The sequence below is a fragment of the Micromonospora sp. NPDC005161 genome, assembly GCF_053599855.1.
Window position 1 is genome coordinate 172,607 of the sequence record NZ_JBSFYQ010000005.1, and the last position, 56,425, is coordinate 229,031.

51 protein-coding genes (1 of these 51 only partly in view) are annotated in these 56,425 nt (G+C 73.9%); 22 read left to right on the forward strand and 29 right to left on the reverse strand.

Annotated features, from left to right (window positions below; genetic code table 11):
• Positions 1-50: 50 nt before the first annotated feature.
• The 7 genes from ACWD5O_RS07425 to ACWD5O_RS07455 all read right to left on the reverse strand — a co-directional run bounded on the left by ACWD5O_RS07425 (position 51) and on the right by ACWD5O_RS07455 (position 8,589).
• Positions 51-1,223, reverse strand: coding sequence for an alkaline phosphatase family protein (locus ACWD5O_RS07425; RefSeq protein ID WP_450084839.1), 1,173 nt, complete (start codon positions 1,221-1,223; stop codon positions 51-53).
• On the reverse strand, positions 1,220-1,996 hold the full coding sequence (locus ACWD5O_RS07430; RefSeq protein WP_450084840.1) for a methyltransferase domain-containing protein: 777 nt from the start codon (positions 1,994-1,996) through the stop codon (positions 1,220-1,222). Before ACWD5O_RS07430 ends, ACWD5O_RS07425 begins: the two co-directional genes overlap by 4 nt.
• 3 nt (positions 1,997-1,999) lie before the next feature.
• On the reverse strand, positions 2,000-2,173 hold the full coding sequence (locus tag ACWD5O_RS07435) for a hypothetical protein (protein ID WP_354965015.1): 174 nt from the start codon (positions 2,171-2,173) through the stop codon (positions 2,000-2,002).
• A gap of 96 nt (positions 2,174-2,269) precedes the next feature.
• Positions 2,270-5,638 (reverse strand): error-prone DNA polymerase, encoded by a 3,369-nt coding sequence (locus ACWD5O_RS07440; protein ID WP_354965016.1) that lies wholly within the window; start codon positions 5,636-5,638, stop codon positions 2,270-2,272.
• Positions 5,639-5,758: 120 nt separating this feature from the next.
• Positions 5,759-7,321 (reverse strand): DNA polymerase Y family protein, encoded by a 1,563-nt coding sequence (locus ACWD5O_RS07445; RefSeq protein ID WP_450084841.1) that lies wholly within the window; start codon positions 7,319-7,321, stop codon positions 5,759-5,761.
• On the reverse strand, positions 7,318-8,037 hold the full coding sequence (locus ACWD5O_RS07450) for a hypothetical protein (RefSeq protein WP_450084842.1): 720 nt from the start codon (positions 8,035-8,037) through the stop codon (positions 7,318-7,320). The genes ACWD5O_RS07445 and ACWD5O_RS07450 overlap by 4 nt, the downstream gene beginning before the upstream one ends.
• Before the next feature lie 102 nt (positions 8,038-8,139).
• Entirely contained in the window at positions 8,140-8,589 is a 450-nt protein-coding gene (locus ACWD5O_RS07455; RefSeq protein WP_354862373.1) for an SAV_6107 family HEPN domain-containing protein, read from the reverse strand.
• Between the two features lie 443 nt (positions 8,590-9,032).
• Here ACWD5O_RS07455 and ACWD5O_RS07460 point away from each other — a divergent pair, with 443 nt between their 5' ends.
• The 6 genes from ACWD5O_RS07460 to ACWD5O_RS07485 all read left to right on the forward strand — a co-directional run bounded on the left by ACWD5O_RS07460 (position 9,033) and on the right by ACWD5O_RS07485 (position 14,337).
• Positions 9,033-9,521, forward strand: a complete 489-nt coding sequence (locus tag ACWD5O_RS07460; RefSeq protein ID WP_450084843.1) for a YbaK/EbsC family protein — start codon at positions 9,033-9,035, stop codon at positions 9,519-9,521.
• Positions 9,522-9,607: 86 nt separating this feature from the next.
• Entirely contained in the window at positions 9,608-10,327 is a 720-nt protein-coding gene (locus ACWD5O_RS07465; protein WP_450084893.1) for a monooxygenase, read from the forward strand.
• Positions 10,324-10,875 carry a GNAT family N-acetyltransferase gene (locus ACWD5O_RS07470; RefSeq protein ID WP_450084844.1) on the forward strand — a complete coding sequence of 184 codons (552 nt, stop codon included), beginning with the start codon at positions 10,324-10,326 and terminating at the stop codon, positions 10,873-10,875. The genes ACWD5O_RS07465 and ACWD5O_RS07470 overlap by 4 nt, the downstream gene beginning before the upstream one ends.
• Positions 10,872-11,714, forward strand: coding sequence for a carotenoid biosynthesis protein (locus ACWD5O_RS07475; RefSeq protein ID WP_450084845.1), 843 nt, complete (start codon positions 10,872-10,874; stop codon positions 11,712-11,714). The genes ACWD5O_RS07470 and ACWD5O_RS07475 overlap by 4 nt, the downstream gene beginning before the upstream one ends.
• The gene (locus tag ACWD5O_RS07480; protein ID WP_450084846.1) at positions 11,711-12,838 is read left to right on the forward strand and encodes a glycosyltransferase; all 1,128 of its coding nucleotides are present in this window, start codon (positions 11,711-11,713) and stop codon (positions 12,836-12,838) included. Before ACWD5O_RS07475 ends, ACWD5O_RS07480 begins: the two co-directional genes overlap by 4 nt.
• Positions 12,839-12,849: 11 nt before the next feature.
• A complete protein-coding gene (locus tag ACWD5O_RS07485; protein WP_450084847.1) occupies positions 12,850-14,337 on the forward strand; it encodes a phytoene desaturase family protein in 1,488 nt (495 codons plus the stop codon).
• 9 nt (positions 14,338-14,346) lie between these two features.
• On the opposite strand, the gene ACWD5O_RS07490 is transcribed toward ACWD5O_RS07485, so the two are convergent.
• Positions 14,347-15,036, reverse strand: a complete 690-nt coding sequence (locus ACWD5O_RS07490; protein ID WP_450084848.1) for a CDP-alcohol phosphatidyltransferase family protein — start codon at positions 15,034-15,036, stop codon at positions 14,347-14,349.
• A gap of 44 nt (positions 15,037-15,080) precedes the next feature.
• On the reverse strand, positions 15,081-15,998 hold the full coding sequence (metF, locus tag ACWD5O_RS07495) for a methylenetetrahydrofolate reductase [NAD(P)H] (protein WP_450084849.1): 918 nt from the start codon (positions 15,996-15,998) through the stop codon (positions 15,081-15,083).
• 681 nt (positions 15,999-16,679) lie between these two features.
• Between metF and ACWD5O_RS07500 the strand changes: the two genes are divergently transcribed.
• Positions 16,680-17,762 (forward strand): polyprenyl synthetase family protein, encoded by a 1,083-nt coding sequence (locus tag ACWD5O_RS07500; RefSeq protein WP_450084850.1) that lies wholly within the window; start codon positions 16,680-16,682, stop codon positions 17,760-17,762.
• Between the two features lie 130 nt (positions 17,763-17,892).
• Here ACWD5O_RS07500 and ACWD5O_RS07505 read toward each other — a convergent pair whose 3' ends face one another.
• Positions 17,893-18,282, reverse strand: a complete 390-nt coding sequence (locus ACWD5O_RS07505) for an Rv2175c family DNA-binding protein (RefSeq protein WP_450084851.1) — start codon at positions 18,280-18,282, stop codon at positions 17,893-17,895.
• Positions 18,283-18,483: 201 nt separating this feature from the next.
• Between ACWD5O_RS07505 and pknB the strand changes: the two genes are divergently transcribed.
• Both pknB and ACWD5O_RS07515 read left to right on the forward strand, forming a co-directional pair.
• Positions 18,484-20,469, forward strand: coding sequence for a Stk1 family PASTA domain-containing Ser/Thr kinase (gene pknB / locus ACWD5O_RS07510; protein ID WP_450084852.1), 1,986 nt, complete (start codon positions 18,484-18,486; stop codon positions 20,467-20,469).
• Between the two features lies 1 nt (position 20,470).
• On the forward strand, positions 20,471-21,337 hold the full coding sequence (locus ACWD5O_RS07515; RefSeq protein ID WP_450084853.1) for a deoxyribonuclease IV: 867 nt from the start codon (positions 20,471-20,473) through the stop codon (positions 21,335-21,337).
• Between the two features lie 111 nt (positions 21,338-21,448).
• Here ACWD5O_RS07515 and ACWD5O_RS07520 read toward each other — a convergent pair whose 3' ends face one another.
• The 4 genes from ACWD5O_RS07520 to ACWD5O_RS07535 all read right to left on the reverse strand — a co-directional run bounded on the left by ACWD5O_RS07520 (position 21,449) and on the right by ACWD5O_RS07535 (position 26,268).
• On the reverse strand, positions 21,449-22,480 hold the full coding sequence (locus ACWD5O_RS07520; RefSeq protein WP_450084854.1) for a threonine aldolase family protein: 1,032 nt from the start codon (positions 22,478-22,480) through the stop codon (positions 21,449-21,451).
• Positions 22,473-23,879 carry a class II 3-deoxy-7-phosphoheptulonate synthase gene (locus tag ACWD5O_RS07525; protein ID WP_354965033.1) on the reverse strand — a complete coding sequence of 469 codons (1,407 nt, stop codon included), beginning with the start codon at positions 23,877-23,879 and terminating at the stop codon, positions 22,473-22,475. Before ACWD5O_RS07525 ends, ACWD5O_RS07520 begins: the two co-directional genes overlap by 8 nt.
• A gap of 88 nt (positions 23,880-23,967) precedes the next feature.
• A complete protein-coding gene (locus ACWD5O_RS07530; protein ID WP_450084855.1) occupies positions 23,968-24,462 on the reverse strand; it encodes a nuclear transport factor 2 family protein in 495 nt (164 codons plus the stop codon).
• Between the two features lie 180 nt (positions 24,463-24,642).
• The gene (locus ACWD5O_RS07535) at positions 24,643-26,268 is read right to left on the reverse strand and encodes a glycosyl hydrolase family 18 protein (RefSeq protein ID WP_450084856.1); all 1,626 of its coding nucleotides are present in this window, start codon (positions 26,266-26,268) and stop codon (positions 24,643-24,645) included.
• Between the two features lie 167 nt (positions 26,269-26,435).
• On the opposite strand from ACWD5O_RS07535, the gene ACWD5O_RS07540 reads away from it, so the two are divergent.
• Entirely contained in the window at positions 26,436-26,930 is a 495-nt protein-coding gene (locus ACWD5O_RS07540) for a glutathione peroxidase (protein WP_450084857.1), read from the forward strand.
• An 11-nt stretch (positions 26,931-26,941) separates the two neighbouring features.
• Here the strand turns inward: ACWD5O_RS07540 and ACWD5O_RS07545 are convergent, their stop codons facing one another.
• Complete coding sequence (locus ACWD5O_RS07545; RefSeq protein ID WP_450084858.1) at positions 26,942-27,787, reverse strand: GNAT family N-acetyltransferase; 846 nt, start codon at positions 27,785-27,787, stop codon at positions 26,942-26,944.
• A gap of 97 nt (positions 27,788-27,884) precedes the next feature.
• Here ACWD5O_RS07545 and ACWD5O_RS07550 point away from each other — a divergent pair, with 97 nt between their 5' ends.
• Entirely contained in the window at positions 27,885-28,559 is a 675-nt protein-coding gene (locus ACWD5O_RS07550) for an NADPH-dependent F420 reductase (protein ID WP_450084859.1), read from the forward strand.
• A gap of 28 nt (positions 28,560-28,587) precedes the next feature.
• Here ACWD5O_RS07550 and ACWD5O_RS07555 read toward each other — a convergent pair whose 3' ends face one another.
• Positions 28,588-30,189, reverse strand: a complete 1,602-nt coding sequence (locus ACWD5O_RS07555; RefSeq protein ID WP_450084860.1) for a glycosyltransferase 87 family protein — start codon at positions 30,187-30,189, stop codon at positions 28,588-28,590.
• 170 nt (positions 30,190-30,359) lie between these two features.
• Here ACWD5O_RS07555 and ACWD5O_RS07560 point away from each other — a divergent pair, with 170 nt between their 5' ends.
• Positions 30,360-31,220 carry a DUF4397 domain-containing protein gene (locus tag ACWD5O_RS07560; RefSeq protein ID WP_450084861.1) on the forward strand — a complete coding sequence of 287 codons (861 nt, stop codon included), beginning with the start codon at positions 30,360-30,362 and terminating at the stop codon, positions 31,218-31,220.
• On the forward strand, positions 31,190-31,894 hold the full coding sequence (locus tag ACWD5O_RS07565; protein WP_450084862.1) for a class F sortase: 705 nt from the start codon (positions 31,190-31,192) through the stop codon (positions 31,892-31,894). Before ACWD5O_RS07560 ends, ACWD5O_RS07565 begins: the two co-directional genes overlap by 31 nt.
• A 101-nt stretch (positions 31,895-31,995) precedes the next feature.
• Here ACWD5O_RS07565 and ACWD5O_RS07570 read toward each other — a convergent pair whose 3' ends face one another.
• The 5 genes from ACWD5O_RS07570 to ACWD5O_RS07590 all read right to left on the reverse strand — a co-directional run bounded on the left by ACWD5O_RS07570 (position 31,996) and on the right by ACWD5O_RS07590 (position 35,565).
• Positions 31,996-32,346 carry a DUF2203 domain-containing protein gene (locus ACWD5O_RS07570; RefSeq protein ID WP_354965042.1) on the reverse strand — a complete coding sequence of 117 codons (351 nt, stop codon included), beginning with the start codon at positions 32,344-32,346 and terminating at the stop codon, positions 31,996-31,998.
• A gap of 44 nt (positions 32,347-32,390) precedes the next feature.
• Positions 32,391-33,209: a pyrroline-5-carboxylate reductase gene (proC, locus tag ACWD5O_RS07575; RefSeq protein ID WP_450084863.1), complete on the reverse strand. Its 819-nt coding sequence runs from the start codon at positions 33,207-33,209 to the stop codon at positions 32,391-32,393.
• 71 nt (positions 33,210-33,280) lie between these two features.
• Positions 33,281-34,309: a 6-phosphofructokinase gene (locus ACWD5O_RS07580; RefSeq protein WP_354965126.1), complete on the reverse strand. Its 1,029-nt coding sequence runs from the start codon at positions 34,307-34,309 to the stop codon at positions 33,281-33,283.
• A gap of 175 nt (positions 34,310-34,484) precedes the next feature.
• On the reverse strand, positions 34,485-34,988 hold the full coding sequence (locus ACWD5O_RS07585) for a pyridoxamine 5'-phosphate oxidase family protein (protein ID WP_450084864.1): 504 nt from the start codon (positions 34,986-34,988) through the stop codon (positions 34,485-34,487).
• Between the two features lie 79 nt (positions 34,989-35,067).
• On the reverse strand, positions 35,068-35,565 hold the full coding sequence (locus tag ACWD5O_RS07590; RefSeq protein WP_450084894.1) for a polyadenylate-specific 3'-exoribonuclease AS: 498 nt from the start codon (positions 35,563-35,565) through the stop codon (positions 35,068-35,070).
• Between the two features lie 293 nt (positions 35,566-35,858).
• Here ACWD5O_RS07590 and ACWD5O_RS07595 point away from each other — a divergent pair, with 293 nt between their 5' ends.
• Positions 35,859-36,551: a Crp/Fnr family transcriptional regulator gene (locus tag ACWD5O_RS07595; protein ID WP_030337710.1), complete on the forward strand. Its 693-nt coding sequence runs from the start codon at positions 35,859-35,861 to the stop codon at positions 36,549-36,551.
• Between the two features lie 86 nt (positions 36,552-36,637).
• Here the strand turns inward: ACWD5O_RS07595 and ACWD5O_RS07600 are convergent, their stop codons facing one another.
• Complete coding sequence (locus ACWD5O_RS07600) at positions 36,638-36,835, reverse strand: hypothetical protein (RefSeq protein WP_354965045.1); 198 nt, start codon at positions 36,833-36,835, stop codon at positions 36,638-36,640.
• A gap of 160 nt (positions 36,836-36,995) precedes the next feature.
• Here ACWD5O_RS07600 and ACWD5O_RS07605 point away from each other — a divergent pair, with 160 nt between their 5' ends.
• Positions 36,996-40,520, forward strand: a complete 3,525-nt coding sequence (locus tag ACWD5O_RS07605) for an ATP-binding protein (protein ID WP_354965046.1) — start codon at positions 36,996-36,998, stop codon at positions 40,518-40,520.
• 7 nt (positions 40,521-40,527) lie between these two features.
• Here ACWD5O_RS07605 and ACWD5O_RS07610 read toward each other — a convergent pair whose 3' ends face one another.
• Positions 40,528-41,226 carry a lysophospholipid acyltransferase family protein gene (locus ACWD5O_RS07610; protein WP_354965047.1) on the reverse strand — a complete coding sequence of 233 codons (699 nt, stop codon included), beginning with the start codon at positions 41,224-41,226 and terminating at the stop codon, positions 40,528-40,530.
• Between the two features lie 372 nt (positions 41,227-41,598).
• On the opposite strand from ACWD5O_RS07610, the gene ACWD5O_RS07615 reads away from it, so the two are divergent.
• Together ACWD5O_RS07615 and ACWD5O_RS07620 are read left to right on the forward strand one after the other, a co-directional pair.
• A complete protein-coding gene (locus tag ACWD5O_RS07615) occupies positions 41,599-42,453 on the forward strand; it encodes a DUF308 domain-containing protein (protein WP_450084865.1) in 855 nt (284 codons plus the stop codon).
• Between the two features lie 157 nt (positions 42,454-42,610).
• A complete protein-coding gene (locus tag ACWD5O_RS07620; RefSeq protein ID WP_354965049.1) occupies positions 42,611-44,104 on the forward strand; it encodes an alpha,alpha-trehalose-phosphate synthase (UDP-forming) in 1,494 nt (497 codons plus the stop codon).
• Between the two features lie 29 nt (positions 44,105-44,133).
• On the opposite strand, the gene ACWD5O_RS07625 is transcribed toward ACWD5O_RS07620, so the two are convergent.
• The 6 genes from ACWD5O_RS07625 to ACWD5O_RS07650 form a co-directional block, all read right to left on the reverse strand.
• On the reverse strand, positions 44,134-44,928 hold the full coding sequence (locus tag ACWD5O_RS07625) for an alpha/beta hydrolase (protein WP_354965128.1): 795 nt from the start codon (positions 44,926-44,928) through the stop codon (positions 44,134-44,136).
• A 79-nt stretch (positions 44,929-45,007) separates the two neighbouring features.
• A complete protein-coding gene (locus tag ACWD5O_RS07630; protein ID WP_354965050.1) occupies positions 45,008-46,414 on the reverse strand; it encodes a flavin-containing monooxygenase in 1,407 nt (468 codons plus the stop codon).
• Positions 46,415-46,527: 113 nt separating this feature from the next.
• The gene (locus ACWD5O_RS07635; RefSeq protein WP_354965051.1) at positions 46,528-47,232 is read right to left on the reverse strand and encodes an endonuclease/exonuclease/phosphatase family protein; all 705 of its coding nucleotides are present in this window, start codon (positions 47,230-47,232) and stop codon (positions 46,528-46,530) included.
• 11 nt (positions 47,233-47,243) lie between these two features.
• Complete coding sequence (locus ACWD5O_RS07640) at positions 47,244-48,191, reverse strand: ROK family glucokinase (protein ID WP_354965052.1); 948 nt, start codon at positions 48,189-48,191, stop codon at positions 47,244-47,246.
• Positions 48,192-48,267: 76 nt separating this feature from the next.
• Positions 48,268-48,948 carry a hypothetical protein gene (locus tag ACWD5O_RS07645; RefSeq protein WP_354965053.1) on the reverse strand — a complete coding sequence of 227 codons (681 nt, stop codon included), beginning with the start codon at positions 48,946-48,948 and terminating at the stop codon, positions 48,268-48,270.
• Positions 48,949-48,979: 31 nt separating this feature from the next.
• The gene (locus ACWD5O_RS07650) at positions 48,980-49,435 is read right to left on the reverse strand and encodes an SRPBCC family protein (protein WP_354965054.1); all 456 of its coding nucleotides are present in this window, start codon (positions 49,433-49,435) and stop codon (positions 48,980-48,982) included.
• 218 nt (positions 49,436-49,653) lie between these two features.
• Here ACWD5O_RS07650 and ACWD5O_RS07655 point away from each other — a divergent pair, with 218 nt between their 5' ends.
• From ACWD5O_RS07655 to ACWD5O_RS07675, 5 genes are all read left to right on the forward strand, one after another.
• Positions 49,654-51,468 (forward strand): AMP-dependent synthetase/ligase, encoded by a 1,815-nt coding sequence (locus tag ACWD5O_RS07655; protein ID WP_354965055.1) that lies wholly within the window; start codon positions 49,654-49,656, stop codon positions 51,466-51,468.
• A 14-nt stretch (positions 51,469-51,482) separates the two neighbouring features.
• A complete protein-coding gene (locus ACWD5O_RS07660; RefSeq protein WP_354965056.1) occupies positions 51,483-53,174 on the forward strand; it encodes a sensor histidine kinase in 1,692 nt (563 codons plus the stop codon).
• Between the two features lie 7 nt (positions 53,175-53,181).
• Positions 53,182-53,850: a response regulator transcription factor gene (locus ACWD5O_RS07665; protein WP_007072219.1), complete on the forward strand. Its 669-nt coding sequence runs from the start codon at positions 53,182-53,184 to the stop codon at positions 53,848-53,850.
• Between the two features lie 188 nt (positions 53,851-54,038).
• A complete protein-coding gene (locus ACWD5O_RS07670; RefSeq protein ID WP_354965057.1) occupies positions 54,039-54,848 on the forward strand; it encodes an SAM-dependent methyltransferase in 810 nt (269 codons plus the stop codon).
• A gap of 79 nt (positions 54,849-54,927) precedes the next feature.
• Positions 54,928-56,425: the 5' portion of a putative bifunctional diguanylate cyclase/phosphodiesterase gene (locus tag ACWD5O_RS07675; RefSeq protein ID WP_354965129.1), read on the forward strand. 161 nt of this gene lie beyond the right edge of the window; only the first 1,498 of its 1,659 coding nucleotides appear in the window; the start codon lies at positions 54,928-54,930; its stop codon lies beyond the right edge, outside the window.

Sequence of the window (56,425 nt, forward strand, 5' to 3'; positions counted from 1 at the left end):
ACCCGGGGGTACGACATCACCAGCGACCGACGGGGCGTGCCACCCGTCGCTCAGCCGCGGACCACCAGCAGCGGCACGGCCAGCTCGGCGGCGGTGTCCGACCCGTGGTACGCCACCAGCCGGGACGCCATCGGTGGCTCGGTGCGGGTCGCCAGGACCGCGTACGTGTCGTTGCAGCTCACCACCACATCACCGATGCGACCCAGGTGCTCCTCGGGCACCGGCCCGAACCAGCCGCTGGCCACCACCTCGTCCCGGGTGCGGACCCGCGCCGCGCCGCCGAGCACTGCCGACCATGCGGCCACCACGTCGTCGAGCGCACCCGGTACGACATGCAGGTAACGCACCCGGGCCTCGCCGGCCACCAGCCGCACACCGGCGCGCAGCCGCGGATCGGTGTCCAGGTCGAAGCGGTGTGTGATGGGCACGTTGAGCTGGCCGTGGTCGGCGGTCACCAGCAGCGCCGCGTCCGGCGGCAGCCCGTCGACCAGCCGGGTGAGCAGGGCGTCCACCTGGCTGGCGGCGATCCGCCAGGGCGCCGAGTCGACCCCGCCGAGGTGGCCGTGCCGATCGAGGTCGGGGTGGTAGCCGGAGACCAGGGTGGGCCCGGGGCCGGCGGCCAGCGCGGCCAGCATGGTGGCGGCCACGGCGTCCACGCCAGTTGCGCCCCGGAAGTCGCCACCCCGGTTGGCGGCCAGGGTCAACCCGCTGCCGCCGAACTCCGGCCGGCTCACCACGGTCACCGCCACCCCCGCGGCGCGGGCCCGTTCCAGCTGGGTGGGCACCGGCTGCCAGCGCAGCGGCGACGGGTCGGCGGCCCAGTCGGTGTGGGTCAGCACCCGGTCGGTGCCGGGCACCCGCACGGTGAAGCCGAGCACCCCGTGCGCGCCCGGCGCGACGCCGGTGCCGAGGGTCGCCAGGCTGGTCGGGGTGGTGGACGGGAAACCGGCGATGAGCGGCCGGCCCACCGTCGCGGCGAGCCCGGCGAGGATCGGCGCGTACGGGGCGACGGTCGGCAGCTGATACCAGCCGAGCCCGTCGACCAGCAGCACGGCGACCCGGCGTACCCCGGCCAGCGCGGGGACCAGCCCGAGCGGATCGGCCGACCCGGGCACGCCCAGCACGGCCAGCGCGCTGGGCAGCACGTCAGCGAGGCACCCCCCGCCGTGACCCGGATCGAGGACGGCCAGCGGCGCCGGCGCCCCACCCGGCAGGGCGGTCATGCCGGCCGGCGGGCGAACAGGTGCAGCTGGGCGGCCAGATCCCGGTACGGGGGGTGGGCGGCGAGCACCCGTTCCAGCTCCACCAGCGCGGCCGACTGCCCGTCGGCCACCGCGGCCGGCAGCAGGTCGGCCAGCACGCGTACCCCGTGGATCTCCTCGACCGCCAGCCCGGCGGCGCCGAGCAGCGCGGCGGCGCCCGAGGCGTCGTAGCGACGGCGCAGCGTGTCCCGTGGTCCGGCGGTGCCGGCCGGGTCGGCGGCCAGCGCCGCCGCGACGTCCAGGTGACCGTTCATCGCCCGGCCCAGCACGGCGGCGGCCCGGCCGGCCACCAGCACGCTGGCCGCGCCGCCCGGGCGCAGCGCGGTGGCCAGCGCGGCCACCACCGCCGCCGGGTCGTCGACGACCTCCAGCACGGCGTGGCAGAGCACCAGGTCGACGCCGGCCGGCTCGACCAGCCCCGCGAGGGCGTCCCCATCGCCCTGCACGGCGGCGATCCGGTCGGCCACCCCGGCCTCGGCGGCCCGGCGGGTGAGCGCGGCCAGCGCGTCGGGGCTGGCGTCGACCACGGTGACGCGGTGCCCGGCGCGGGCCAGCGGGACGGCGAAGCCGCCCGTGCCGCCGCCCACGTCCAGCACGGTGAGCTCGGCGTCGCCGCGCCGGTCCAGCTCGGCGCGGAGCACCGACCAGATCACGGCGGTACGGGGGGTCAGCGGCGGCCCGGTGAACCGGCCTCGGGTCTGCTCCACCCGGTCGAGCCTAGTCACCCGGTCCATCGGTCAGGACTCGCCGCCCTCGACCTCGTCCTCCGCGCGGGATCGCCGCTCGTTGGCGACCGGACCGTTGGTCACCTCGTACTCGCGAGGGTCGGCGAGGTGCGACGGCATCCAGCCCGCGCCGAGCCGGGTCCGCCGGGAGTTGGCGATTCCACCGGTGTACGTGTGATTCCCCATCGCTGTTCATTCCCCTCGTGGCTCACGGGCCGCTCTGCCCGCTCGGCACGAGTCTCCCGCTCGGCGGCGCCGGAAACCGTAATGTGGATCACTGAATCAGCGGAAGTCACGGGATGCGGGGCTGACCGGTGGCTCGATGGCGTCCAGCCGGTCGGCAACGAGGTTGGTCACCCCCTCGTTCCGCTCCAGCCGCCCACGGACCACCAGCGCGGCGCTGGTCCGGGCCACCCGCCGGTAGCGCTGCCACAGCCCCGGCGAGCAGGTGACGTTGAGCATCCCGGTCTCGTCCTCCAGGTTGAGGAAGGTGACCCCGCCCGCGGTCGCCGGGCGCTGCCGGTGGGTGACGATGCCGCCGACCCGGATCCGCTGCCCGGGCTCCACCCGGCCGAGCCGGGCGATCGGCACCGCGCCGAGCACGTCGAGCTGACCCCGGATGAACCGGGCCGGATGGCTCTCCGGCGACAGCCCGGTGGCCCACACGTCGGCGACCAGCCGATCCACCGCCTCCATCCCGGGCAGGGTGGGTGCCGCCGCGCCGGTCACCGTGCCGGGCAGCCGACCCGGCCGGTCCTGGGCCGCCGCGCCGGCAGCCCAGAGCGCTTCCCGCCGGGTCAGCCCGAAACAGGCGAACGCGTCCGCGGTGGCCAGCGCCTCCAGCTGCGCGGCGGTGAGACCGACCCGCCGGGCCAGGTCCGGCATGTCCCGGTACGGTCCACCGGTCGCCCGTTCGGCCTCGATCCGCTCGGCCACCTCGGCGCCGAGGGTCCGCACGCCGGACAGCCCGAGCCGGACCGCCGGGCCGCCCAGCCCCCAGGCGTGCGGCGGCTCCCCCGGGCCGCTGCCCCACCGGGTGTCCGGGGTGGACTCCAGCACCGCCTTCGACCCGCTGGCGTTGATGTCCGGGCGGCGTACCTCCACCCCGTGCCGGCGAGCGTCGTCCACCAGGGTCTGTGGGGAGTAGAAGCCCATCGGCTGGGCGTTCAGCAGCGCGGCCAGGAACGGCGCCGGGTGGTAGCGCTTGAGCCAGGAGCTGGCGTAGACCAGGTAGGCGAAGCTCATCGCGTGGCTCTCCGGAAAGCCGTAGCTGGCGAACGCGGTGAGCTTGCGGTAGACGTCGTCGGCCAGCTCGCCGGTGATGCCCCGCTCGGCCATCCCGGCGTAGAGCCGGTCGGCGATGCGGGTCATCCGCTCGACCGAGCGTTTGGCGCCCATCGCCCGGCGCAGTTGGTCGGCCTCGGCCGCGTCGAAGCCGGCCAGGTCGATGGCGAGCTGCATCAGCTGCTCCTGGAACAGCGGCACGCCCAGGGTCTTCTCCAACGCGTTGCGCATCAGCGGGTGCGCGAAGGTCACCGGCTCCAGGCCGTTCTTGCGCCGGATGAACGGGTGCACCGAGCCGCCCTGGATCGGGCCGGGCCGGATCAGCGCCACCTCGACCACCAGGTCGTAGAACTCGCGGGGTTTGAGCCGGGGCAGGGTGGCCATCTGGGCGCGGCTCTCCACCTGGAACACCCCGACCGAGTCCGCCCGGCAGAGCATGTCGTAGACCTCCGGGTCGTCCAGCGTCATGTCGCCGAGGTCCAGGCTCATGCCGATCATGTCGTAGCCGTAGTGCAGCGCGGAGAGCATGCCGAGGCCGAGCAGGTCGAACTTGACTAGACCGACCGCCGCGCAGTCGTCCTTGTCCCACTGGAGCACGCTGCGCCCGGGCATCCGCCCCCACTCCACCGGGCAGACCTCGATCACCGGCCGGTCGCAGATCACCATGCCGCCGGAGTGGATGCCCAGGTGCCGGGGGAACGTCTGCAACTCGTTGGCGTACTCGACCACCTGCTCGGGGATGTCCTCGACGTCGACCGTCGCGACCGAACCCCACCGGTCGATCTGCTTGCTCCAGGCGTCCTGCTGGCCGGGTGAGAAGCCGAACGCCTTGGCCACGTCCCGCACCGCCGACCGGGGCCGGTAGGAGATGACGTTGGCGACCTGGGCGGCGTGCTCCCGGCCGTAGCGGGTGTAGACGTGCTGGATCACCTCCTCCCGGCGGTCGGACTCGATGTCCACGTCGATGTCCGGCGGGCCGTCCCGCTCCGGGGCGAGGAAACGCTCGAAGAGCAACCGGTGCCGGACGGCGTCCACGTTGGTGATCCGCAGCGCGTAGCAGACCGCCGAGTTGGCCGCCGAACCCCGGCCCTGGCAGTAGATGTCCTGCGCACGGCAGAACGCGACGATGTCGTAGACCACCAGGAAGTAGCCGGGGAAGCCCAGCTCCTCGATCATGTTCAGCTCGTGGTCGAGCTGCGCGTACGCCGTTGGGTGCGCCTGCGGCGGACCGTAGCGCTCCCGCGCCCCGTCGGCGGTCAGCTTGCGCAGCCAGCTCATCTCGGTGTGCCCCGGCGGCACCGGGTACGCCGGCAGCTGCGGCGCGACCAGTTGGAGGTCGAAGGCCAGCTCGGCGCCGAACTCGGCGGCCCGGGCCACCGCGCCCGGGTACGCGGCGAACCGGGCCGCCATCTCCGCGCCGCTGCGCAGGTGGGCGGTGGCCGCCGCGGGCAGCCAGCCGTCGATCTCGTCCAGGCTGCGCCGGGCCCGGACGGCGGCGACCGTGGTGGCCAGCCGCCGCCGGCCGGGGCTGGCGTAGTGCACGTTGTTGCTGGCCACCGTCGGCAGCCCGGCCGCGGCGGCCAGGTCGGCGAGCGCGTCGTTGCGGTCGGCGTCGACGGGGTGGCCGTGGTCGGTCAGCTCCACCGCCACCGTCTCCGCGCCGAAGAGCGCGGTCAGCCGGTCCAGCTCGCGGGCCGCCGCGTCCACTCCCTCGGTGAGCAGCGCCGCCGGCACGTGGCCCTTGCGGCAGCCGGTCAGCACCAGCACGTGGTCGCGCAGCTCGGCGGCGACCTCCTCCAGCTCCCCGTAGACCGGGCGGCCCTTCTCCCCGCCGCGCAGCTGGGCGCGGGCGATGGTGGTGGCCAGCCGGGCGTACCCCTCGTGGCCGTGCGCGAGCACCAGCAGGTGCGCGCCGTGCGGGTCGGGCTCGCCGTTCTGCGGACCGGGCAGCCCGAGGGAGAGCTCCGCGCCGAAGATGGTCGGCAGGGCCAGCGCGCGGGCCGCCTCGGCGAAGCGGACCACACCGTAGAAGCCGTCGTGATCGGTGACGGCGAGGGCGGTGAGCCCCAGCCGGGCCGCCTCCTCGGCCAGCTCCTCCGGATGGCTGGCGCCGTCGAGGAAGCTGAAGTTGGTGTGCGCGTGCAGCTCCGCGTAGGGCACCACACCGTCGGGGCGGGCCAGCTCCGGCGGCTGGTACTGCTCGCGCCGGCGGCTCCAGGCCGGGGAGTCCCCGCCGTCGGCGTCCACGGCGAGCGGGTCCACCACGTGCAGGTGCCGCTCGCCCCGGCTCCCCCGTTTGTCGTCGGCCCGGCCGGAGAGCACCCGTTCCAGCTCCGACCAGGGCATCTTCGGGTTGTGAAAGCTCATCCGGCCGGCTCCGGCGGCGAGAGGGGCGGTGAGCGATATACCTGAGAGTCATAAATATGCCTCACAGTCATATCGCTCACCGGGGCATCCGCCTCCGGCCTGGAGCGGACAAGGACCAGCTCAGTCATAGATCGCCTCCACCAACCACTGCCCGGCCTCGACGGCGAGCAGCAGGGCCGTACCGTCGGCGAGGCCGATCTGGAACCGGGCCCGGCGGTGGGCCTCCGCCGGCACCCACCAGCGCTCGTCCACCGGCCACGGCCCGGCCCAGCCGACGATCTCCGCTGGCCGGCCGGTGCCCACCAGCAGCCGTGCGGGTGGGGCGCTCACCGCCAACCGGGCGTTGACCACCACCGGCTCGCCGGCAGCGTCCTGCACGGTCGCCGCGAGCGGGCTGGCCAGCACCACCGCCGGCGCGGGCGGAGGAAGCTGGCCTGGCCAGGGCGGGGCGCCGGCGCGGGCGGGGACCCGTTCGTCGCCCCACGGCACCAGTCGCACCTGGTCGGCCGGGGACCGCCCGCCGCCGAGCACCGCGGTGACCACCGCTTCCGGGCCGAGGATGCCCTGCACCCGGTTCAACGCCCGGTGCGCCCGCTCCCGCTCCTCGCCGGCCTCCCCCCAGAGGCCGGACTGCAGGCCGGCCTGGGCGATCACCCCGTCCGGGATCAGCCGCAGCCGGATGATGCCGGCCGTCGGTCGGACCGCCCGGGCACCGGCCCGGCCGTTGCTGCCGGAGAGCCAACCGTCGAGCTGCCAGCGCACCCGGTCGGCGATGGCCGCTGCGGTGAGCAGGCCGTCGTGCCGCCACACCCGATGCAGCTCCTGCCCGTGCGCGGTGACCGCCTCGATGCCGAGCCGGGTGCAGGCCAGCCCGTGCCCGGCCAGCCGGTCGTGCAGCTGCTCGGCCAGCGCGCGGGCGGCGAACGCCGCCGCGTCGACCCGGTCGATCGGCTCGTCGTGCTCGGCCGTCACCGTCAGGTCGGCCGGCGGCCGCCGGACGGCGAGCGGGCGGTGGTCCCGCCCGGCGGCCAGCCGGTGGGCCAGTGCGCCGTCGAACCCGAACCGGGCCAGCACGTCGCCGGCCGGCAACGCGGCGAAGTCGCCGAGGGTCCGCACCCCCAGCCGGCGCAGCAGGTCGGCCAGCGCCGACCGGCCGAGCGCCTCGACCGGCAGTCCGGCCAGGAACTCCGGTGTCCCGCCCGGTGCCACCACCCGGCCGGCGCGGGCGGCCAGCCCCGCGGCGAAGACCCCGTCGGCGATGCCGACCTGACTCTCCACCAGACACGACTGGGCGATGTGCTCGATGATCCGCTCGGCGGCCGCCTCCTCGCCGCCGAGGTAACGGCTCGGGCCCCGGGCGGCCACCGCGCAGGCGCCTGGGCGGACCACCTCGACGCCGGCGACCAGCTCCTCCACCGCGGCGACCACCGGCTCGAACGCCCGGGCGTCCCGGCCGGGGTCGTACTCCACGACGGTGAGCTGCGGGCAGCGGCCCTGCGCCTCCCGCTTGCGCAGCCCCCGGCGCACCCCCTCGGCACGGGCCCGCTCGGAGCAGGCGACCACCCGGTTGGCGTGCAGCACGGCGACCGGGCCGGTGGCCGGCACCCCGTCGACGATCTCGGCGGCGAGCACCGGCCAGTCCGGGCACCACAGCAGCAGGGTCCGTGTCGGCGAGTCGGTCACCCCGCGCCGACCAGAGTGAGCGCCGGACGGGTCGCGGTCGACACCGTACGAGGAATCACCCGGGTGAGCTCGTCACCGGGAAGCCAGACCTTGATCTCCTTGGGTCGGGCGGCCGCCCCACGCCCGCGCGCCGAGACGGTGACCTCCCGGCGGCGCAGCCGACCCCGGCCCGACCCGAGCCCTTCCCAGACCCCACGGACCACCTGCAACGTCACGTCCGCGCCGTCCCACCGGCCGTAAGGGACGAGCACGCTGCCGCGCTGCCGGGCCCGGGCGGCCAGCCGGGTGGCGACCGACGCGGAGACCGCAGCCGGCACGGCGGTGACCACGACGTCCACCCCGTCGATCAGCGCGGCGACCACGGTGGCCCACTCGGGGCCGGGATTCGGCACCAGGGCCAGCCGGTCCAGGGCGATGCCCAACTCGGCGGCCGCGCCCGCGCCGAACGTCGGCACGCCGACCACGGCACACCACGAGCCGGCCCGGGACGCCTCGGCGAGCAGGGCCAGCACCAGCGAGGTGCCCCCGCTGCGCCGGGGTTGGCCGACGGCGACCGCGATGGTGCTGCCCCGACGCAGGCCCCGGTTGGGCAGTAGGCCGGTCAGCTCGGGCGCCACCGGCAACACCCGGTGGCCGCCGCCGACCGGGTCGGGTGCGCTCGCCGGGCGTACCAGATCGGCCAGTGCGGCGGAACCGACCACCATGCGGCCCGCCATCGGACCAACCCCCCGTCGTTGCTGTGGATCAAATCAGGACCGGCACGCCGTGACGCCGGCCGCCCGACTCCCCCCGCCGGGCGGGTCGGCGTCACGGCGGGATCATGCGGCGAGGCCGTCCAGGGCCGGTTGGTGAGCCACGCCGAGCGCGGTCTCCACCACCGTGACGAACTGTTCGGCCGCGCGGAGCAGGTCGTCGGCCTCCCGGGCACTGACCACCCGGGGGATGCCGGCCTCGGCGGCGGCCCGCTTGCCGGCGCCGGCGGCGAAGAACCGGGCCCACTCGTCGAGCTCGGGGGCGACGGCACAGAGCAGGACCCAGACGCTGGTGATCCGGTTGCGCCGGCTCGGCGCGGGTCGGGCACGGGCGGCGAGGAGTGCGGCGGCCGCACGCAGCGCCGCCAGGTGGGCGGCCGCGTAGCGCAGGCCGTCGGGTCGGGTCTGGCCGGCCTCGACCAGCCCGCGCCGGGCCAACGTGAGGAGCTGGGCGGGGGTGCGGTGCGGCAGCACGTGCGCCGGCACCGTCGGTGCCTGAGCCGGGTTGGTCGGCATGGACTGTCTCCTCCACTGGCCGGGGCGTCGCCTCGGCGCACTGGTGCCGCCGATGGGATGCCGAGGTCGGATGGTGCGGAGGAAGACGCACCGGGTGTGGCCGGCCGGGTGTGGATGCTTCCCCACACCACACCCGGCCGGCGTACCGGCGGGTTCGTCGCCCGCCGCCCGGGGGTCGTGGGCGGCGGGCGACGCTCCTGCCTGTCGGGACCGGGCTCGCGACTGCCCGGAAACCCAGGTGCGGCCCGCGGAGCCGCACCGGCCGGAGCTGGCGCCGCGAAACACCGCGCCCCGGCTGGTTGGAACGGGCGTTCGAGGCAATCGAACACTCGTTCTAACTGCTGCTGACAGTACACCTCCCCTCCGACGAAAATGCAACGCGTGACGCGCCGGCCCGGTGCACCGGGGTGAACCCGGCACTGCGGACCGGGAAGAATGGCGACATGCAGCCACACCCGAACGTACGGGCGGTGCAGGACGCGCTGGACGGCTCCGGCGCGCTCGACGGCGCCGGCCAGCCCAGCACGGTCCGCCTGCTGCCCGACGCGGTGCACACCGCCTCGGCGGCCGCCGAGGCGCTCGGCGTCGAGGTCGGCCAGATCGCCAACTCGCTCATCTTCGACGCGGACGACGCGCCGCTGCTCGTGCTCACCTCGGGCGCGCACCGGGTGGACACCGCCGGCCTGGCCGCGTCGATCGGGGTCACCCGGCTGCGTCGAGCCACCCCGGAGTTCGTCCGGACGCACACCGGGCAGCCGATCGGCGGGGTCGCCCCGCTCGGGCACCCCCGACCGCTGCGCACCCTGGTGGACACCGCGTTGGAGGCGTACCCGGAGATCTGGGCCGCGGGCGGCGTACCGCAGGCGGTCTTCCCGACCACCTACGCCGAGCTGCTGCGGGTCACCGCCGGCACCCCGGCCGAGGTGGCGTGAGCGAGCGGAGCGAGCGAACCAGCAGGCACAGCAGCCATGCGCTCGCGCCGCCGCGAAGCGGTGGCGCGAGCAGCGCCGTTCCGGATCTGGTCACCCTGCACGTGTGGCGGACCTCCCGCAGCGCGCTGCCCCGGGCGCTGACCCGGATGGCGATGGACCCGGGCCGGCTGCGCGCCCTGCCGGGCGTCCGGTTCGGCAAGCTGCTGGGCACCGGGACGGGCACCGGCTTCGGGCCGGGTGACGCCGACCTGACCCGGTGGGCGGCGCTGACCGTCTGGGACTCCCCCGCCGCGGCGGACGGCTTCGACGACTCGCCGGTCGGCCGCGCCTGGGCGCGGATCGCCCGCGCCCACGCCCGGGTCGACCTGCGGCCGCTGAGCAGCCGGGGCGAGTGGTCCGGTCAACGGCCGTTCGGCGAGCCGTCGGGCGGCCGGGTCACCGGCCCGGTGCTGGCACTGACCCGGGCCCGGCTGCGGGCCCGCCGGGCGGCCACCTTCTGGCGTGCGATCCCCCCGGTCGCCGCCGCCCTGCGCGACGCGCCGGGGCTGCTGGCCCGGTTCGGCGTCGGCGAGGCGCCGCTGGGCTGGCAGGGCACGGTGAGCGTGTGGCGTGACCCGGCGGACCTGGTGGCGTTCGCGTACCGTCACCCGGAGCACCGGGCGGCGATCATGCGAACCCCCACCGCGGGCTGGTACGCCGAGGAGCTGTTCGCACGGTTCGAGGTGCGCGACGTGGTCGGCGACCGGACGGTGCTCGGGTGGGTCGCCGACGGCGACCCGGGAACGGCGAAGGGTGGACGGGCATGAGGTTGGTGCGCTGGACGCCGGACGATCTCGTCCGGCGGCTGGACGACGTGGTGACCGTCTACGGCGAGGCGATGGGATACCGCACCGATCTGCTGGAGGCCCGGCGCGGCTACATCGCCACCCACGTCCGCCGGCCCGGGTTCCGGGCCGTGGCCAGCCTGACCAGCGAGGGTCACCTCGCCGGCTTCGGCTACGGCTACCTGGGCGGCCCCGCGCAGTGGTGGCACGACCAGGTGCGCCGGGCGCTGGACGCCCCGACCCGGCAGCGTTGGCTCACCCACTGCTTCGAGGTGGTCGAGCTGCACGTCCGGCCGCCGGCGCAGGGGCACGGCCTGGGCGCCGGCCAGCTGCGCGCCCTGCTCACCATGGCCGAGGGCGACACCACGCTGCTGTCCACCCCGGAGGCCGACGAGAAGACCTCGCGGGCCTGGCGGCTGTACCGGCGGTTCGGCTTCGTCGACGTCCTGCGCGACTTCCACTTCCCCGGCGACGAGCGGCCGTTCGGCGTGCTCGGCCGGGATCTGCCGCTCGAGCGCCCGGCGTCATGACCCGGCGGGGCATCTCCTGGACGCTGCTCGCCGTCCTGGTGCTCGCCCAGATCTGCTACCCGCTGACCACCAGCGCGACCCGGGCCGGGCTCACCGTGGCCACCGTCGTGCTCGGCTGCCTTCTGTCGGTCGGCCACGCGCTGCTCAGCCGGGGGCCCCGGGCCGCGGTGGCGCTGGTCGCCGCGGCCACCGGTGGCGGGTTCGCGATCGAGGCGATCGGGGTGGCCACCGGCGTACCGTTCGGCAGCTACGACTACTCCGGCGAGCTCGGCCCCAAGCTGGCCGGGGTGCCGCTGATCATCCCGCTGGCCTGGACGTGGATGGCCTGGCCGGCATGGCTGGCGGCGGTCCGGCTGACCGGCGGCAGCACCGGCTCGCCGGCCCTGCGACGGGTACGCCGCATCGCCCTGGCCACGCTGGGGCTGGCCGCCTGGGACCTCTTCCTCGACCCGCAGATGGTGGCCGAGGGGTACTGGGTCTGGCGGGACGCCACCCCGGCGCTGCCCGGCCTGCCCGGCATCCCGGTCAGCAACTACCTGGGCTGGCTGCTCTTCGCGGTGCTGCTGATGAGCGCGCTCCGCCCGCTGGCCGGCCCGGACGCCGAGCGCACCGACCACCGGGACCACCCGATGATCGCGCTCTACCTGTGGACGTACTTCTCCAGCATCCTGGCCCACGCGGTCTTCCTCGACCTGCCCGCCTCGGCGCTCTGGGGCGCGGCCGGCATGTCGGTGACCGCCGTGCCGCTGGCGGTGATCCTGCTGCGCGCCCGCCGGGCCCCCGACGTCCACCGGGAGGGCCACCAGCCGCACCGCCCCGGCGTCGACGCGACCCGATGATCGTCCTGTTCGCCCTGCTGCTCACCGTCGCCGCGCTGACCGGGCACACCTGGGTCAACGCCTCGCGCTGGCTGCGCCGGCCCACCGATCGGCCGGACGAGGTCGGCGAGCCGGTGGCCGTGCTGCTGCCGCTGCGGGACGAGGCCGCCCGGGTCGCCCCCTGCCTGCGCGCTCTGCTCGCCCAGCGCGGTGTGCCCGGGCTCCGCATCGTGGTCCTCGACGACGGCTCCACCGACGGCACCGCCGACGTGGTCCGCGCGGTGGCCGGCGGCGATCCCCGGGTCACCCTGCTCACCGGGGTCGCGCCGCCGCCGGGCTGGCTGGGCAAACCGCACGCCTGCTGGCAGTTGGCCACCCGGGCCGACCCAGCGGCCACCGCGCTGGTCTTCGTCGACGCCGACGTGGCGCTCGCCCCGCACGCCGTGGCGGCGGCTGTCACCGAGCTGCGCGCCGCCCGCGCGACGCTGCTGTCGCCGTACCCCCGGATCGTGGTGACGACGGCGGCCGACCGCCTGGTGCAGCCGCTGTTGCAGTGGCTCTGGCTGACCTTCCTGCCGCTGCGCGCGATGGAGCGCTCGCCGCGGCCGTCGCTGGCCGCGGCGGGCGGGCAGTTCCTGGTGCTGGACCGGGCCGGCTACACCGCCGCCGGCGGGCACGCCGCGGTCGCCGACAAGATCCTGGAGGACGTCGAGCTGGCCCGGGCGGTCAAGCGGGCCGGCGGGCGGATCGCCCTGGCCGACGGCTCCCGGCTGGCCACGTGTCGGATGTACGACGACTGGCCGCAGCTGCGCGACGGGTACTCGAAGTCGCTCTGGGCGTCGTTCGGGCACCCGGGCGCGGCGACCGCCGTGGTGGCGTCGCTGCTGCTGCTCTACACCGCCCCGCCGCTGGTCACGGTGGTCGCCCTGGCGGCCGGCGCGCCGGTGGTGGCCGCCGTGGGCCTGGCCGGCTACCTGCTCGGGGTGGCCGGGCGGGTGCTCACCGCCCGAGCGACCGGCGGCCGGTGGTGGCCCGACGCGCTCGCACACCCCGTGTCGGTCGTGGTCCTCGGTTGGCTGACTTCGCGGTCGTACCATCTGCGAAAGCAGCGCCGCCTGACCTGGCGGGGCCGCCCGGTCAGCTAGGAGGGCGCGGCATGGCGCGGATCGTGGTCGTCGGCGCCGGGGTGGGTGGCCTGGCCGCCGCCGCCCGGCTGGCCGCCACCGGGCACCAGGTGACCGTCCTGGAGCGGGCCGACACGGTGGGCGGCAAGCTCGGCCGGTACGTGCACGACACCCCGGCCGGGTCGTTCCACTTCGACACCGGGCCGAGCCTGCTCACCCTGCCCGAGGTCTTCCACGACCTGTTCGAGGCGACCGGGGCGAAGCTCGACGAGTACCTGGACCTGGTGCCGCTGGACCCGATCGTCCGGCACGTCTTCGGAGACGGTGGCCCGGCGCTGGACTCCTGCGCCGACCCGGTCGAGTTCGCCGCCCGGATCGGGGCGGCCTTCGGTGACCGGGCGGCGGCCGACTGGCAACGGCTGTGGCGCCGGGCGACGCGGGTGTGGAACGCCTCCTCGCGGGACATCCTGCGCCGTACCGTCGACTCTCCCCGCGACCTCGCGTCACTGGCCTGGCGTGTCGGCGACCTGGCCGCCATCGCCCCGGGCCGCTCCCTGCGCGGGCTGGGCCGCCGGCACCTGTCCGACCCGCGGCTGCGGATGCTGCTGGACCGGTACGCCACCTACACCGGCGCCGACCCCCGCCGGGCGCCGGCGGCCCTGGTGGCGGTCCCCTACGCCGAGCTGACCTTCGGCGGCTGGTACCTGCGCGGCGGGTTGGGCACCCTCGCCGACGCGCTGCTAACCCGCTGCCTGGACCTCGGCGTGGTCGTGCGGACCGGCGCCACGGTGACCCGGATCGACGCCGCCGGCGGCCGGGTGCACGGGGTACGCCTCGCCGGCGTCACCGCGCCGGTGCCCGCCGACGTGGTGGTCGCCAACGTGGACGCGCTCACCGTCTACCGCGACCTGCTGCCGCACGCGCGTCGGCTGGCCGGGCTGGCCGACCGCAGCCTCGCCGGCTTCGTGCTGCTGCTCGGCGTCTCCGGCAGCACCGGGCTGGCACACCACAACGTCTTCTTTCCGCGCGACTACGACGCGGAGTTCGACGCGGTCTTCGGCGATCCGGGGCGCGGCGTACGGGCCCGGCCGGCAGCCGACCCGACGGTGTTCGTCACCGTGGCCGACGACCCGATGGCCCGCCCGGACGGGCACGAGGCGTGGTTCGTGCTGGTCAACGCCGCCCGGCAGGGCACCGCCACGGGCGCGGTCGACTGGCGACGCCCGGGGCTGGCCGACGCGTACGCCGACCGGATCCTGGCGGTGCTGGCCGAACGTGGCGTGGACGTCCGCGACCGGCTGCTGTTCCGGGAGGTCCGTACCCCGGCCGACCTGGACGTGGCGACCGGCGCGCCGGGTGGCTCGATCTACGGCACCGCCGGAGGACTGCTCCGCCCGGCCAACCGGGGTCCCGCGCACGGGCTGTGGCTGGTGGGCGGCTCCAGCCACCCCGGGGGTGGGCTGCCGATGGTGACCCTCTCCGCGCAGATCGTCGCCGACGAGATCGGCCCAGCCTGGTAGGTGCGGGGGTCAGCCGGCGTCGAGCAGCGCGCGGCGGATGGTGGAGAGCAACTGCCCCAGACCGAAGCCGGCCAGCAGCACCCACACCGCGGTCGCCATGGTGATGGTGCCGGCGGCCAGGTCCGGCTCGATCAGCCCGGCCAGCCCGGCGACCAGCAACCCGACCAGCGCCACCGAGACCCGGGTGGGGCGTTCGCCCACGGTCACCGCGCCGATCTCACGCATGCCGGCGGAGACCGCTCGGGCCCGGGTGTACTCGTGCAGCCAGGACAGCGCGCCGCCCGCGACGACCAGCGCGCCCGGCGCGCCGACCAGCCAGAACGCCAGCAGCCAGGCCACCTCACCGAGCCGGTCGGCGACCGAGTCGTAGACGTAGCCGAGCCGGGTGGTGCGGCCGGTGGCCACCGCCACCGCCCCGTCCACGCTGTCCGCCACGGAGGCGAGCAGCACGAACAGCGCGCCGAGAAACGGCCCGTCCGCCGGCCGGGTCACCAGCAGCGGTACGCAGAAGCAGAGCAGCACTCCGGCCACGGTGACCGCCGTGGGGCTGACCCGCAGCCGGCCCAGCACGTACCCGACGTGGTACGCGAGCCGCAGCCAGGCGCGCACCACCGGCGCGGCCGTGCGGGGGTCGAACCCGCCGTGCAACCGCGCCCACGCCGTGGCGTACTGGTCCCAGTTCAGCTGTGTGCCCACCACGGATCAACCGTCGTGCCGGGCATCAGGTGTCGCGGGCCCCGCGGTCACATCCGCACGCCGGCCTTGAGGTTCTGCCAGACCTCGCGGGTCGCGGTGGACCGGTTGAGGGTGACGAAGTGGATCCCCGGCACGCCCTCGTTCAGCAGCCGGCGGGACATCTCGCTGGCCTGCTCGATGCCGAGCCGGCGGACCGCCTCCGGGTCGTCGGCGACCCGCTCGAAGCGCGCCGCCAGCGCCGGCGGGAAAGGCGCCCCGGACAGCTGCACGGACCGCTCGATGGTGCCGATCTGCGTCACCGGCATCACCCCGGCGAGGATCGGGGTGTCGCAGCCGGCGGCCGCCACCCGGTCACGAAGCCGCAGGTAGTCGTCGGCCTCGAAGAACATCTGCGTGATCGCGAACTCGGCGCCGGCCTGGCACTTGCGGACGAAGTGCGTGGTGTCGCTGGCCACGTCGGGTGAGCGGGGGTGCTTGTACGGGAAGGCCGCCACGCCCACGCTGAAGTCACCGGCGTCCCGCACGAGGCGCACCAGGTCCTCGGCGTAGTCCACGCCCTCGGGGTGGCGGACCCACTCGCCGCCCGGGTTGCCCGGCGGGTCGCCGCGCACCGCCAGCACGTTGCGGACCCCCACCCCGGCGAGCCGACCGATCACGTGCCGCAGTTCGGCGACGGAGTGGTTGACCGCGGTCAGGTGGGCCATCGGCAGCAGGGTGGTGTCGGTGGCGATCCGCTCGGTGACCGACACGGTGGTGTCCCGGGTCGAGCCGCCCGCGCCGTAGGTGATCGACACGAACGACGGGCGCAGCGACTCCAGCTCGCGGATCGCCTGCCAGAGCAGCCGCTCCCCCACCTCGGTCTTGGGTGGGAAGAACTCGAACGAGAAGGTCGGCTGACGGTCACGGATGAGCTCCCCGATCGCCGGCTGCGGATTGGGGAGTACCGAGGGAAGACCGAGCGCCACGACCCGACTCTAGTGGGCAGCGTCCGCACCACCCAGGCGCTTCCCGTCGCGTCCCACGGATCGACGGATGCGTGGGCGCGCCCACCTGCCCGATGCCGTCCCGCGCCCCGGCCGGGTGGGCGGAAGCCGTCGTACCCACGGGGTAGTAATGGGTGGCGCGGGAGGGTCGGCGGGGGCGGCCCGGGGGCACGCGCGGGGGTCAGCAGCCGAGCGGCGACGCCGGTCCCGTCCGGTCGGGCGGGCGCTCGTCGCCGCACCGACGCCCGCCGGGAGGACCGATGACCCCGCCCCCACCGCCGCGCCCAACACAGCTCGGCCCGTTGCTCGTCCGGTGCCGGCTGGCCCAAGGCTGGAGCCAGCAGCGCACCGCCGCCGAGTTGTGTGCCGCCGCGGGCGTGCCGACGTTGAGCCGGCACGAGGTGTCCCGGTGGGAACGGCAACGGCGCATCCCGGGAGGGTTCTGGCTCGGTTGGCTCGCCGTGGTGCTGGACGTGCCGCTGGTGACGCTCGCCGAGGCCGCCGCGGTCACCCGGCGAGCCGGCCCGGGGCGGGCCACCGGGCCGGGGCGGGGCCGGCGCGCGGCCGGGCGGACGGCCGGGCCGGAGCCGGACCGGCGAGTGGGCCGGTGGCGCCACGAGTGGCGGGGGAGCGCGGCACGCGGCGACCGGCTAGCGTCGTGGCGTGACCCACGCTGCTCCCGTGTCTCCCGTCGACCGTGCCGGCCTGCGGCAACGGGTCGACAAGGCCCTCACCGAGTTCCTGGCCGGCCAGCGGGTCCGTTTGGCCGACGTCGACGACGCCCTGGCCCCGGTGGCGGAGGCGATCGAGGCGTTCGTGCTCGGCGGCGGCAAGCGGCTGCGGCCGGCCTTCGCGTACTGGGGGTTCCGGGGCGCCGGCGGAGTGGACGGCGACCAGGTCCTCACCGCCCTGGCCGCGCTGGAGTTCGTGCAGGCCAGCGCCCTTATCCATGACGACCTGATGGATCGCTCCGACACTCGGCGCGGCGAGCCGGCGGTGCACCGGCGGTTCGCCGCCCGGCACCGGGCGGCCGGCTGGGGCGGCGACCCGGACGGGTTCGGTGACGCGGCGGCGATCCTGCTCGGCGATCTTTGCCTGGTCTGGTCCGACGAGTTGCTGCACTCCGCGGGACTGGACCTGCGGGCGGTGGCCCGGGCCCGGCCGGTCTTCGACGAGATGCGCACCGAGGTCACCGTCGGGCAGTACCTCGACGTGCTGACCCAGGTCACCGGGGACACCTCGGTGGAACGGGCCAGCAAGGTCGCCCGGTACAAGTCGGCGAAGTACACGGTCGAACGTCCGCTGCTGCTCGGCGCCGCGCTGGCCGACGCGACGGCGGACGTGCGGACGGCCTACTCGGCGTACGGGCTGCCGCTGGGCGAGGCGTTCCAGCTCCGCGACGACGTGCTGGGGGTCTTCGGCGACCCGGCGCAGACCGGCAAGCCGGCCGGGGACGACCTGCGCGAGGGCAAGCGCACGTACCTGGTGGCGGCGGCCGTGGAGGCCACCGACGACGCCGGCCGGGATCTCCTGCTCAGCCGGCTCGGCGATCCGGAGCTCGACGAGCAGGGGGTGACCCAGCTGCGCGAGCTGATCTCCGCGAGCGGGGCGCTGGCCCGTACCGAGCAGCGGATCGTCACGCTCACCGACGCGGCGCTGGCGGCGCTGACCGCCGTCGACCTCGACACCGAGGCCCGCCAGGCCCTGGTCGACCTGGCGATAGCCGCCACCCGCCGCGCCGACTGACCCCTCCCCCTGCCCGGCCCCGCGCCCCCGCCGTTGATCATGAAGTTAGCGGCGCGACACGCCGATGCGGACGCCGCCAACCTCATGATCAACGCACGGAAACGGCGCGGGAAGCGCGGGGGCGCGGGGGTTAGAAGCCGAGGGCTTGGGCTCGGCGTTTGACTTCGCGGGCCTGGTCGCCGGAGAGGGCGGCGGCCGGGGTGGCGCCGGGGAGGGTGTCGTCCGGCTCGTAGAGCCAGCGCAGCGCGGCCTCGTCGTCGTAGCCGTTGTCGGAGAGCAGGTTGAGCACGCCAGGCAGGTGCTTGAGCGCGGTCTGGTTGGCTACCAGGTCCGCCGGCACCCGGCGGATGCCGTCGCGGCGGACCGCCAGCAGCTCCCGGTCGCGGATCATCTGGTGCACCTTGCTGATCGACACGTCGAGGCGCTCGGCGACGTCAGGCAGGGTGAGCCAGTCGGCCGGGTCTGCGGGGCCGGCGAGCTCGGGGCCGGGCACGGCCTGGTCGGGTACGGGTTCGGTCACCCGATCACCCTGCCACGCCACTGCCCGGACGGGCCACCGGGCACCCCGGGACGACCGGTCCGAACACCCGGGTGAACGCCCGGCGACCAGCGGATGAGGGCGTCGGGACAGCTCGGCGGGCGCAGCGGGACGGACCAGGTTGGCCATCGGCTGTAGCATCCTGTTCAACCTTTGCCCCCTGGACACATAGACTCCCTGCCGATGGACACACAGGTCGCCGACACGTTGCTGGGCTCGCTGATCGACGGGCGCTACCGCATTCGCGGTCGCGTGGCTCGTGGCGGCATGGCGACCGTGTACACCGCCACCGACGAGCGCCTCGAGCGCACCGTCGCTGTCAAGATCATTCACCCGACGCAGGCGCCCGAGGTCCGGGCCCGGATCGCCAACTTCGTGGCCCGGTTCACCGACGAGGCGAAGACCATCGCCCGGCTGACCCACCCGAACGTGGTGGCGGTCTACGACCAGGGCACCCACGGTGGGCTGCCGTACCTGGTAATGGAGTACGTCCGCGGCCGCACGCTGCGCGACGTGCTGGCCGAGCGACGCCGGGTCAACCCGGACGAGGCGCTGGCCATCGCCGAGCAGATGCTCGCCGCGATCGCCGCCGCGCACCGCGCCGGCCTGGTGCACCGGGACGTCAAGCCGGAGAACGTACTGGTCGCCGAGGCGCCCACCGGTGGTGTCGCCAACCTGGTGGACAGCGTGGTCAAGGTGGCCGACTTCGGGTTGGCCCGGGCGGTCGAGGCGAGCGCCGACGAGGAGCAGGGCAACCAGCTGATGGCCACCGTGGCGTACGTCGCCCCGGAGCTGGTCACCGAGGGCCGGGCCGACCCGCGCACTGACGTCTACTCGGCGGGCATCGTGCTGTTCGAGATGCTCACCGGTCGGGTGCCCTACGACGGTGACCGCCCGGTGGACGTGGCGTGGCAGCACGTCGACCGGGACGTGCCGGCACCGTCGACGCTGGTGCCCGGCCTGCCGCCGATCCTCGACGATCTGGTTCAGCGGGCCACCCGGCGCGACCCCGGCGCCCGGCCCGCCGACGCCGGGGCGCTGCTGGCCGAGGTGCAGACGGCCCGGGACGACCTGGGCGACGTCAACAGCCGTACCGCCGTGCTGCGCCGGGTGACCGACGAGCCGCCGATGTCACAGCCGACCATGATGGTCGCCACCGTCCGCCCGGCCGAGCGGCCGGCCTGGGCCCGGCTGCCCGAGGGCGGTGGGCAGGGGCCGGGCCGACGGCGGGCCGCCCCGGAGCCGGCGGATGGCCTGGGGTCCCGACTCGCCGCGCTGCGCGGCAGGGTGCTGGCCCACCCGCAGGGCCCGCTGGCCGTCGGGGCCGTGGTGGTGATGCTGGTCCTGGTGGCCGCGCTCGGCGGCTGGTGGTTCGGCGTCGGCCGCTACACGGCGGCCCCGCAGCTGGTCAGCCTGAGCAACGCCGACGCGCAGGCGCGGGCCGAACGCGCCGGGCTCACCCTCGCCTACGGCGAGCCGCGCTACGACGAGAAGGCGCCGAAGGACAGCGTGCTGGGGCAGAGCCCGGCTTCGGCTACCAAGATCGTCAAGGGCGGCACGATCACCCTGACCCTCTCCCTGGGCCCGGAGCGCTTCCCGGTGCCGGACGTGATCGGCAAGGAGTTCGAGCTGGCCGAGGCGGACCTGGTCAACGCGAACCTGGTGGTGGCCAAGGGCACCGCCCGCTACGACGACAACCTGCCGGCCGGAGTCGTGGTGGACAGCTCCCCCAAGGTGGGCGCCGAGGTCAAACCGGGCGCGAAGATCACCCTCATCCTGAGCCGGGGGCGGGCGCCGGTGTCGGTGCCGAACCTGGTCGGCAAGAGCCTGACCGAGGCTCGGACCACCCTGGCCCAGCTCAACCTCGTGCTGGTGGAGACCTACAAGGACTCCGACAAGCCCAAGGACGAGATCCTGGGCCAGAGCCCGGCCGACGGCACGGGCGTGGAAAAGGGCGCCCAGGTCAAGCTGGAGGTCAGCAAGGGCCCGCCGCTGGTGGTCGTACCCCGGGTGGTCGACCTGCCCTGCCCGGAGGCCAAGCAGGCGCTGGAGAGCCAGGGCTTCCCGGTGGCCGTCCAGCTCAACCCGAACGCCGTGGTCCGTTTCCAGAACCCGGGCGAGAACTCGCAGGTGCCGCCGGGCACCCAGGTCACCATCGGGTGTTTCTGAGATGCCGGTGACCCGCTCCCGACCGGTCGGCGCGCACACCCCCACCTCCGGGGGGCTGGCCAGGGCCGCCCTGCCGTACGCCGACGCGACCGGCGCCGAGGTGGTGCAGGTCTACGTCTCCAACTCGCGAGGCTGGGCGCTGCCTCCGGGTGACCCGGCGCAGGACGCGCTGTTCCGCGACGGTTGCGCCGAGCGGGGCATCCCGGCCTTCATCCACGCCTCGCTGCTGGTCAACCTGGGCTCGCCCACCCCGGCCACGGTCGAGCGCTCCGCCCAGACGCTGGCGCACGCGCTACGCCGGGGCATCGCGATCGGCGCCCGGGCGGTGGTGTTCCACGCGGGCAGTTCGGTGGACGAGGGGTACGCCGAGGAGGCGATGCGGCAGGTCCGCCAGGAACTGCTGCCGCTGCTCGACTGGACCGCCGAGGCCGGCGGGCCGATGCTGCTGGTCGAGCCGAGCGCGGGCGGCGGCCGGTCGCTCGCCTCTCGCGTGGAGCAGCTCGGGCCCTACCTGGACGCGGTGGACCGGCACCCCATGCTCGGGGTCTGCTTCGACACCTGCCACGCCTGGGCGGCCGGGCACGACCTGGCGGCCGAGGGCGGCATGACGGCGACCCTGGACACGCTGGTGGCCACCGTGGGTGCGGACCGGCTGCGGCTGGTGCACGCCAACGACTCGAAGGATCTGTGCGGCTCCACCCGGGACCGGCACGAGAACATCGGCAAGGGCACCATCGGTGAGCCCGCCTTCGCCGAGCTGATGGCCCACCCGGCCACCGCCGGCGTCCCCATCGTCGTGGAGACGCCCAGCGAGAAGCAGGTCGGCCACGCCGCCGACATCGCCACCCTCACCCGCCTCCACCCCTGACCACCCCGCACCCGCCCCAAGCTGTTGATCAAGAGATTTGCGTCATCCGGAGGCCGGGATCTGACGCAAACCTTTTGATCACTAAGGGAACCGCAGGGGCGCGGGCGGGGATCAGGCGGCCAGGAGGCGGGCCAGGACGGTGGCGGCGCGAGTGACGCCGGCATCGTCGAGGTCCAGGTGGGTGACCAGGCGGGCGGTACGCGGGCCGAGCACCGAGATCAGCACGCCCTCGGCCCGCGCGGCGGCGGCCAGGGCGCGTGCGTCCAGCGCGTGCTTTGTCAGGTCCAACGGGACCAGGTTGGTGCGGACCGCGGCGGCGAGCACGCCGAACGGCGCGACCGCCTCGGCGAGCCGTGCCGCCCTGGCGTGGTCCTCGGCCAGCCGGTCGACGTGGTGCGCCAGCGCGTACCGGCCGGCGGCGGCGAGGATGCCGGCCTGCCGCATGCCGCCACCCATCCGCTTGCGGATCAACCGGGCCCGTTCGATCTTCTCCGCGCTGCCCACCACCAACGAGCCGACCGGTGCGCCGAGGCCCTTGGAGAGGCAGACCGACAGGGTGTCGAAGAGCTGGCCGTAGTCGACCAGCGGCACACCGTCGGCGACATGCGCGTGCCAGATCCGGGCGCCGTCGCAGTGCAGGGCCACCCCGGCGTCGTCGGCGACCCGGCGCAGCTCCCGCAGGGTGGCCAGCGGGATCACTCCCCCGCCGCCCCGGTTGTGGGTCTGCTCGACCGCGATCGCCCGGGTGGGGACGGCGAAGTAGCCATCCGGCCGGATCATCCCGGCGACCGCCTCCGGGTCGATGTCCGCGCCGACCGCCGGCCAGGTCCGGGAGGAGATCCCGCCGTACGCGGCCGCGGCGCCGATCTCGTACGTGACCACGTGCGCGTCGGCGTCGCAGAGCAGCTCGTTGCCGGGCGACACCAGCAGTTGCAGGGCGATCTGGTTGGCCATCGACCCGCTCGGCGCGAACAGCGCCGCCTCGTGCCCGAACAGCGCGGCGACCTCGGCCTCCAGCGCGTTGACAGTCGGGTCCTCGCCGTAGACGTCGTCACCGACCTCGGCGGTGGCCATCGCCTCCCGCATGCCGGAGGTCGGTCGGGTCACCGTGTCGGACCGCAGGTCCACGAATGCGTCAGCCACGCAACATCTCCGCTACCAGGAAGGCCAGCTCCAACGACTGCTGGGTGTTCAGTCGCGGGTCGCAGGCGGTTTCGTACCGGTCGGGCAGGTCGAGGTCCTCGATGCCCTGGGCGCCACCGAGACACTCGGTGACGTCCTCGCCGGTCAGTTCGACGTGCAGGCCACCGGGGTGGGTGTCCAGCCCTCGGTGGACCTCGAAGTAGCCGAGCACCTCGTCGACGATGCGGTCGAAGTGCCGGGTCTTGTAGCCGTTGGACGACTCGTGCGTGTTGCCGTGCATCGGGTCGCACTGCCAGACCACCTTGGCGCCGGCCGCGGTGACCTTGGCCACGATCGGCGGCAGGGCGTCCCGCACCCGGTGGTTGCCCATCCGGCTGATCAGGGTGAGCCGGCCGGGGATGTTGTCGGGGTTGAGCTTCTCGCACAGCTCGATCGCCTCGTCCGGCGAGGTGGACGGGCCCAGCTTGACCCCGATGGGGTTGGCGATCCGGGAGATGAAGTCGATGTGTGCGCCGTTGATCTGCCGGGTGCGCTCGCCGATCCAGAGGAAGTGCCCGGAGAGCCCGTACGCCCGGCGGTCGGAGACCCGGGTGAGCGCCCGGTCGTACTCCAGGGCGAGGGCCTCGTGGGAGCAGTAGAGGGTGACGGTGCGCAGCGCCTCGTCGTCGGTCATCCCGCAGGCCCGGATGAAGGCCAGCGCCCGGTCGATCTCCCGGGCGATCGCCTCGTAGCGCTCCCCGGCCGGGGAGTTCTTCACGAAGCCCTTGTTCCAGTCGTGCACGGCGTGCAGGTCGGCGAGCCCGCCGGCGAGGTACGCCCGGAGCATGTTCATCGCCGCCGCCGAGTTGGCGTACGCCCGGATCATGCGCTGCGGGTCGGCGACCCTGGCGGCGGGGTCCGCCTCCAGCGAGTTGATCATGTCGCCGCGGTACGCGGGCAGACCGCGCGCGTCGGTGGGTAGCGAGCGGGGTTTGGTGTACTGCCCGGCGACCCGGGCGACCTTCACCACCGGCAGCGACGCGCCGTAGGTGAGCACGATCGCCATCTGGAGCAGGGTGCGGGCGTTGGCCAGCAGGTGGCTCTCGGTGTTGTCGGCGAAGGTCTCGGCGCAGTCACCGCCCTGGAGCAGGAACGCCTTGCCCTCGCAGACCAGGGCGAGCTTCTGCCGGAGCTGGTCCACCTCGTAGGGCGCGACGACCGACGGCACGGTGTCGAGCACCTTGCAGACCTGGGCGACGGTGGCCGGATCGGACCACGGCGGGGTCTGCTCGCGGGGCAGGTCCCGCCAGCGGTCGAGACCGAGGGCGGCGTCCTCCGCGGAGTCGACGGTCGGTCGGCTGGTCTGCAGGCCCGGGCTGCCCACCGCGGGATGGCTCAGCTGATGCCACTCATGGCGCATGACAAGAAGCGTACGGCGACCGCCGGGGTGCCCGGGCGGCGAGGGGGACGGTTCCGGCAGATGGGAGATCAGTCCCAGTGTGCGCAGGTCAGGAAGCGGGCGAGGGGACGACGCCGGCCGGCGGGGCGCCGCCCGGTGTTTCCCCGGCGATGCACCAGTCACCGCCGTCGCGGGTGACGGTGAACACCAGCGGCCGGGTGGTCTTGCGCTTGCCGGCGGTGACCGACACCGAGACGCTGACCTCCTGGCCGCGCGGGCCGGACCGGACGTCGGTGATCGCCGCCGTGGGCACCTCGAAGTGGTCCGCGAAGTCGCCGTTGGGGCCGGTCGCGCCCAGGTCGAAGCCCTCGTGCAGCAGCGCGCAGAGCTGGCTTCGGCCGGCGGCCACGTCCTTGGCGGTCATCGCGTCGAGGTACGCCTGCACGCGCTCACGGGACCGGGTGGAGGCCTCCTCGGCGGGCGCCCGCTCGGGCTTGGCGGACGGCTCGTCGCCGCCGCCGGTGAGCCCACAGCCGACCAGGGCGACCGGCAGCAGCGCCAGCCCGGCGGCCGTAGCCGCCAGCCTGCGGTGGGTCGGGCGCATGACCACCTCCGTCGACGGGGACATCGAGACTGCCGAGCCGCGAGTCTGCCACATCGGGCCGGCCCCGCCCAACGCCGGCGGCCCGGCCGACGCTGGGCATCGACCGGGCCGGTGCGCCACGGGCGGGGAGGGACGGTGCGTGCCCCTCCCCGCCGTGTGGGTGGTGCGTCGGCCCTCGGCTCAGCCGAGACCGCCCTTGATGGCGCCGATGAGCTCGCCGTTTCCGGTGTCACCGGAGAGCTCCCAGAAGAACGCGCCACCGAGGCCCTGGTTCTTCGCGTACGTCATCTTGCCGTTGATGGTGGACGGGGTGTCGTAACTCCACCAGTTGCTGCCGCACTTGGCGTACGCCGTGCCGGCGACCGTGCTGGTGGCCGGGCAGGTGTTCTTGAGGACCTTGTAGTCCTCGATGCCCGCCTCGTAGGTGCCCGGCGCGGCGCCGGTGGCGCTGCCGCCCGGGGCGGCCTGGGTGACGCCGGTCCAGCCCCGGCCGTAGAAGCCGATGCCGAGCAGCAGCTTGTTGGCCGGGATGCCCTTGCTCTTGAGCTTCTGGATCGCCGCGTCGGAGTTGAAGCCCTGCTGCGGGATGCCGGTGTACGAGGTGAGCGGGGAGTGCGGGGCGGTCGGGCCCTGGGCGGCGAAGGCGCCGAAGTAGTCGTACGTCATCGGCATCAGCCAGTTGAGGTTGCCGATGGCGCCGGCGTAGTCGGTGGCGTCGATCTTGCCGCCGTTGCTGCCGTCCGCGGTGATCGCGGCGGTGACCAGGGCGTTGGAGCCGAACCTCGACCGCAGCGCGCTGATCACGTTCTTGAACGCGTTCGGGCCGCTGGTGTCACAGGTCAGACCACAGGCGTTGGGGTACTCCCAGTCGACGTCGATGCCGTCGAAGACGTCCGCCCAGCGCGGGTCCTCGACGAGGTTGTAGCAGCTCTCCGCGAAGGCGGCCGGGTTCTGCGCGGCCTGGGTGAAGCCGCCGGACCAGGTCCAGCCGCCGAAGGACCAGATCACCTTGAGGTGCGGGTTCATCTGCTTGAGCTTGCGCAGCTGGTTGAAGCTGCCGCGCAGCGGCTGGTCCCAGGTGTCGGCGACGCCGTCGACGCTGTCCGCCGCGGTGTACGCCTTCTCGTAGTCGGCGTAGCTGTCCCCGATGGCGCAGCGGCCGCCGGTGGTGTTGCCGAAGGCGTACAGGATGTGGGTCAGCTTCGCGGCCGAGCCGCTGGTCTGGATGTTCTTGACGTGGTAGTTGCGCCCGTAGACGCCCCACTCGGCGAAGTAGCCGACGACCTTCTTGCCACCCGGGTTCGGCGGGGTGGTGGTCGGCGGCGGAGTGGTGGGCGGCGGGGTGGTGGGAGGGGTCGTGGTCGGCGGGGTGGTGGTCGGCGGGGTCGTGGTCGGCGGAGGGGTGCCACCGCCGCAGGCCGCGCCGTTGACGGTGCAGTTCAGTGGCGCCTTGTAGGCGCCGGTGCCGTTGTAGCCCCAGCTGAACGAGGCGCCCGGGGCGAGCGCACCGGCCCAGCTCTTCTTGACCGCGACGTAGTGGTTGCCGCTGCTGGTCACGTCGGCGTCCCAGGAGCTGCTGATGGTGGTGCCCGACGGCAGGTCGAACTCGATGCGCCAGGTGCTGACCGTGGCACTGGACCCGTTGGTGACGGTCACCTTCGTCTCGTGACCGGTCCCCCAGTCCTGTGCCTTGATGAACGTGGTGGTGACCGTGCCGGCGCCGAACGCGGTGGTCATCGGCACCGCCGCGACGGTCACGGCGACCACGGCACCGGCCCAGAGGGCCCGGCGGAGCGATCTTTTCATGAGGCGTCTCCCGAACTGTTAGGAAACTTTCCAAAAGAGATGGTGAGACGGTACTCACGGCGTCATCACTTCGTCAAGATGTACATGTTTCGATTTCTTCTGGTGCGTGGAGTGCGCCCGCTCCGCCCGTCACCGGAGCCCCGTCAGCCGGCGCGTAGCCTCGGGCCATGACCGTCTTCGACATCCCGATCGACGCCCTCACCGGCGGCCCCGCCGACCTCGCCCGCTACCGCGGCCGGGCGCTGTTGGTCGTCAACGTCGCCTCCCGCTGCGGCCTCACCCCGCAGTACGCCGGCCTCCAGACCCTCGCGGACTCCTACGCCGACCGCGGCCTGGTGGTGCTCGGCGTGCCCTGCAACCAGTTCGCCGGGCAGGAGCCGGGCAGCGCCGCCGAGATCAGCGACTTCTGCCAGGTCAACTACGGGGTCACCTTCCCCTTGACCGAGAAGGTCGACGTCAACGGCCCCGACCGGCACCCGCTCTACGCGGCGCTGGTGGACACCCCGGACGCCGACGGGCACACCGGGGACGTCCGGTGGAACTTCGAGAAGTTCCTGGTGGCCCCGGACGGCACGGTCGCCGCCCGATTCGCCCCCACGGTGGAGCCCGGCGCAGACGAACTGCGCGCCGCCATCGAGAAGGCGCTACCCGCCACGGCCTGACCCGGCCGGCATCACGGCGCGACGAACCGCCACTGCGCCGCGTCGGACAGCGGGCGGTAGCCGAGGGTCTGGTAGATCCGGTTGCTGGTGGGGTTGGCCAGGTCGGTGTAGAGCGTGCACGCGGTGGCGCCGGCGTCCAGGGCGTACCGGGTGACGTCTGCGACGCAGCCGCTGGCGAAGCCGCGCCCCCGCCACTGTGGCGGCGTGTACACGCCGCTGACCCGGACCACGCCGGCGACCGGTCGGCTGAGCCAGGCCGTCGAAACCGGTGCGCCGGCTCGCTCCCAGAGCCAGAGCAGGTCGCCGTGCGGCAGCCGGGCATCGATCTGCCCGGCCGCGTCGACCGGCGGACCGGCGGGCGTCGTCTCCGCGGCGTACGCGGCGGCCCAGGCGATCAGCAGGTCCCGGTCCGCGACGGTGGCCGGGCGGACGCGTCCGGCCACCCCCACCGGCGGCCGGACCGCGTCCAGTCGGAAGATCCGCTGCGCGGTGCCGGGTACGGCCACCCTGCCGGCACGTTCGGCGTACCGTGCCGCGAACTCGGCCACGGCCGGAACGGGGCCGTGCACCTCGACCAGCGGCGGCACCGCCCGCACGAAGTGCTCGGCGAGCGCCCACACGGCCGCCGGCGACATGGCGCCCAGCAGCGGCCCGCGCGGCGGCGTGTGCACCGCCGCACCCACCGTCGTGCCGCCTTCGACCACCCGGACGAACCGCTCGCCCCCGGAGAGTGGCACGTCACCGGAGAGCCGGTCCGCGACGAGCGTCAGCAGTACGTTGTGCAGGACGGGCTCGCGACGCAACCAGGCGTCGGCTTCGGCGGCGAAGGTCGCGAGATCCTCGGTCAGACACTGCACGGACGGCATTCTGCGCACCCGTGGGCGCCTCGACAAGTGGAATAACCCACCACTGCGGTCGGGAATGTGTCGCGGGTGGACGGAGTTGGGAACCAACATGACAACTGTGGGACTCATCGGCAGCGGCAACATCGGCGGCACCGTCGCCCGACTTGCGGTGGCCGCCGGCTACGACGTGGTGCTGAGCAACTCGCGGGGGCCGGAGACGCTCACCGACCTGGCCGACGAGCTGGGCGAGCACGCCAGCGCCGGCACGGCACAGGACGCGGCGCAGGTCGGCGACCTCGTGGTGGTCAGCGTTCCGCTCAAGGCCTACCGTGCGGTGCCGGTCGAGCCGCTGGCCGGCAAGGTCGTCATCGACACCAACAACTACTACACCCAGCGCGACGGCAACTTCCCGGAGCTGGACTCCGGCGAGGTCACCAGCAGCGAACTGCTCCAGCGGCACCTGCCGGACGCCCGGGTGGTCAAGGTCTTCAACAACATCTTCTTCAAGCACCTGGACTCGCTGGCCCGGCCGTCCGGCGCGGCCGACCGCAGCGCCCTCGCGATCGCCGGCGACGACGCCGCCGCGAAGGCCGAGGTGACGGCCTTCCTGGACCGCATCGGCTACGACGCGGTGGACGTCGGCCCGCTGGCCGAGGGATGGCGCTACCAGCCGGACACGCCGGCCTACGGCACGCTCTACTCCGCCGACCCGACCGACTGGGAGCACCCGAAGCAGGGCGACGCCGACACGCTGCGCACCGCGCTGGCCGCCGCGACCCGCTGAGCAACGCCGCCGCCCTCCCTGCGATCGCCTACCGGGTGGTCGTGCGGAGAGCGGCGGCGAGTTCCTCGTCGTAGCTGGCGATGGGCTGGCCGTCCGAGGCGTACGCGACGAGCCGACCCTGTGCCATGTTCGCCGACCGGAACGAGAACGTCCGCGTCCCCGGGTAGGCGGCGAGCAGGGGGATGGTCCGGGGCGCCCCGCCCGGGGCGGAGTAGTACTCCAATCGGGCCACCTGCCCGGAGACCACGCCGTTGACCCGCACCTTGGTCTTCTCCGCCCGGGTGCCGAAGGTGACCGGCGCGTCGGTGCCGTAGGCGGCGCACTCGACCGGGCCACGGCAGACGAAGAAGTATCGCGGGTTGACCACGTCGTCGAGGGTGTACGCCTTGAAGGTCGGGTCCGCTCCGGCGGGCAGCGGTTGCACGGCGAAGAACGCCACCGCCACCGTGGCCGTGATGCCCATCCGCCACCAGGCTCGCCCGACGGCCGGTCGCCGGCTCGTCCGGACGGCGGCGACCGCGACGCCACCGAAGCCGGCCAGGCACAGCAGGCACACCCCGACGGCCCGGGCGTTCTCGAACAGGAACTGCACGCCCGGCCGCATCGACACCGGACCGAGGACCGCACCCAACGAGACGACCATGGCGGCGAGCAGCGCCGCGCCGGCGGCCCGCTGGGTGACACCGGACGCGCCGATCAGCAGCATCGCGGCGAGCACCGGCCACACCTGATGATGGGTCCAGGAGACCGGGGACGCGGCCACGGTGGCGCAGCCGACGAGCACCGCGGCGTGCCCGGGGCGGCCCTGCGCGGTCAACTGCCGGGCACGCAGCAGCGCCGCCCCGCAGATGAGCGCCACCAGGCAGGCCCAGAGCAGGGGCAGCGCCGCCTCGTCGACCCCGACGCGCAACAGCATCCCGTGCACGGACTGGTTGCCCAGCGAGGCCAGGTTGCCGATCCGCGAGGTCTGCCGCACCGCTGCGGTCCAGTAGGTCCAGCTCTCGCTCGGCAGCACGATCGCGGCCAGCCCCGCGCAGGCCACGAACGTCGCCGCCGCGCGGCCGGCGTCGCGGTAGCGGCCGGTGGCGAGGAAGTAGACCACGAACAGCAGCGGGGTCAGCTTGATCGCCGCGGCCACCCCGACCAGCACGCCACGCACCCGGGGTGGAACCACGCCCATCCCGTCCAGCAGGGCCATCAGCACGATGAAGATGCTGACCTGCCCGAAGCGCAGGTTGCTCTGCACCGGCGCGGAGAGCATCAGCACGGTGGCCGCCACCGCCACGACGAGCGGGCGACGGGACCGTCGGGCGGTCAGCGCGACACCGACCGACCCGGCGATGGCGACGACCGCCGCGCACGTCGCCACCAACCAGGCCACCTGCAACACGCCCTCGCTGACGGCGGTGATCGGACCCAGCACGAGGGCGGCGAACGGCGGATAGGTGAACGGCCCCCCGTTCTCCGCCACGTACCCGTACAGCGGCCGCCCGGCCCGCAGGTCGGACAACGCTCCGTAGTAGATGTGCAGGTCGGAGAGGCGGTCCTCGCGTCGTGACACGAGCACACAGGACACCAGCGCGACGACGGCGAAAGCCGTCCACACCAGCGCCACCCGACGATCCCGCATCGACCGACAATAGGCGACCGCGACGGTGGGCGATGACCCGTCGACGACGATCATCGATACGTTTCCAAAAATCCTGCGACATGCCGCTGACAACTTGCGCCGTGGTCCCGTACACAGGACTCTGCTCCCTGGGTTGCCGCCCGCTCACCGACCGTGCTCTCGGAGGCGACATGCGCATGCTCCCTACCATCGGGCCCCGCCGGCTGCTGGCCGGCGCCGGCGCGCTCCTGCTCGGCACCGCCCTCGCCGCCGTCGGCGTCGCCACGCCGGCCAGCGCGGACACCGTCGGATACGTCCGGCTCGCCCATCTCTCCCCCGACACCCCGGCCGTGGACGTCTACCTGGCCGCCCCCGACGCCGCGAAGCCACGGGTCTTCCCCGGGGTGGGCTACGGCGTGGTCTCCGACTACCTGGAGCTGGCGCCCGGCCGGTACGCGGTGGCGATGCGCGAGGCCGGCGCCCCCGCCAGCGATCCCCCGGTCCTCACCACCGAGGTCGCGGTGACCAGTGGCGACGCGTACACGGTGGCCGGCGTCGGCCGGCACGCCGACCTGGGGTTGCGGGTGCTCAACGACGACCTGAGCGCGCCCACCCCGGGCCGCGCCAAGGTACGCGTCGTGCAGGCGTCGGTGCGGACCCCGGTGCTGGACGTGGCCGCCGCCGACGGCCCGATGATCGCCAACGGCGTGCAGTTCGCCACCACCACGGACTACCAGCAGGTGGAGCCGGGTAGCTGGCGGCTGCGGCTGACCGGGGCCGGCGGGCCGAGCACCGACACCGAGGTGCGGCTCACCGGCGGCGCCGTCTACTCGCTGCTCGTGCTCGACGCGAAGCAGGGCGGTCTCACCGCCGAGCTGCGCCGCGACGCCGAGGGCGGCACCGTGGTACCCGCCGGTGGGGTGGACACCGGCGCCGGCGGCATCGCCGGGACCGGGCGCGGCGGGTACCCCCTGGTGGCCGGCGGGTTGGCCGCGGCGGCCGTCGCGGTGAGCCTGCTGCTGTGGCGTCGGCGGCGCCGCACCACCTGGTGAACACCGGGCTCGGCCCCGCGATCCGACGGCACCGCGACCGTCGGGTGCCGCTGGCCGCGCTGGTCGCGGCCGGCGCGGCGGTCTGCCTGGTCGCCGGCACCGGGGTCGGTCTGGCCACCACCGGCCCGCCGCCGCCGGTGGCGAGCTGGCAGCCCGGCTGCACCGACGACTGCCCGTCCGCCGCCGCCACGCCCGCGCCGCAGGGTCCACCCACCCGGGTACGCGTACCGCGGATCGGCGTCGACTCCGCGCTGACCGTCCTGGGCCTCGACCGCGCCGGCACGCTGATCCCGCCGACCGACTTCGACACGGCCGGCTGGTACGGCGGCGGTCCGGCCCCCGGCGACACCGGGCCGGCTGTGCTGGCCGGGCACCTGGACTCGCGGCGCGGCCCGGCGGTCTTCGCCCGGCTCGGCGAGCTGCGTCCCGGCGATCGGGTGGAGGTGTGGCGCGGCAGGCAGCGCCTGTCGTTCCGGGTGACCGGGTCGCTGCGCACCCGTAAGGACCGGTTTCCCACCGCCGTGGTCTACGGTCCCACGCCCGGCCCGGAGCTGCGCCTGGTCACCTGCGGCGGCGACTTCGACCGGCGGCGCGGGCACTACCGGGACAACGTGGTGGTGTTCGCGGTGACCGACGCCGCCGACCCGGTCCTGCCGGACTCCGCCGCCGGCTGATCGACTCCGGTTCACGGATGTCGGGGCTTCCGGCTCACCGGGATGCCCCGGTTTCCGGGATGTCGAGTGGATCGTGCGGTGGTGGAAGCGCCGACGCGGCGTCAGACCGGGCGACGGCCGGCGAAGCCGCACTCGGCCCGGTGGTACCAGCGCACGTCGGAGTCCCCCTCCAGCCAACACCAGAGCACGGCGCGGCCAGCCCGCTCGCCGGGGAAGTCGAGCAGCACCGGCGCGATGCCCTTGACCTGGATGTCGTGCTGGTGCAGCTCGTCAACGACGCCGTGCAGCCGGGCCTCCAGCCCCTTCACCTCGGCCAGCCCGCCGAGCGCGCTGACGCCGTGGTCGGCCAGGTCGACGCGCAGCTCGGCCAGGTCGGCCCGGAGCCGGATCAACTCGTTGACGCGCGGCTGCAGGGTGGCCACCAGGTGCCGAGCCTGGGCGAGTGTGAACACCGCGCCAGTATGCGGCACACACCGGGCGGCCAGCCCCTGCGGCCTCAGTCGGCCTGGGCGGCCAGTTCGCGGGCGCGGTCCCGGGCCGCCTCCAGCGCGGCGAGCAGTGCCGCGCGCACGCCGTGCTTCTCCAGCTCACGGATGGCGGAAATGGTGGTGCCGGCCGGCGAGGTGACCGCCTCGCGCAGCTTGACCGGGTGCTCGCCGGAGTCGCGCAGCATCACGGCGGAGCCGATCGCGGTCTGCACGATCAGCTCATGCGCCACCTGCCGGGGCAGCCCGAGCAGGATCCCGGCATCGATCATGGCCTCGACCAGCAGGTAGAAGTAGGCCGGGCCGGAGCCGGAGAGCGCGGTGACCGCGTCCTGCTGCGACTCGGGCACCCGGATCGTCTGGCCGAGGGGCTTGAACATCTCCTCCGCCAGCGCCAGGTGCGCACCGGTGGCGTGCGCGCCCGCCGAGATCGCCGTCATCGCCTCGTCGACCAGGGCCGGGGTGTTGGTCATCACCCGGACCACCGGCGTGCCGTCGGGCAGCCGGCGGTTGAAGAAGCTGGTGGGCAGCCCGGCGCAGAGCGAGATGACCAGCTTGTCGGCGGGCACCTTGGCGCCGATCTCGTCCAGCAACGTGGCGGCGTCCTGCGGCTTGACCGAGACCGCGAGCACCGCCGCCTCGTCCACCGCCGTCAGGTTGTCGACCACCCGGACGCCGTAGCGCGCGGTCAACTCCTCGGCGCGGGCCGGACGGCGGGCGGTGGCCAGCAGCCGATCCACCGGCCATCCCGAGCGCAACAACCCGGAGAGCATCAGCTCCCCGATCTTCCCCGCGCCGATCACCGCGACGGTGTGCACCCCGGCGGACATCTCGGTCGTACCCCCTCGCGTCGGGTCGCGGCACGGCGGACCCGCAGGCCCGCCGCGCCGCCGACCGTCGATCAGCTGCCGAAGAAGACCTCGGCCTCGGCGTACCGCTCCAGCGGCACGGTCTTCAGCTCCCGGGTCGCCTCGGCGAGCGGCACCCGGACGATGTCGGTGCTCTGCATCGCGACCATCTTGCCCCAGTCGCCCTCGTGCACCGCGTCGATGGCCTGCAGGCCCAGGCGGGTGGCGAGCACCCGGTCGAAGGCGGTCGGGGTGCCGCCGCGCTGGATGTGGCCCAGCACCACGGTGCGGGCCTCCTTGCCGGTCTTGGCCTCCAACTGCTCGGCGAGCCACTGGCCGATGCCGCCGAGGCGGACGTGACCGAACGAATCCAGCTCCTGGTTGGCCAGCACCATCTGGCCGTCCAGCGGCTGGGCGCCCTCGGCGACCACGACGATCGGGGCGTACTGGTGCTGGAAGCGCTTCTCGACGTAACCGGCCACCTGGTCGACGTCGAACTGCCGCTCGGGCAGCAGGATGGCGTTGGCGCCACCGGCCAGGCCGGCGTGCAGGGCGATCCAGCCGGCGTGCCGGCCCATCACCTCGACGACCAGGGTGCGGTGGTGGCTCTCCGCGGTGGTGTGCAGCCGGTCGATGGCCTCCATCGCGATGTTGACCGCGGTGTCGAAGCCGAACGTGTAGTCGGTGGCGCCCAGGTCGTTGTCGATGGTCTTCGGCACGCCGACCACGTGCACACCCAGCTCGAAGAGCTTGGTGGCCACGCCGAGGGTGTCCTCGCCGCCGATCGCGATCAACGCGTCCACGCCCTGCGCGGCGAGATTGTCCTTGATCCGCTCGACGCCGTTCTCGATCTTGAACGGGTTGGTCCGGGACGAGCCGAGGATGGTGCCGCCGCGGGGCAGAATGCCGCGCACGTCGGCGATGTCCAGGGGCCGGGACAGGCCCTCCAGCGGGCCCTTCCAGCCGTCCCGGAAGCCCACGAACTCGTGACCGTAGGTGGCGACGCCCTTGCGGACCACCGCCCGGATGACCGCGTTGAGACCTGGGCAGTCGCCGCCGCCGGTGAGCACGCCGATACGCATGATCCGCTCATCCTCCTGGAGCATCAGGTAAAGCCCGATTAAGCCCCAGGATATGTGTCAGATCAGACCATCGGCGCCGTTGCCGGCCCGGGGCGGGCCGTCACTGCGCACTGTAGTCGGCCTGCCCGAACACCGACAGCGCGCCCCGGGGGCCGACCCGCCACCGGCCGGGCGGTCAGTAGGTCACCTCGTGGTTCTCGCCGGCCTCCGGCGGGCGGCCGGTCACCGCGGCCCTGGCGAAGCCGAGCAGGTTGACCATGGTGCTGCTGGGCGAGTCCCAGTACTCGGCGGAGCTGGCGTGCACCTTGATCAACGTGAGGCCGGGGGTGTCCAGCCCGTCCGGGAACCAGACCTTGAGCAGCGGGTTCCACAGCCGTTCGGCGCGGGCCCGATCGAACCCCTCGGTGGCGGTGCCGGAGACCGACACCCAGGCGTTGTGCCCCTGGTCGGAGAAGGCGACGTTGACCTCCGGGTTCACCCGGATCTGGCGGATCTTGGCCGAGTCGGCGTGGGCGAAGAACCACAGGTCGCCGTCGAACTCGGCCTCCTGGAGCCCCATCGGCCGGCTCACCTGCCGCCCGTCCAGGGCGATCGTGGTGAGCATGCAGATCCGCGCGGCCCGAACCAGCTCGGTGACCCGGGCACGGGCCTCGGCCGCGCTGGTCGGCTCGTTGCTCATGGCACTCTCCCTCGGCTCGACTCGTCGAACCGGTGCCCGGGACAGAACCGGTCAAACCTCCGGTGCCCACGACCGCCGCTCAGCGGGCCGTCATCGCCCGCCAGCGGGCCAGGTTGTGCCGGGCGTCGACCAGGGCGTCGTGCCGCGCCGCGTCCGCGTCCGGCAGGGTCGGCCGGCCCCGGTCGTCCCACAGCTGCCGCAGCTCCTTGGTGAACCGGGGGATCTCCCGGGGCAGCGCCGGCATCGCCCCCCAGAGCTGCGCGAGCACCACGTGGTCGTACGCCGCGTACCAGGCCCACAGCTCCAACTGCTCCCCCGGCCGGTCCCGGATGGGCTCCATGAGGAAGTCGTGCAGGTCGTCGCGGATGCGCTCGCGGGAACGCCAGGCCCGGTCGGCCGGCGAGGGCAGCTTGTCCAGCACGTTGCGGCGGACCCAGGGCACGGCACGGGAGTCGTCGAACTCGGTGGAGACCGCGTAGAACTCGCGGCCGTACTCGTCGACGACACCGATCGAGACGAGGTCGACGATCCGGCCGTCCTCGATGAACTCGCAGTCGTAGAAGTAGCGGTAGACCATTCCGGCCATCCTCGCCCACCGCCGGCCGGCGGTGGGCGGCGGGGCCCCGCGAACCGCGTGGCCCCGCCGGGCGGTGACCAGCGCCACCGGCCCGGATCGGCAGCTCGACAAGCGGTACGCCGCAGCTCGCGACGGTCACGGAAGTGCTTCGAGGGGTGTACAGCAAGCGACCGGACCGTCATGATCTGATGTGTATCGCTACCGGACGCCGAAGCGGTGTCAGTTCACCTTGTCGGGCCCAGCAGGTTCACCGGTGAGCGAGTTGTGGTCCTTGACCGGGGAGGGGTTGGGCCGTGGAGGTTCGCCTGCCGGAGCCGGGTGATGCGCTCACGGGTGTCGAGATGTTCGCCGGGTTGGAGCCCGAGGTACGGCAGCGTGTCATCGCCGCCGCCGTCCCGCGCACCTATCGCAAGGGTCAGCTGCTCTTCGTGGAGAACGACCCGGGCGAGTCGCTGATCGTGCTGCGCCGCGGCGCGGTGGCCGTCTTCCGCACCGCACCCACCGGCGAGCGGGCCGTGCTGTCGGTGATCCGTCCGCCGGACGTGCTCGGCGAGGTTTCCCTGCTCGATGCCTCCACCCGGTCCGCCTCCGCCGAGGCCATCGAGGACTGCGCGGCGCTCGCGCTCTCCCGGGGGGCGTTCATGGAGCTGGTGCACTCCAACCCGCGCATCCTGGACGCGGTGATGCGCTCGCTGGGTGGGCTGATCCGCCGGCTCACCGAGCAGAACGCCGACCACGTCTTCCTCGACCTGCCCGGCCGGGTGGCCAAGACGCTGGTCCGGCTCGCCGGCGAGAGTCAGGCCCCGATGATCACAATCGAGCTCAACCAGAGCCAACTGGCCGAGATGGCCGGCGGCTCCCGGCAGAGCGTCAACCAGGCGATCGGCTCGTTCGCCAGTCGGGGCTGGCTGCGTACCGAGGGGCGACGGATCGTGGTGACCGACGTCGCCGCGCTGCGCCGGCGCGCCGGCATGAACGACCGCTGACCCGCGGGCAGCGCACCGAAGCGGACACGACGCGGCCGGGTCACCCGTGGGCGACCCGGCCGCGTCGTCGCGTCACCGGCGCTGAGTCAGACCCCGGAGCTGCCCGGCCCGGCCCACTTGTCCGGGCCCTTGCCGTCACCGTCCGGGCCGTGGGACTGCTCGATGACGATGCCCTCGGCCTGGAGGGTGGCGAGCGTGGCGGCGTCGACGTCCACCGAGTCACCCGCGGAGTGGCTGACCCCGTTGCCGTCGGTCCAGTCGCTCTCCAGCTTGACGTACACCATTGACCTGTCCCCCTCTGGTCGCTGATCGACATGTGGCCGCCTGAATCTAGTCCGTGAAGCCGTGTGTGGACTGTCCACAAGCCAACAGGCCGGTACCCGACAGCGGCGTCGGCGGTGATACTTCCTCTGACGCGACGCCGTGGGGGGCGTCGGTTCGCGAGTGGAGGGTGTCATCGCCGCGCAGTGTGGGCGCTGTGGACGTACGGCCGCCGACGGGGACCGCTTCTGCGGTGGCTGCGGCGCCGAGCTGGGTGCGGTCTGCCCGCACTGCCTGCGTCCGCTCGCCTCGGACGTCGCGTTCTGCACCTCGTGCGGGTCGCCCCGGCCGGGCGCGGACCGGCCGGGCACGGTCACCCCGCAGGAGGACCGCCGTCGGGTGAGCGTGCTCTTCGTCGACCTGATCGACTTCACCCCGTACGTGGAGCGGGCCGACCCGGAGCAGGTCCGCGGGATGCAGACGGGCTTCTTCTCGGCAGCCCGACGGGTGGTGGGCCAGTACGGCGGCGTGGTGGAGAAGTACATCGGTGACGCAGTGATGGCGCTGTTCGGCGCCCCGATCGCCACCGAGACCGACGCGTTGCGTTGCGTACGGGCCGGGCTGGAGCTGCAACGGGTGCTCACCCGGTTCGCACCCACCGGCAGCACCGAGCTGCGGTTCCGGGTCGGTGTGGCCACCGGTGAGGCGCTTGTCGACGTGGCCGCCGCCCGCGACGGCGGGCAGGCGATCGTGGCTGGCGACGTGGTGAACACCGCCTCCCGGATGCAGTCGGTCGCGCCGCCGGGCGGGGTGCTGGTCTGCGGCACCACACACGCGCTGACCAAGGACGCGATCCGCTACGAGGAGCAGCCCCCGGTCACCCTGCGCGGCCGGTCGTCGCCGACCGAGGTGTGGCTCGCGCTGTCGCCGCTGCGCCGCCAGCCCACCGACCGGGAGCCGGACACCACGCCGCTGGTCGACCGGGAACACGAGCTGGGCATGCTGGTCAACGCGCTGCACCGGTCGCTGCGTGACCGCCTGCCGCAGGTGGTGACGATCTTCGGCCGGGCCGGCATCGGCAAGAGCCGGCTGCTGCGGGAGCTGTACCGGCACACGGGTCGGCTGGTGGACGAGCCGCTGACCTGGCGCACCGGGCGCTGCCCGCCGTTCGGGGAGAACGTCACGTTCGCCGCGCTCGCCGACATCGTCAAGTCCGAGGCGGGCATCCTGGACACCGACCCGGCCGGCAGCGCGGCGCAGCGGTTGGCCGCCGCGGTCGGCGAGCTGATCGGCCCGGGCGAACGTGATCGGGTGGTGGACGCGCTGCGCCCGCTGGTCGGGTTGCCCGGCACGCCGCTGCCGGCCGAGGAGGCGGAGTCCGCGTGGCGGCGTTTCCTGCTGGCGCTGGCCGCCCGCCGTCCCACCGTGCTGGTCTTCGAGGACCTGCACTGGGCCGACGACGCGATGCTGCGCTTCGTGGAGCTGCTCGGCGCGGCGGCCCGTGAGGTGCCGCTGCTGCTGCTCTGCACCGCCCGCCCGGAGCTGGTCGACCGGGACCCGAGCTGGGCCGGCACCATCACCGGCTCGGTGACGATCACCCTGCCGCCGCTGCGCGACACCGGGATCGCCGCGCTGTACGCGCACCTGTTCGGCCAGGCGGCGTTCTCCGCCGACATGCTGAGCCCGCTGATCGAGGTGGCCGGCGGCAACCCGCTCTACGCCCACGAGTACGTCCGGATGCTGATCGAGCAGGGCGCGTTGCGCCAGTCCGGGCGGGGCTGGTCGCTGGACAAGCAGCTCGAGCTGACCATGCCGGAGAGCGTGCACGCGGTGATCGCCAACCGGGTGGACCTGCTGGACGCCAAGGACCGCGCGGTGCTGCTGGCCGCCTCGGTGGTCGGGGTGCAGTTCTGGCCCGGCGCGGTGGCCGCCGCGCTGGGACAGCAGGTCGAGTCGGTCGAGCGTTCGCTGCGGCGGCTGGAGCAGCGCGACTTCGTGCACGAGCAGGCGGCGTCGACGATGGCCGGGCAGGCGGAGTTCCGGTTCCGGCACGTCCTGGTGCGCGACGTCTGCTACCAGCGGCTGCCCCGCACCGAACGGGTGGCCCGGCACGAGCGGGCCGCGGACTGGCTCGACGCGCTGTCCCACAGCCGCGACACGGATCTGGCCGAGGTGCTCGCCCACCACCGCTGGGCGGCCCACGAGATCGCCCGTTCGCTCGGCATGGAGGTCCGGCGGTACGCCGGGCCGGCGCGGCAGGCGCTGCACCGCGCGGCCCGCCGGGCGTACGCGCTGCACGGGTTGGACGCGGCGGCCAGCCACGCGGGCCGGGCGCTCGGCCTGGCCGACGACAGCGACCCGGTGGGCCGGCTCCAGCTGGAGCTGCTGAGCACCGAGATCTCGTTCTACCGGGACGGCAACGCGTTCCTCTCCGGCGGTGGGCCGGATCAGGTGCACACCCTCGCCGACCGGCTGCTGGCCCACGGCGACGACGCCTGCTCGGCCCGGGCGTGGACCCTGCTCGGTCAGGCCGCCTGGCTGCGCGCCGACCGCGGCGACGCGCTGGCCTGCCTGGACCGCGCGGTGCAGCTGTTCGAGCCGCTGCCGGACACTGCCCAGAAGGCGGACGCGTACGCCGAGCTGGGTCGGTTGCACATGCTCAACTACGAGCGGGATCCGGCGGTGGCGGCGGCGGACACCGCCGCGGAGATCGCCGAGCGGCTGGGCCTGACCGAGACCCGCACCAACGCCCGGATCACCGCGGCCACCGCCCGCTACCAGTCCGGCGACCGGGTCGGCCTGGACGAGCTGCACGCGATCGTCGAGTTCAGCCGGGCCGGTCAGCTGCTCGCGCTGCCCCGGGCCACCCAGAACCTCGCGTGGGCGATCCGGGAGGAGGGCGACTGGCTGCGTTCCAACGCCCTGCTCTCGGCGGCGCCGGCCCGCACCGCCAGCGGCCAGACGTTGACCACCGGCTACTCGGCGGAGGCGATGCGCGCCTGGTTCGACGGCGACTTCGGCCGGCTGCTCACCGCGGCGGAGGCGTTCGTCGACACCCCGACCGGCAGTTGGGACATGCAGGTGCGAGGGCTGCGCTGCTGCCTGCTGGTGCTGCGCGACGACGAGGACCCGGACGACGTGGCCGACGCGTTGGACACCGCGCGGCGCAGCGGGTTCCACCGGCTGCACTGGACGATGCTGAGCATGGCCGCGCTGTGCCGGGCGCTGCAGGGCCGCGACGCCGAGGCGGCGGCGTTGATCGACGAGCTGGGCGGGTCCTGGTCGGCGGTGCCGGCGCTGGCCAGCGGGGAGTGGATCGCCGCCGCCGCGTACGCCGCCGCACTGGCCGGCCGGGACGCCGCGGTGCGGGTCCGGGCGATGCTGGACCGGGTCGGCCACCGGACGCCCTGGTCGGAGGCGGCGTTGCGGACCGTGACGGCGGCCCTGGCCGCGGCCGACGGCGACCACCGGCGCTCGGCCGAGCTGCACCTGGCCGCCGCCGAGACCTACGGCCGGATTCCGGACGTCAGCGACCGGCTGCTGGCGCTGGCGCTCGCGGCGGCGGAGCTGACCCGCGCCGGTGACCCGGCGGCCGCCCGGGTGCCGCGCGCCGAGGTACGCACCTTCGCGTTGCGCAACGACGCCCCCGGGCTGCTCGCGCTGGCCGGCCGCCCGGTCGCCCCGGCGGGGCCGGCGGTCGCCTGCTGAGCGGGGTTCAGACGGCGATCGGGGTGGGGACGGGTTGGGGTTCCTTGAGCTTCTGCGCGTAGATGTCGACGTACTCGCGACCGGAGAGCTCCATCAACTCGTACATGATCTCGTCGGTGACCGCGCGCTCCACGAACCGGTCACCGGCCAGCCCGGCGTAGCGGGAGAAGTCCAGCGGGGCACCGAAGCGGATCTTCACCCGGGCGATCTTGGGGATGAGCTTGCCCGGGGGTTGGATCTCGTCGGCGTTGAGCATCACCACCGGCACCACCGACGCCCCGCTTTCCAGCGCGAGTCGAGCCACCCCGGTCTTGCCCCGGTAGAGCCGCCCGTCCGGGGAGCGGGTCCCCTCCGGGTAGATGCCGGCCACTCCCCCGGCACGCAGCACCTGCAACTGGGTGTCCAGCGCGGCGCGGGCCGCCCGGCCACCGGAGCGATCGACCGGGATGGTGCCGGTGCCGACGAAGAACATCCTGGTCAGCCAGCCCTTGATCCCCTTGCCGGTGAAGTACTCGGCCTTGGCCACGAACGTGACCTTTCGCGAGGTGATCAGCGGTGTGAAGATCGAGTCGGAGAAGGAGAGGTGATTGCTGGCCAGGATCACCGGGCCGGTCGCCGGCACGTTGTGCAGGCCCTCCACCTGCGGGCGGAAGATCAGCTTGAGCAGCGGACCGAGGATGACGTACTTCAACAGCCAGTACAGCACCGGCGTCCTTCCCGTGGCGTGGTCAGGACGGCGCCCGCGCACCCGGGCAGCGCTCGGCCGGGCGGTGCCGCCGTCGTCGTCGAGCCTACGAAGCGCGGGCCGCCCACCACAACGGACGCCTGGGCGGCTTCCGGTCGCGCCGGGCTAAAGATCGACTGACCTCGGGTCGACCCGTCCCCTGCCGCGCCCCTCGCAAGAACCGACAAAGGGGCACGGCCACCACCAGCAGCGGGAACGCTGACTTTGGAAGACGCGACACAACGCACTCCCGGAACCGGGTCCGGACGTGTCACGATTCAGAGCACGGCGTGCGGACGGGCGTCGAGGGGGCTGGGCGGCCGCGCCGGAAGGCGCGTTGAGGAGGATGTCCGGGTGTCAGCGGGTGGGGCCCGCCGGGGACGGCGGGACAACGGGCTCGACGCGAACGAGTACGCCGTCGCCGGCGACGTCGATCCGCGCGTGGGTGAGCACCTGCTCGACGTGCTGGCCGCCGGAGGGATCGCGGCCTACCTGCAACCCTCCGCCGACCTCAATCCGGTCACCCGCACCACCACCGTCCCGGCCCGCCCGGTCGACCGGCTGTACGTCGACCGCTCGCACCTGACCACCGCACGGGACTACCTCACCCAGCTCGCCGACGAGACCGCCCCGGAGCAGCCACCGGCCCCTGACGAGCCGGACATCGACGCCGAGTGGGCACGGATCGTCGCCGGCTTCCACACCACCTCGGCGGCGGGCGAGCACCCGTGGCCGGCCGCGGAGGACGTGGACGACCGGGCGGACCGGGACGAGCCGGCCGCCGGTCCGCTGGCCCGCTCCGGCGCGGACGAGGCCGGGCCGACCGCCACCGACGTCCGCCGGCTACCGTCCGCCACCGACATCTCCGGGATCTCGATCGGGCGCGGCGTCCGGCCGGATGAGCCGTCGCTGCTGGACGGGCTGGACACCTTCGGCGCGGACCTGCCCGACGACGAGGATGAGGACGAGGGCTACCACCCGCCTCCGCCGCCGCCGCTGCCCCGGTTCTCCAAGTACGCGGTGGTCGGCACGCTCGCCGTGGTCGTCGGGTTCGTGCTCTTCCTCTTCCCGTCGCTGCTCCCGATCGACCGTTCGGCGGTCACCCTGTTCGGGTTCACCGGCATCCTGGCCGGTTTCGTCACGCTGATCTGGCGGCTGCGCCCCGGCGACGAGGACGAGGACGACCCGGACAACGGCGCCGTCGTCTGAGCCGGCCCGCATCGCGGGACGCCACCGCCCCGCCCGTGACGTAACAGTGGTGTAACTTACTGTCAGTAGGAATACCGCCGTACGTCACTTCCCCGACTGACTGACCGGTTTTCCCTTGCTCGCGGCAGTCGGTCCTCTGCTGATCGGAATGCCCGAGATGCGACAGAGTTCCCTCGTGGTGGTGGCCAACCGCCTCCCCATCGACGACAGTGTGGTGCCCGACGGGGCCTGCGAATGGCGGCGCAGCCCTGGTGGGCTGGTCAGCGCGCTGCACCCGCTGCTGCGGCACACCCCGGCGACCTGGGTCGGCTGGGCGGGCGGCACCGGGCCCGCCCCCGCACTGCCGGACGTGGACGGCGTCCGCATGCACAGCGTTCCGCTCAGCCACGAGGACCTGCGCGACCACTACGAAGGATTCGCCAACGCCACCCTGTGGCCGCTCTACCACGACGCCGTCGAGCAGCCGCAGCACCACCGCCGGTGGTGGGAGGCGTACCAGCGGGTCAACCAGCGCTTCGCCGAGGCGACCGCAGAGGTGGCCGAGCCGGGCGGGGTGGTCTGGGTGCAGGACTACCACCTGCACCTGGTCCCCGGTCTGCTCCGCGCGCTCCGACCGGACCTGCGCATCGGGTTCTTCCTGCACGTGCCGTTCCCGCCGCCGGAGCTGTTCATGCAGCTGCCCCGTCGGGCCGAGCTGCTACGCGGCATGCTCGGCGCCGACCTGGTCGGCTTCCAGCGAGCCCAGGCGGCGCACAACTTCGCCCAGCTGGTGACCAAGGTGCTGGAGCTGCCGGCCACCGACCGGCGGATCGGGATCGACGACCGGGTGGTGCGCATCGGCGCGTTCCCGGTCTCCATCGACACCGCCGAGATGGCCGCGCTCGCCGCCCGCCCCGAGGTGGCCGCCCGGGCCCGCCGGCTGCGCCAGGACCTCGGCGACCCCCGGCGGGTCATCCTCAGCGTGGACCGGATGGACTACACCAAGGGCATCGAACAGCGGCTCAAGGCGTACAGCGAACTGCTCGCCAGCGGCGACGTCAAGGTCCGCGACACGGTGCTGGTGCAGGTCGCGATGCCGAGCCGGGAACGCGTCGGCCAGTACCAGATCCTGCGCGAGCGGATCGAGCGCGAGGTCGGCCGGATCAACGGCGAGTTCGGCCGGGTCGGCGAGCCGGCCATCCACTACCTCACCCAACCCTTCGACCGGGCCGAGCTGGCCGCGCTCTACCGGGTCGCCGACGTGATGGCGGTGACCCCGCTGCGGGACGGGATGAACCTGGTCGCCAAGGAGTACGTCGCCGCCCGGGTGGACGACGCGGGGGCGTTGCTGCTCAGCGAGTTCGCCGGCACCGCCGCCGAACTGTCCCAGGCGTACCTGGTCAACCCGCACGACCTGGAGGGGCTCAAGCAGGGGCTGCGCGCGGCGCTGCGGGCCAGCCCGGCCGACGTCGCGGAACGGATGCGGGCCATGCGCGCCTACCTGCACCAGCACGACATCCGGGCCTGGGCCGGCTCCTACCTGAGCGCGCTGGACGAGAGCGGCGCCCTGGTCAGCCGCCTGACCGGCACCGACGGCACCACCCGGATGCCGGCCCCGGCGCCCCGGGCCGCCCCGGCCGGCAGCGCGGCCACCCGCCACGCGGGCGGCTGACCGGCGCGCGCCGGCCGGACGCGGACCGCTCAGTGCGCCGCCGGCTCCTTCTCCAACCAGTCCAGGATCGCGTCGATCGGCTCCGCCCACCGCGCGTCCAGCATCAGGTCGTGGCCCATCCCGGGAAAGAGCAGCGGGGCCGAGCCGTACCGGCGGGCCACCCGGTTCAACGTCGACGTCGGCACCACCCGGTCGTCCGGGCTGCCCAGCACCAGCACCGGGGGCGCACCCACGGCCGGCTCGGCCTCCGGCTCGCCCAGCAGCGCCCACTGCGCCCGCCGGCTGGCCCGACCGAGCCGGGCGACGTGACGCCGGGCCTCCGCCTCAGGCAGCTCGCGGCTGAACAACTGGCCGCGGCTGAGCCGCAGCGGCCCACCGAACACCGCCGGCACCGTGCCGGACGGGTTGCGGCGCAACGCCGCGCCGAGCACACCCCAACCGCCGAAGACCGGCGCCACCAGCACGGCACTGCGCGCCGGGTAGCGGGCCAACGCGTGCGCCACCACCAGCGCCCCGGCGCCGTGCCCCACCAGCACCGCCTGGCGCGGCAGGCCCGCGGCCACCTGGACCACATCGTGGGCGTACGCCCGCAGCGTCGCCTCCGGCGCCGGCTCGCTGCCGCCGTGCCCGCGCAGGCTCACCGCGTACGACGGGAACCCCCGCGACGCCGCGTGCCCCAACCAGTGCTCCGCGAACGCCCACGCGCCGTGCCCGAACCCGGGCACGAAGAGCAGCGGCGGGCGCCCCTCCTCCAGCTCGGGGCTGGCGCTGAGCACCTCACGCCGGGCCGGCCGGACCGGGCGGGACCACTCCCGGCCGCGCATGATCCGCAGCTCACTGCTCGCGCTCACGGTGCCAGCCTTTCGTTCGCGACTGCGGGGCTCGCAAGCTCACTCCTCGCGCTCACTTGCCCTCCAGGTCGGTTAGGGCGCGCTGGACGGCGCGCAGGTAGTCGGCGTGACCGACCTCGAACCAGTGCCGGCTGCTCTCCTTGACCTGCGCGGAGTAGCGCTCCCCGGCCCGGTCGCGCACCCGCTGCGCGAACGCCGCCGCACGCTCCGGACGGTCCCGGCGGGCCTGCAGCAGCCGGGCGAAGAGCACCGTCTGCCAGTGCGACAGGGTGAACAGACCGGAGTCCGGCTGCACCAGGCCCGCGACCGCCAGCGTCGGATGCCCCGGGGTGAAGGCGTTGAGCCACAACGTGGGCCGGCCGACGCCGGCGCTGTCGCCGAACACCGAGGCGTCGAGGAACTCGAAACGCGGCAGGTAACCGGTGGCGAAGATGACCAGCTCGGGATCGATCTCGCGGCCGTCGGTCAGCTCCACCGCGTACGGGTGAAAGCGGGCGACGTCGGGCACCGGGCCGATCGCGCCGTGGCCCACGTAGTAGACGAGCTGGCTGTTCGCGATCGGGTGCGTCTCGTACACCCGGTGGTCGGGCTTGGGCAGGCCGAAGCGGGTCAGGTCGCCGACGGTCAGCCGCAGCGTCCAGTGGTAGAGCCACTGGCGCACCCGCAGCGGCACGCGCAGTGCCAGCAGAGAGTCGTTGACCTGGTCGGCGGGGCGGCCGAGCACGTACTTCGGCGCGTACCAGTAGCCGCGTCGGGTGGAGTGCCAGCACCGCGACGCCTGCTGGGCGGCCTCGACGGCGATGTCGCAGCCGGTGTTGCCGGCGCCCACCACCAGCACCCGCTTGCCCCGCAGCTGCGCCGGGTCCTTGTAGGACGACGCGTGCATGATCTCGCCGCGGAACTCCTCGAGCCCCTCGTAGCGGGGAAGCTTGGGCGACCAGTTGTGGCCGTTGGCGACCACCACGGCGGCGTACTGGGAGGTGCGCTCCGGCCCGTACCCGCCGGTGGAGCGGGTGGTCACGTCCCAGCGCTCCCCCGCGGCCGGCTCGACCCGGATCACCTCGGTGCCGAACCAGATGTGCGAGCGCAGGTCGAAGTGGTCGGCGTACCGCTCGAAGTACGAGAGCAGGTGGCTGTGGTGCGGGTAGTCCGGCCAGGAGTCCGGCATCGGGAAGTCGGGGAACTGGGTGAACGGCTTCGACGAGAGCAGGTGGGTGCTGGCGTACACCGGGCTGCGGTCGTGCCGCCAGTTCCAGGCGCCGCCGACGCCTGTCTCCCGCTCGTAGCAGTCCACGCCGAACCCGTGCTCGCGCAGGTTCTTGATGGCCGTCAGGCCGCTGGCCCCGGCCCCGATGACGCAGACCGTGTCGCCGCGGTCGGAGACCGGGCGGCCGTCGCGGCTCAGCGCGGACGGGGTCGCCTCCGGGTCGGGCCGGCCGTGGTCGGTGGAGGTGGACACCGGGACATCTCCTTTTGTGCGGCACGCGTGCCGGTCGCCGCGAAATCCTCTCCACATCGGAGCCGGATGTCCAGCCCCGGCGCGGACGGATCGGCGGTCGCGCCGGTCGGGGGTCAGCCGGTGGTGGGCAGCAGCAGGTCGACCAGGACCGGGAAGTGGTCGCTGGCCCGCCGGGTCTGCGGGGTGTCCACCACGTCGTAGTCGACCACGGTGATCCGCGGGTCGACGAAGAGCGCGTCGATACGCCGGCGGGGGTCGGCGCAGGAGTAGGTGAGCCGGTCGGCCCGGTCGGCCGCCACCGCGGCGTCGGTCAGCCCGCGCGCCACGGTCGCCCAGGCCGGCCCGTCCGGGCCCTCGTTGAGGTCCGCCCCGGCCACCACCGGGCTGCCCGCCGCGTCCAGGCCGCGCCTGAACTCGGCGGCCTGCGCGGGACGCTCGGTCGGATCGGTGGACAGGTGTGACCCGGCCAGGGTGAACCGGGCGTCGCCGACACGGCAGTCGGCGTACGCGGCGCCGCGCAGGTGCCGGCCGGGGGTGAGCGGGAAGCGCTGGCAGCGGGTGTCCCGCACCTGGACCCGCAGGCTGGTCAGCAACAGGTTGCCCAGCGCGGGCAGCCCGCCGGCGGCCACCACCAGGCCGAACGACTCGGCCAGCGAGGCGGACTTCTGCCGCCACCGGAACCGGCGCGGCCCCTCCTGCACGATCACCACGTCCGGCGTCACGGCGCGGACCACCGCCGCCAGCGCGGCGGTGTCGTCGCGCTGGCTGTGGATGTTGTACGACACCACGCGCAGTGGTACGCCGCCGGCCTCGCCCATTCCGGCTCGCCTCAGATCCGTCGGGCCAGGTCGGCGGCGCCGATCACCCCGGCGCTGTTGCCCAGTTCGGCGGGGAGCACCTCGGCCACCGGCAGGCGCCCGCGCTGGGCGAGCGCGTCGAGGTACGAGCGGCGCGCCGGGCCGAGCAGCAGGTCACCGGCCTCGACCACGCCGCCCCCGACGACCAGGGTCTGCGGGTCGAGGATCTGCGCCATGTCGGCGAGGCTGGTGCCCAGCCACCGGCCGATCTGCGCGAACGCCTCGGTGGAGACCGGGTCGCCGCCCTGAGCGGCGGTGGTCACCATGTGGCCGGTGATCGCCTCGGTCTCCCCGCCGGCCAGCTCCAGCAGCGCGGTGGCCCGCTGTGGCTCCTGCCGGGCGCCGGCCCGGGCGAAGCGGACCAGGGCACTGCCGCTGGCGTACTGCTCGATGCAGCCCAGCCGCCCGCAGCCGCACTGGTGCCCGTCCGGCACGGCCAGCATGTGGCCCAGTTCCGCGGCGACGCCGTGCGCGCCACGCAGCAGCTCGCCGCTCAGCACGATGCCACCGCCGACGCCGGTGCCGATGGTGAACATGACCATGGAGTCGTCGGCGTCCCGGGCCGCGCCGTAGCGGAACTCGGCCCAGGCGGCCACGTTGGCGTCGTTCTCCACGATCACCGGCAGGCCGACCGCCTTGCCGACGTACTCGCGCAGTGGCTCGTCCCGCCAGGCCAGGTTGGGGGCGAAGAGCACGGTCGAACGGTTGGCGTCGATCCAGCCGGCCGCGCCGATGCCGACGCCCTCGATCGTCCGTCCGGCAGCCAGCTCGCCGACCAGGTCGATGATGACGTCGCGGGTCTTGCCGACGTCATCGGCGGGAGTGTCCCGTCGGGTCTGCACGAGGACCGTGCCGGTGTCGTCCACGACACCGCCGGCCACCTTCGTGCCACCGACGTCGACTCCGATGGTCAGCGTCACCGCTGCCGCTCCCCTCTGCTGTGCTGTCCGGCCCGTGCGCCGGCGACACGCCGGTCCGGGTCGAGATGTCCCGCGCTCAGGCGACGTCGCCCGGTGCGGCCGCGCCGGTGTCGTCGGGTACCCGCGACGCGGGCACCACAGGTCGGTCGGTCGGCACGGGTGCGGCCACCGCCCCGGCCTCGTCGACGGGTGGTGCGGTGTCCGGGGCGAGTGGGTCCGCCGTCCGGGTGGCGACCGCCCAGACGTCCCGCTCCTGCGCCGGCTGAGAATCATGCCCGCTACGGGTGGCATCGCGCCACACGTGATCCTCGTCGGCCCCGGTGAACCGTTCAGCCGGCGTGGGCTCCGGGACGTCGGCGCCGGCGGCCGGGGCGGGCGCGGTGGCGGGTGCCGACGGACTGGCCTCGGGCGGCTCCGCCGGGGCGAACGCGCGGAGCAGGCTGGCCACGCCGGCCGCGAGGTCACCGGCGCCGGTGGCCAGCCGCTCGGCGAATTCCGGACTCGGGTCGCGCAACGCGGCGATGCCCCGACAAACCGGGCAGACGCAGCATTCGGCGGAACCGGTGGCGAAACCGCCACCGGCGCCGAAAGGACCACCGGGGGCGGCACTGTGACCGAGGACACCGGCCAGCATCCCGCCCAGCGGGCCCCACGCGCCGCCCGCCGAGCCGGCGGAGGCCAGCCGCGCCCCCGCGAGCAGGGTGGCGACCAGCCGCTCCGCCTCTTCCCGGGCCGAGCCCGGATCCGTTGCGCCCATGGTCGGCTCCTCTACCGTGCCGCCGTACGCGTCACTGCGCCGCACCGGATGCTTCTACCCGGTGCTTGAGCTGCTTCAACGCGGTATCCATGATCATTTTCTCGGCTTTGCGCCGGAACATGCCGAGCATTCCCACGGAAAGCTCGACCTCCAGCGTGTAGGTCACCGTGGTGCCGCCGTCCGGGTTGCCAACCAGGTCGTACGAACCGCGCTGGCTCTTCTGCATCTTCGAGGGCGCGACCAGGTGCCACTCGATCCGCGACAGGTCCTCGGCGTACTCGTAGGCGAGCACGTACTCGTCGGCCATCACCCTGGCGTCGATGGTGAAGCGCACCTGGCTGGCGTAGCCGTCCTCGTACTCCTCGATGACCTCGGCGCGACGCACCGCCTCGGTCCACTCCGGGTAGCGCGCGAAGTCGCAGATGACCGCCGTCACCCGATCCGGTGACGCGCCGATGATGATCGACTGGGTGGAGGAGTCCGCCATGGGGGGAGGCTACCCGGCGGGCACCGTCCACGTGCCGCGCCGCCCCCGCCGCGCCCGGCGGCGGGGCTCGACCCCCGCCGCACGCGGTTGGCCAACCACCACGAGGCCCGACCGACCCTCCTGCTTGTCCCACCCGACCCGACAGCCGGGTAGGTTTCGACAGAGCCGACGCCCGCGGTGGCGGCCGGCCCGGCCAGTGCGAGCACGAAGGAGTGCAGGTGCGCGAGTTCTCCGTTCCGCCGATCGTCACCGTTGGCGACGCGGCCAACCTCACCGATCCGGTCTGGGACAACGCCGAGGTCGCGCCGGATGCCGTGCAGTTCGCCCGCCGCACCCCGGCCGCAGACGGCACGGGCACCGCCTGGGCGGAGGTGACCTGCCGGCAGTTCCGTGACGAGGTGGTGACGGTGGCCGCCGGGCTGATCGCCGCCGGCATCCAGCCGGGCGCCCGGGTCGCGCTGATGAGCCGCACCCGCTACGAGTGGACGCTGCTGGACTACGCCATCTGGACGGCCGGTGCGGTCACCGTGCCGATCTACGAGACCTCCAGTTCCGAGCAGGCCGCCTGGATCCTCGCCGACTCCGGCGCGGTCGCCGTCGTGGTGGAGACCGACGCGCACGCCAGCCTGGTCACCGGCGTCCGGGACCGGCTGCCCGAGCTGAAGCACGTCTGGCAGATCGACCGGGGCGGGGTCGACGAGCTGGTCACGACCGGCGGCGCGGTCGAGCCGGCCGAGGTGGAACAGCGCCGCAAGGCGGTCCGCGCCGACGACCTGGCCACGATCATCTACACCAGCGGCACCACCGGCCGGCCCAAGGGCTGCGTGCTCACCCACCGCAACATGTACGCCGACATCGCCAACGCGGTGCCGGTGCTGCCGAACCTGTTCAACGCCGGTGCGGCCACCCTGCTCTTCCTGCCCCTGGCACACGCCTTCGCGCGGCTGATCCAGATCGGCGTGGTGCATGCCCGGGCCACCATGGCGCACTGCGCCGACACCAAGAACCTGGTCGCCGAGCTGCAGGAGTTCCGGCCGACCTTCGTGCTCTCCGTCCCCCGGGTGTTCGAGAAGGTCTACAACGCGGCCAAGCAGAAGGCCGAGGCCGACGGCAAGGGCGGCATCTTCGCCCGCGCCGAGCAGGTCGCCATCGCGTACAGCGAGGCGCTGGAGACCTCACGCGGGCCCGGCATGGCCCTGCGCGCCCAGCACGCGGTCTTCGACCGGCTGGTCTACGGCAAGCTGCGTGCCGCGCTCGGCGGCCGGTGCCGGGACGCCATCTCCGGCGGCGCACCGCTCGGCGCCCGGCTCGGCCACTTCTTCCGCGGCATCGGCGTGACGGTCCTGGAGGGCTACGGGCTGACCGAGACCTCGCCCGCCGCGGCGGCGAACCTGCCCACCGGCACCCGGATCGGCACCGTCGGCCGCCCGCTGCCCGGCGTGACCATCCGGATCGACGACGACGGCGAGATCCTGATCTCCGGCGATCTGATCTTCCAGGGCTACTGGCACAACGAGGCGGCGACCGCCGAGGCGCTCACCGCCGACGGCTGGTTCCGCACCGGCGACCTGGGCCAGCTCGACAACGACGGCTACCTCAGCATCACCGGCCGGAAGAAGGAGCTGATCGTGACCGCCGGCGGCAAGAACGTCGCCCCGGCGGTGCTGGAGGACCAGGTCCGGGCCCATCCCCTGATCAGCCAGTGCGTCGTGGTCGGCGACCGGCAGCCGTTCATCGCGGCGCTGGTCACCATCGACGAGGAGGCGTTGCCCGCCTGGCTGGAGTCGGCCGGGCTACCCGCCGACACCCGGGTCGAGGACCTGCGCGAACACGAGGGCCTGCGCTCGGAGATCCAGTCCGCGATCAAGAGCGCGAACCACGCCGTCTCCAAGGCCGAGGCGATCAAGGTGTTCCGGGTCCTGCCCCGCGACTTCACCGAGGCGACCGGCGAGCTGACCCCGTCGCTCAAGGTCAAGCGGCAGGTTGTCCACAAGACGTACGCGGCGGAGATCGCCGATATCTATCGCGGCTGACTACCATCCGTCACGTGCCCGCATCGACATCCGCCGCACCACACCCGCATCCCCTCGCCGCGGCCGCCCGCCTGGTGATGCTGGCGCTGGTCGCCATCCTGACCCTGTTCGCCACCCGCGACGTCACCCAGCTGTGGTGGATCGCGCTGCTGGCGTTCGCCGGGTTGCCCTCGCTGCTGGCCCCTCAGCACCGGCTGATCGGGCCGCTGAGCCGCGTGGCCGAGGTGGTGGTGCTGGGGCTGGCCGCGAGCCAGGTTGCCGCGGTCGCGTCGATCGGCGGCACGGTCGACGGGCTCGGCGCCTCGGCGGTGCTGCCCTACCTGGCGGTGCCGGTGACCGTCACCGCGCTGCGCCGCCGCTTCTCCGAGGGCGCCGCGCTGCTCGCGGTCACCGCCGCGACCCTGCTGGTCACCGGGGCGCTCACCGAGGTCGGTGGGGAGCGTCAGCTCGGCCAGCTCGGTTATCTCGCGGTCTGCGCGCAGTGGCTGATCCTCGCCGCGCTGGGGCTCTACGCCGCCGGCACGCTGCACCGGGTGATGGCGGTGCGCGGTGAGGGCAAGCCCCAGCCGTACGCCGAGGCGACCCGGCTGCTGACCCAGCTGCGCACGGTGGCCCGGCAGCTGCCCGGGGCGACCCTGGACCCGGGCGGCATCTCCGAGCACCTGCTCGAGGAGCTGCGCACGGTGGCCCGGGCGGACCGGGGCGCGGTGCTGTCGGCCAGCGGCGGCGGCCGGCTCGTGGTGCTCGCCCAGGCCGGGGTGGACCGGGTGGACTGGGAGACAACGCTGGACGCGGACTCGGCGATCGCCGACGCCTGGGCCAGTCAGCAGGCGCAGACCGCCGCCCGGTCGCAGTCCCGCTCGCACCGCGGTGGCGACGTCTCCGCGTTGATCGTTCCGCTGGTCGCCGGGGTGCGCACGGTGGGGCTGGTGGTGCTGGAGGCGGACGCCGCACACGCGTACCCGGCGCCGGTGGTGTCCCGGGTGACCGCGCTGACCCGGCCGGCCGCGCTGCGGCTGGAGGCGGCGCTGCTCTTCGACGAGGTCCGCTCCCTGGCCACCAACGAGGAGCGGCAGCGGCTGGCGCGGGAGATCCACGACGGGGTGGCGCAGGAGCTGGTGATGGTCGGCTACGGCATCGACAACGCCCTGGCCACCGTCTTCGACGACGCCGACGAGACCGCCGAGGCGCTGCGTACGCTGCGCGGCGAGGTGACCCGGGTGATCACCGAGCTGCGGCTGAGCCTGTTCGAGCTGCGCAGCGAGGTGGACCGGCAGGGCGGGCTGGCCGCGGCGATCGCCGAGTACGCGCGCACCGTGGGCGCCTCCGGCGGGCTGCGGGTGCACCTGTCGCTGGACGAGTCCACCGCGCGGCTGCCGGCGGCCACCGAGGCCGAGTTGCTGCGCATCGCGCAGGAGGCGGTCACCAACGCGCGCAAGCACGCCGGGGCCTCCAATCTCTGGGTCACCTGTGAGGTCGACCCCCCGTACGCGCAGATTGAAGTGTCGGATGACGGTCAGGGGATGGCTGACCAGCGGCCCGACGGGCGGTACGGTCTTGCGATCATGGCCGAGAGAGCGGAACGTATCCGGGGCCGGCTGGAGATCAGGCCCCGGCAACCGAGCGGCACGACCGTGGCGGTGGTTCTCGGCACCTCGCCCCGGCGCGGTAACCTGCGCGGTAGCGCAGCAGCAGAAGGGGAGTAACCCGAGGATGACCACCAGTCCGACACCGGCCACCCGCACCAAGGTCCTCCTTGTCGACGACCACGACCTTATTCGCAAGGGCCTGCGGCACGCCTTTGAGCGCGACCGTCAGTTCGAGGTCGTCGGTGAGGCCGCGACGGCGGCAGAGGGGGTACGCCAGGCCGGTGCGCTTCAGCCGGACGTGGTGATCATGGATCTCCGGCTGCCCGACGGCAGCGGCCTCGAGGCCACCCGGGCGCTGCGCAAGTCCAGCGCCTCGATGGGCATCGTGGTGCTGACCATGTACGCCGGCGACGACCAGCTCTTCGGTGCCCTGGAGGCCGGCGCGAGCGCCTTCGTGCCGAAGACCGCCCCGGCCGACGAGGTGGTGGCCGCCGCGCGGCACGCCGCCTCCTCGCCGAGCGCGTTCACGGCGGCCGACCTGGCCGAGGCGATGAAGCGCCGGCTCGCCCCGTCCGGTCCGCAGCTCTCCCCCCGTGAGGGGCAGGTCCTGCGGCTGCTCGCCGACGGGATGAGCGTGGCCGGCATCGCCAAGCAGTTGTTCGTCAGCGAGTCCACGGCCAAGACGCACATCTCCAAGCTGTACGAGAAGCTGGGTGCGGCCAACCGGGCGCAGGCGCTGATGACCGCGCTCCGGCTCGGACTGCTCGAGGCGCCAGACGCCCCGAAGTTCTGACCTGACCCCGCTCGTCGAGCGGGACGCCGCGACCGAAGGTCCGCGCCGGCTCCGGCCGGCGTGGACCTTCGCGTATCGACCGACGTCGGCGGGAACCTGGCGGCACGCTATGGTCTGGCGGGAACGTGGGGGGGCACAATACCCGCGCGGGCGACGACGCCCGCGTCGCGGACTCGAGGGGTGAGCGCATGCAGCGGCCGGACTGGGCACCCGACACCATCGACATCGAGCGCCCGAGCGTCGCGCGGATGTACGACTACTACCTCGGCGGCTCGCACAACTTCGCTGCCGACCGGGCGGCGGCGCAGGCGATGGTGGCCGCGGTGCCGGAGGCGCCGCTGATGGCCCAGGCCAACCGGGCGTTCCTGCGCCGGGCGGTGCACCACCTCGCCGAGTCCGGGATCCGGCAGTTCCTGGACATCGGCTCGGGCATCCCCACGGTCGGCAACGTGCACGAGATCGCCCAGCGGCTCGACCCGGAGTCACGGGTGGTCTATGTCGACGTCGACCCGGTGGCCGTGGCGCACAGCCGTGAGATCCTGGCCGGCAACGACCGGGCGGTGGTGGTGCAGGAGGACCTGCGGCGCCCGGAGAAGATCCTGACCCACCCGGACATCCGCAAACTGCTCGACCTGGACCAGCCGGTGGCCGTGATGATCGTGGCCGTGCTGCACTTCGTGTCCGACGAGGACCGTCCGGCGGATCTGCTGCGGACCCTGCGCGACGCGCTGGCCCCGGGCAGCTACCTGGTGCTGTCGCAGGCCAGCGACGACGGGCGCAGCCAGGACGAGCGGGCCGAGGCGGAGCGGGTCTACCGGCGTACCGACAACCCGCTCTGGGTCCGCAACCGGGCCGAGCTGACCGCGCTCTTCGACGGGTTCGAGCTTCTCGACCCGGGCGTGGTCTGGGTGCCGCAGTGGCGGCCGGACACCCCGGAGAGCGCGGAGGACGCCGAGCGTGCGGTCTTCATGGGCGGCGTCGGGCGCCTCGGTGGCTGAGTCGCCCGGGGCGACCTCCTGCCCGGGCACGTTCGCCAAGGCCTGGGCCAAGGCCGTCTCCGGCACCAGCTATCTGCCGATGACCCAGGCCCAGCTCGAGACCCTGCTGCACCGGCTCACCGGGCAGTTGGCCGGCGCGTTGCTCGCCGAGCCGTTCGACCTCCGCGCCGGTTACCGGGTGGGCGCCGAACTGGTCGCCGCGCACATCGCCTCCGCGGAGGGGCTGGGCCGTACCGTCGAGGTCATCCAGCTCCGGCTGATACGCGATCTGGGGCTGGTGGCGGAGGACGTCGAGGACCGGATGGCGCGGCTGCTGGCCGCCGTTGCGACCGGCTACGCCCGCGCGCTGCGGGACCGGACGCTCGACGAGCAGGAGTCGATCCGCCGGGCCGCCATGGTGGCCCGGACGCAGGCGGAGCGGGCGCTGCGGGCCAGCGAGGCTCGGTTCCGGCACCAGGCCACCCACGACCCGCTCACCGGCCTGCCCAACCGGACGTTGTTCACCGAGCGGCTCACCGCCGCGCTCAACGAGCCGGGCCGGGGCGCGCAGCGGGTCGGCGTGTGCTTCCTCGACCTGGACCGGTTCAAGGTCGTGAACGACACGCTGGGGCACCGGGTCGGCGACCGGCTGTTGACCACAGTGGCCGAGCGGCTGTGCCAGACCGTGGGCGAGCACCTGGTGGCCCGACTCGGTGGGGACGAGTTCGTCATCCTGGTGGAGCGCAGCGGCGGCACCGAGGACATGGTGGCGGTGGCCGAGGCGGCGCTGGCCGCCGTCCGGACACCGGCGCTGGTGGACGGGCACGAGCTCCAGGTCTCGGCGAGCATCGGCATCGTCGAGCGCCAGGTGGCCGGCGCGAACCCCGGTGACCTCATGCGGGCCGCCGACAGCACCCTGCACTGGGCGAAGGCGGCCGGCGGGGCGCGCTGGGCGCTCTACGACGCCGAGCGCAACCGACGGGAGCTGGCCCGGTACGCGCTCTCCGCGGCCATCCCGGCCGCCCTGGAGCGAGGCGAGTTCTACCTCGACTACCAGCCGCTGACCTCGCTTCGCGACGGCCGGCTGATCGGCGTGGAGGCGCTGGTCCGCTGGCGCCACCCGGAGCTGGGTGTGCTGCGGCCGGACAGCTTCATCGGCCTGGCCGAGGAGACCGGGCTGATCGTGCAACTGGGCGGGTGGGTGCTGGCCGAGGCGTGCCGGGAGGCGGAGGCCTGGTCGGCCGGCGGCACGGCCGCACCGTTCGTGAGCGTCAACCTGGCGGTCCGGCAGGTGCACCGGCCCGGGCTGGTGCAGGAGGTACGCGGCCTTCTGCGGCAGACCGGGCTGCCGCCGGAGCGACTGCAGTTGGAGATCACCGAGAGCACGATGATGAGCACGGCCAAGGAGCCGGTACGCGCCCTGCGGGTGCTGGCCGATCTCGGCGTGCGGATCGCCATCGACGACTTCGGCACGGGCTACAGCAACCTGGCGTACCTGCGGGACCTGCCGGTGACCGAGCTGAAGGTCGCCGGGGAGTTCGTGGCCGGGCTGCGGTCGCCGTCGGTGGGGCGCACCGATGAGCGGATCCTCGCCTCGC

Excerpts from the sequence above, each read along its gene's own strand:
- ACWD5O_RS07540 (WP_450084857.1), top strand. The coding sequence starts at position 26,436 with ATGACCGTCTTCGACATCCCGATCGACGCCCTCACCGGCGGCCCCGCC.
- ACWD5O_RS07485 (WP_450084847.1), top strand. The coding sequence starts at position 12,850 with ATGGCGCGGATCGTGGTCGTCGGCGCCGGGGTGGGTGGCCTGGCCGCC.
- ACWD5O_RS07620 (WP_354965049.1), top strand. The coding sequence starts at position 42,611 with ATGCGACAGAGTTCCCTCGTGGTGGTGGCCAACCGCCTCCCCATCGAC.
- ACWD5O_RS07435 (WP_354965015.1), bottom strand. The coding sequence starts at position 2,173 with ATGGGGAATCACACGTACACCGGTGGAATCGCCAACTCCCGGCGGACC.
- ACWD5O_RS07425 (WP_450084839.1), bottom strand. The coding sequence starts at position 1,223 with ATGACCGCCCTGCCGGGTGGGGCGCCGGCGCCGCTGGCCGTCCTCGAT.
- ACWD5O_RS07665 (WP_007072219.1), top strand. The coding sequence starts at position 53,182 with ATGACCACCAGTCCGACACCGGCCACCCGCACCAAGGTCCTCCTTGTC.
- ACWD5O_RS07455 (WP_354862373.1), bottom strand. The coding sequence starts at position 8,589 with ATGCCGACCAACCCGGCTCAGGCACCGACGGTGCCGGCGCACGTGCTG.
- ACWD5O_RS07560 (WP_450084861.1), top strand. The coding sequence starts at position 30,360 with ATGCGCATGCTCCCTACCATCGGGCCCCGCCGGCTGCTGGCCGGCGCC.
- ACWD5O_RS07670 (WP_354965057.1), top strand. The coding sequence starts at position 54,039 with ATGCAGCGGCCGGACTGGGCACCCGACACCATCGACATCGAGCGCCCG.
- ACWD5O_RS07580 (WP_354965126.1), bottom strand. The coding sequence starts at position 34,309 with ATGCGTATCGGCGTGCTCACCGGCGGCGGCGACTGCCCAGGTCTCAAC.
- ACWD5O_RS07475 (WP_450084845.1), top strand. The coding sequence starts at position 10,872 with ATGACCCGGCGGGGCATCTCCTGGACGCTGCTCGCCGTCCTGGTGCTC.
- ACWD5O_RS07480 (WP_450084846.1), top strand. The coding sequence starts at position 11,711 with ATGATCGTCCTGTTCGCCCTGCTGCTCACCGTCGCCGCGCTGACCGGG.
- ACWD5O_RS07440 (WP_354965016.1), bottom strand. The coding sequence starts at position 5,638 with ATGAGCTTTCACAACCCGAAGATGCCCTGGTCGGAGCTGGAACGGGTG.
- ACWD5O_RS07645 (WP_354965053.1), bottom strand. The coding sequence starts at position 48,948 with ATGGGCGCAACGGATCCGGGCTCGGCCCGGGAAGAGGCGGAGCGGCTG.
- ACWD5O_RS07590 (WP_450084894.1), bottom strand. The coding sequence starts at position 35,565 with ATGGTCTACCGCTACTTCTACGACTGCGAGTTCATCGAGGACGGCCGG.
- ACWD5O_RS07430 (WP_450084840.1), bottom strand. The coding sequence starts at position 1,996 with ATGGACCGGGTGACTAGGCTCGACCGGGTGGAGCAGACCCGAGGCCGG.
- ACWD5O_RS07635 (WP_354965051.1), bottom strand. The coding sequence starts at position 47,232 with ATGGGCGAGGCCGGCGGCGTACCACTGCGCGTGGTGTCGTACAACATC.
- ACWD5O_RS07525 (WP_354965033.1), bottom strand. The coding sequence starts at position 23,879 with ATGCGCCATGAGTGGCATCAGCTGAGCCATCCCGCGGTGGGCAGCCCG.
- ACWD5O_RS07555 (WP_450084860.1), bottom strand. The coding sequence starts at position 30,189 with ATGCGGGATCGTCGGGTGGCGCTGGTGTGGACGGCTTTCGCCGTCGTC.
- ACWD5O_RS07460 (WP_450084843.1), top strand. The coding sequence starts at position 9,033 with ATGCAGCCACACCCGAACGTACGGGCGGTGCAGGACGCGCTGGACGGC.
- ACWD5O_RS07535 (WP_450084856.1), bottom strand. The coding sequence starts at position 26,268 with ATGAAAAGATCGCTCCGCCGGGCCCTCTGGGCCGGTGCCGTGGTCGCC.
- ACWD5O_RS07550 (WP_450084859.1), top strand. The coding sequence starts at position 27,885 with ATGACAACTGTGGGACTCATCGGCAGCGGCAACATCGGCGGCACCGTC.
- pknB (WP_450084852.1), top strand. The coding sequence starts at position 18,484 with ATGGACACACAGGTCGCCGACACGTTGCTGGGCTCGCTGATCGACGGG.
- proC (WP_450084863.1), bottom strand. The coding sequence starts at position 33,209 with ATGTCCGCCGGGGTGCACACCGTCGCGGTGATCGGCGCGGGGAAGATC.
- ACWD5O_RS07530 (WP_450084855.1), bottom strand. The coding sequence starts at position 24,462 with ATGCGCCCGACCCACCGCAGGCTGGCGGCTACGGCCGCCGGGCTGGCG.
- ACWD5O_RS07625 (WP_354965128.1), bottom strand. The coding sequence starts at position 44,928 with ATGCGCGGCCGGGAGTGGTCCCGCCCGGTCCGGCCGGCCCGGCGTGAG.
- ACWD5O_RS07515 (WP_450084853.1), top strand. The coding sequence starts at position 20,471 with ATGCCGGTGACCCGCTCCCGACCGGTCGGCGCGCACACCCCCACCTCC.
- ACWD5O_RS07450 (WP_450084842.1), bottom strand. The coding sequence starts at position 8,037 with ATGGCGGGCCGCATGGTGGTCGGTTCCGCCGCACTGGCCGATCTGGTA.
- ACWD5O_RS07650 (WP_354965054.1), bottom strand. The coding sequence starts at position 49,435 with ATGGCGGACTCCTCCACCCAGTCGATCATCATCGGCGCGTCACCGGAT.
- ACWD5O_RS07600 (WP_354965045.1), bottom strand. The coding sequence starts at position 36,835 with ATGGTGTACGTCAAGCTGGAGAGCGACTGGACCGACGGCAACGGGGTC.
- ACWD5O_RS07470 (WP_450084844.1), top strand. The coding sequence starts at position 10,324 with ATGAGGTTGGTGCGCTGGACGCCGGACGATCTCGTCCGGCGGCTGGAC.
- ACWD5O_RS07585 (WP_450084864.1), bottom strand. The coding sequence starts at position 34,988 with ATGAGCAACGAGCCGACCAGCGCGGCCGAGGCCCGTGCCCGGGTCACC.